The sequence below is a fragment of the Sorangium sp. So ce1153 genome, assembly GCF_051521595.1.
Classification (GTDB): Bacteria; Myxococcota_A; Polyangia; order Polyangiales; family Polyangiaceae; genus Sorangium.
The window spans coordinates 922,747-980,417 of sequence record NZ_CP150361.1 but is presented as its reverse complement, the minus strand read 5'-3'; the positions used below and the strand labels follow the sequence as shown (position 1 = coordinate 980,417).

Annotated in this window: 43 protein-coding genes (1 of these 43 running past the window's edge); 20 read left to right on the top strand and 23 right to left on the bottom strand. The window is 73.6% G+C overall.

All coding sequences use genetic code 11. The features are described from left to right. Together WME85_RS03510 and WME85_RS03505 are read right to left on the bottom strand one after the other, a co-directional pair. Positions 1-1,369, bottom strand: partial view of a hypothetical protein gene (locus WME85_RS03510; RefSeq protein ID WP_437835265.1) — the 5' portion only. Its footprint begins 197 nt before the window's first position; 1,369 of the gene's 1,566 nt are visible here — the first part of the coding sequence; the start codon lies at positions 1,367-1,369; the stop codon falls past the left edge of the window. 279 nt (positions 1,370-1,648) lie between these two features. Beyond that, positions 1,649-2,806: a zinc-dependent alcohol dehydrogenase gene (locus WME85_RS03505; protein ID WP_437835264.1), complete on the bottom strand. Its 1,158-nt coding sequence runs from the start codon at positions 2,804-2,806 to the stop codon at positions 1,649-1,651. Between the two features lie 400 nt (positions 2,807-3,206). Here WME85_RS03505 and WME85_RS03500 point away from each other — a divergent pair, with 400 nt between their 5' ends. After that, positions 3,207-4,094 carry a DUF58 domain-containing protein gene (locus tag WME85_RS03500; protein ID WP_437835263.1) on the top strand — a complete coding sequence of 296 codons (888 nt, stop codon included), beginning with the start codon at positions 3,207-3,209 and terminating at the stop codon, positions 4,092-4,094. A 1-nt stretch (position 4,095) separates the two neighbouring features. Further along, the gene (locus tag WME85_RS03495; protein WP_437835262.1) at positions 4,096-6,141 is read left to right on the top strand and encodes a VWA domain-containing protein; all 2,046 of its coding nucleotides are present in this window, start codon (positions 4,096-4,098) and stop codon (positions 6,139-6,141) included. Positions 6,142-6,272: 131 nt separating this feature from the next. On the opposite strand, the gene WME85_RS03490 is transcribed toward WME85_RS03495, so the two are convergent. Next, positions 6,273-7,418: a serine/threonine-protein kinase gene (locus tag WME85_RS03490; RefSeq protein ID WP_437835261.1), complete on the bottom strand. Its 1,146-nt coding sequence runs from the start codon at positions 7,416-7,418 to the stop codon at positions 6,273-6,275. 304 nt (positions 7,419-7,722) lie between these two features. Between WME85_RS03490 and WME85_RS03485 the strand changes: the two genes are divergently transcribed. Continuing rightward, the gene (locus WME85_RS03485; RefSeq protein ID WP_437835260.1) at positions 7,723-10,953 is read left to right on the top strand and encodes a VWA domain-containing protein; all 3,231 of its coding nucleotides are present in this window, start codon (positions 7,723-7,725) and stop codon (positions 10,951-10,953) included. 189 nt (positions 10,954-11,142) lie between these two features. Here WME85_RS03485 and WME85_RS03480 read toward each other — a convergent pair whose 3' ends face one another. Both WME85_RS03480 and WME85_RS03475 read right to left on the bottom strand, forming a co-directional pair. Continuing rightward, on the bottom strand, positions 11,143-12,351 hold the full coding sequence (locus tag WME85_RS03480) for a vWA domain-containing protein (RefSeq protein WP_437835259.1): 1,209 nt from the start codon (positions 12,349-12,351) through the stop codon (positions 11,143-11,145). A gap of 337 nt (positions 12,352-12,688) precedes the next feature. Next, complete coding sequence (locus WME85_RS03475) at positions 12,689-14,092, bottom strand: styrene monooxygenase/indole monooxygenase family protein (protein WP_437835258.1); 1,404 nt, start codon at positions 14,090-14,092, stop codon at positions 12,689-12,691. 630 nt (positions 14,093-14,722) lie between these two features. On the opposite strand from WME85_RS03475, the gene WME85_RS03470 reads away from it, so the two are divergent. The 4 genes from WME85_RS03470 to pyrE are packed head-to-tail and all read left to right on the top strand — an operon-like array spanning position 14,723 to position 16,812. Further along, positions 14,723-15,148, top strand: a complete 426-nt coding sequence (locus WME85_RS03470) for a bactofilin family protein (protein ID WP_437307611.1) — start codon at positions 14,723-14,725, stop codon at positions 15,146-15,148. 54 nt (positions 15,149-15,202) lie between these two features. Then, positions 15,203-15,517: a bactofilin family protein gene (locus tag WME85_RS03465; protein WP_061611987.1), complete on the top strand. Its 315-nt coding sequence runs from the start codon at positions 15,203-15,205 to the stop codon at positions 15,515-15,517. A 3-nt stretch (positions 15,518-15,520) separates the two neighbouring features. Next, on the top strand, positions 15,521-16,237 hold the full coding sequence (locus WME85_RS03460) for a bactofilin family protein (RefSeq protein ID WP_437835257.1): 717 nt from the start codon (positions 15,521-15,523) through the stop codon (positions 16,235-16,237). Further along, a complete protein-coding gene (gene pyrE / locus WME85_RS03455; RefSeq protein WP_437835256.1) occupies positions 16,234-16,812 on the top strand; it encodes an orotate phosphoribosyltransferase in 579 nt (192 codons plus the stop codon). Before WME85_RS03460 ends, pyrE begins: the two co-directional genes overlap by 4 nt. A gap of 93 nt (positions 16,813-16,905) precedes the next feature. Here the strand turns inward: pyrE and glyQ are convergent, their stop codons facing one another. The 3 genes from glyQ to WME85_RS03440 form a co-directional block, all read right to left on the bottom strand. Then, on the bottom strand, positions 16,906-17,850 hold the full coding sequence (gene glyQ, locus WME85_RS03450; RefSeq protein ID WP_437835255.1) for a glycine--tRNA ligase subunit alpha: 945 nt from the start codon (positions 17,848-17,850) through the stop codon (positions 16,906-16,908). A gap of 168 nt (positions 17,851-18,018) precedes the next feature. Continuing rightward, a complete protein-coding gene (locus WME85_RS03445) occupies positions 18,019-18,870 on the bottom strand; it encodes a hypothetical protein (protein WP_437835254.1) in 852 nt (283 codons plus the stop codon). A gap of 184 nt (positions 18,871-19,054) precedes the next feature. Next, positions 19,055-23,035, bottom strand: coding sequence for a serine/threonine-protein kinase (locus WME85_RS03440; protein WP_437835253.1), 3,981 nt, complete (start codon positions 23,033-23,035; stop codon positions 19,055-19,057). A 73-nt stretch (positions 23,036-23,108) separates the two neighbouring features. Between WME85_RS03440 and WME85_RS03435 the strand changes: the two genes are divergently transcribed. From WME85_RS03435 to WME85_RS03425, 3 genes are all read left to right on the top strand, one after another. Continuing rightward, entirely contained in the window at positions 23,109-24,599 is a 1,491-nt protein-coding gene (locus tag WME85_RS03435) for a serine/threonine-protein kinase (RefSeq protein ID WP_437835252.1), read from the top strand. A gap of 251 nt (positions 24,600-24,850) precedes the next feature. Further along, the gene (locus WME85_RS03430) at positions 24,851-25,435 is read left to right on the top strand and encodes a MarR family winged helix-turn-helix transcriptional regulator (protein WP_437835251.1); all 585 of its coding nucleotides are present in this window, start codon (positions 24,851-24,853) and stop codon (positions 25,433-25,435) included. 1 nt (position 25,436) lies between these two features. Continuing rightward, positions 25,437-27,329, top strand: coding sequence for a chloride channel protein (locus WME85_RS03425; RefSeq protein ID WP_437835250.1), 1,893 nt, complete (start codon positions 25,437-25,439; stop codon positions 27,327-27,329). 17 nt (positions 27,330-27,346) lie between these two features. Here the strand turns inward: WME85_RS03425 and WME85_RS03420 are convergent, their stop codons facing one another. After that, complete coding sequence (locus tag WME85_RS03420) at positions 27,347-28,561, bottom strand: pyridoxal-phosphate-dependent aminotransferase family protein (RefSeq protein ID WP_437835249.1); 1,215 nt, start codon at positions 28,559-28,561, stop codon at positions 27,347-27,349. A gap of 546 nt (positions 28,562-29,107) precedes the next feature. Then, positions 29,108-29,365 carry a GlsB/YeaQ/YmgE family stress response membrane protein gene (locus WME85_RS03415; RefSeq protein ID WP_437835248.1) on the bottom strand — a complete coding sequence of 86 codons (258 nt, stop codon included), beginning with the start codon at positions 29,363-29,365 and terminating at the stop codon, positions 29,108-29,110. A gap of 410 nt (positions 29,366-29,775) precedes the next feature. Here WME85_RS03415 and WME85_RS03410 point away from each other — a divergent pair, with 410 nt between their 5' ends. Then, a complete protein-coding gene (locus tag WME85_RS03410; RefSeq protein WP_437835247.1) occupies positions 29,776-30,075 on the top strand; it encodes a CsbD family protein in 300 nt (99 codons plus the stop codon). Positions 30,076-30,319: 244 nt separating this feature from the next. Here WME85_RS03410 and WME85_RS03405 read toward each other — a convergent pair whose 3' ends face one another. Continuing rightward, positions 30,320-31,696, bottom strand: a complete 1,377-nt coding sequence (locus tag WME85_RS03405) for a sigma 54-interacting transcriptional regulator (RefSeq protein ID WP_437835246.1) — start codon at positions 31,694-31,696, stop codon at positions 30,320-30,322. A gap of 90 nt (positions 31,697-31,786) precedes the next feature. Between WME85_RS03405 and WME85_RS03400 the strand changes: the two genes are divergently transcribed. Further along, entirely contained in the window at positions 31,787-33,331 is a 1,545-nt protein-coding gene (locus WME85_RS03400; RefSeq protein WP_437835245.1) for a phytoene desaturase family protein, read from the top strand. Between the two features lie 60 nt (positions 33,332-33,391). Here the strand turns inward: WME85_RS03400 and WME85_RS03395 are convergent, their stop codons facing one another. Further along, entirely contained in the window at positions 33,392-33,823 is a 432-nt protein-coding gene (locus WME85_RS03395; RefSeq protein ID WP_437835244.1) for a VOC family protein, read from the bottom strand. Positions 33,824-33,930: 107 nt separating this feature from the next. After that, positions 33,931-34,560: a hypothetical protein gene (locus WME85_RS03390; protein ID WP_437307594.1), complete on the bottom strand. Its 630-nt coding sequence runs from the start codon at positions 34,558-34,560 to the stop codon at positions 33,931-33,933. Positions 34,561-34,708: 148 nt separating this feature from the next. Here WME85_RS03390 and WME85_RS03385 point away from each other — a divergent pair, with 148 nt between their 5' ends. Genes WME85_RS03385 through WME85_RS03375 form a run of 3 tightly spaced genes read left to right on the top strand, consistent with a single transcriptional unit; the run spans position 34,709 to position 38,017 of the window. Further along, the gene (locus tag WME85_RS03385; RefSeq protein WP_437307593.1) at positions 34,709-36,094 is read left to right on the top strand and encodes a cystathionine beta-synthase; all 1,386 of its coding nucleotides are present in this window, start codon (positions 34,709-34,711) and stop codon (positions 36,092-36,094) included. Positions 36,095-36,120: 26 nt separating this feature from the next. After that, complete coding sequence (locus WME85_RS03380) at positions 36,121-36,390, top strand: acyl carrier protein (RefSeq protein ID WP_437835243.1); 270 nt, start codon at positions 36,121-36,123, stop codon at positions 36,388-36,390. 10 nt (positions 36,391-36,400) lie between these two features. Next, complete coding sequence (locus WME85_RS03375; RefSeq protein ID WP_437835242.1) at positions 36,401-38,017, top strand: AMP-binding protein; 1,617 nt, start codon at positions 36,401-36,403, stop codon at positions 38,015-38,017. A gap of 213 nt (positions 38,018-38,230) precedes the next feature. Here the strand turns inward: WME85_RS03375 and WME85_RS03370 are convergent, their stop codons facing one another. From WME85_RS03370 to WME85_RS03360, 3 genes are all read right to left on the bottom strand, one after another. Continuing rightward, positions 38,231-38,785: a hypothetical protein gene (locus WME85_RS03370; RefSeq protein ID WP_437835241.1), complete on the bottom strand. Its 555-nt coding sequence runs from the start codon at positions 38,783-38,785 to the stop codon at positions 38,231-38,233. Between the two features lie 196 nt (positions 38,786-38,981). After that, positions 38,982-40,160, bottom strand: a complete 1,179-nt coding sequence (locus WME85_RS03365) for a hypothetical protein (RefSeq protein WP_437835240.1) — start codon at positions 40,158-40,160, stop codon at positions 38,982-38,984. 340 nt (positions 40,161-40,500) lie between these two features. Beyond that, on the bottom strand, positions 40,501-41,016 hold the full coding sequence (locus WME85_RS03360; protein ID WP_437835239.1) for a hypothetical protein: 516 nt from the start codon (positions 41,014-41,016) through the stop codon (positions 40,501-40,503). An 861-nt stretch (positions 41,017-41,877) separates the two neighbouring features. Between WME85_RS03360 and WME85_RS03355 the strand changes: the two genes are divergently transcribed. Next, positions 41,878-45,861, top strand: coding sequence for a serine/threonine-protein kinase (locus tag WME85_RS03355; protein WP_437835238.1), 3,984 nt, complete (start codon positions 41,878-41,880; stop codon positions 45,859-45,861). Between the two features lie 981 nt (positions 45,862-46,842). After that, positions 46,843-47,730: a squalene/phytoene synthase family protein gene (locus tag WME85_RS03350; protein ID WP_437835237.1), complete on the top strand. Its 888-nt coding sequence runs from the start codon at positions 46,843-46,845 to the stop codon at positions 47,728-47,730. Here WME85_RS03350 and WME85_RS03345 read toward each other — a convergent pair. The 3 genes from WME85_RS03345 to WME85_RS03335 form a co-directional block, all read right to left on the bottom strand. Continuing rightward, complete coding sequence (locus WME85_RS03345; RefSeq protein WP_437835236.1) at positions 47,718-48,086, bottom strand: response regulator; 369 nt, start codon at positions 48,084-48,086, stop codon at positions 47,718-47,720. The two genes, WME85_RS03350 and WME85_RS03345, sit on opposite strands and share 13 nt — an antisense overlap. Beyond that, complete coding sequence (locus WME85_RS03340) at positions 48,083-50,224, bottom strand: HAMP domain-containing sensor histidine kinase (RefSeq protein WP_437835235.1); 2,142 nt, start codon at positions 50,222-50,224, stop codon at positions 48,083-48,085. Before WME85_RS03340 ends, WME85_RS03345 begins: the two co-directional genes overlap by 4 nt. A 278-nt stretch (positions 50,225-50,502) precedes the next feature. Further along, positions 50,503-51,213, bottom strand: coding sequence for a glycosyltransferase family 2 protein (locus WME85_RS03335; protein WP_437835234.1), 711 nt, complete (start codon positions 51,211-51,213; stop codon positions 50,503-50,505). Positions 51,214-51,433: 220 nt separating this feature from the next. Between WME85_RS03335 and WME85_RS03330 the strand changes: the two genes are divergently transcribed. Then, positions 51,434-52,006, top strand: coding sequence for a hypothetical protein (locus WME85_RS03330; protein WP_437835233.1), 573 nt, complete (start codon positions 51,434-51,436; stop codon positions 52,004-52,006). 4 nt (positions 52,007-52,010) lie between these two features. On the opposite strand, the gene WME85_RS03325 is transcribed toward WME85_RS03330, so the two are convergent. Beyond that, positions 52,011-52,448, bottom strand: coding sequence for a rhodanese-like domain-containing protein (locus WME85_RS03325; RefSeq protein WP_437307581.1), 438 nt, complete (start codon positions 52,446-52,448; stop codon positions 52,011-52,013). Positions 52,449-52,480: 32 nt separating this feature from the next. After that, on the bottom strand, positions 52,481-53,710 hold the full coding sequence (locus WME85_RS03320) for a DUF1015 domain-containing protein (protein WP_437835232.1): 1,230 nt from the start codon (positions 53,708-53,710) through the stop codon (positions 52,481-52,483). Between the two features lie 235 nt (positions 53,711-53,945). On the opposite strand from WME85_RS03320, the gene WME85_RS03315 reads away from it, so the two are divergent. Both WME85_RS03315 and WME85_RS03310 read left to right on the top strand, forming a co-directional pair. Continuing rightward, positions 53,946-55,604 (top strand): helix-turn-helix domain-containing protein, encoded by a 1,659-nt coding sequence (locus WME85_RS03315; RefSeq protein ID WP_437307579.1) that lies wholly within the window; start codon positions 53,946-53,948, stop codon positions 55,602-55,604. Next, complete coding sequence (locus WME85_RS03310) at positions 55,597-57,120, top strand: glycosyltransferase family 39 protein (RefSeq protein WP_437835231.1); 1,524 nt, start codon at positions 55,597-55,599, stop codon at positions 57,118-57,120. Before WME85_RS03315 ends, WME85_RS03310 begins: the two co-directional genes overlap by 8 nt. Here the strand turns inward: WME85_RS03310 and WME85_RS03305 are convergent. After that, positions 57,104-57,370: a hypothetical protein gene (locus WME85_RS03305; protein ID WP_437835230.1), complete on the bottom strand. Its 267-nt coding sequence runs from the start codon at positions 57,368-57,370 to the stop codon at positions 57,104-57,106. The genes WME85_RS03310 and WME85_RS03305 overlap by 17 nt on opposite strands. A gap of 22 nt (positions 57,371-57,392) precedes the next feature. Continuing rightward, positions 57,393-57,644, bottom strand: coding sequence for an addiction module protein (locus WME85_RS03300; protein ID WP_437835229.1), 252 nt, complete (start codon positions 57,642-57,644; stop codon positions 57,393-57,395). Between the last annotated feature and the right edge of the window lie 27 nt (positions 57,645-57,671).

Genomic DNA, 57,671 nt, shown 5'->3' with positions numbered 1-57,671 from the left:
ACGCCTCGAGCGGCGCGACGAGGCTCCCGCACGCGTCGTGGAACCCGTCGCAGCCCTCGACGGGTGTGAGGTCGGCGGAGAAGTCGGGGGGCGCCTGCGAATCGACCATCGACCAGCGAGCGAGCACATTGCCTCGCAGCGCGAGCACGGCGTGCGTCTGGCTCGCGATGTGGATGCCGCGCGCGAACGCCTGCTCGTTGCGCGCGAGCTCCGGGTAGCTGCCGCCGTCGATCGCCACGAGGTCCAGGCGGAGGACGTCGCCCTCGCGGAACGGGATCGCCTCGCCAGGCAAACAGAGGAAGAAGGTCTCGCCGCGCTCGAGCTCGAGGGCGTGACAGCCGTCCGGAGACGACGTCACGCTGGTGAGGACCGCTGCTCTGGAGACGGGCAGGGTCCAGTCGAGCCGGCTCTCCTCGGCCGAGACGCCGCACGCGTCCGCGGGCGGCGGGGCCTCGAGCGGCGGCGCCGGGAACACCGCCGCGTGCTCGGAGAGCTCCAGCTTGGCCCCGGCGCGCTGCAGCGTGATCGTCCGATCGGCCGGCGGGTTCGCCGTCGACGTGGTGAGGACCTGCTCCGGAAACTCCGCCGCGGACCACGCGAGCAGCGTGAGCGGCAGCCCGTCGGCGTCGATCAGGTAGGCGTCGCACCCCGCGTTGCCCAGCGGGAGCGCGCGGCCCGGCTGGATGAGCCAGGTCTCGGCGTTCGCGAACAGATCGCGCGAGAGGGCGCTCGTCGGGTCGGCGAGCACCACGCCGCAGTCGACCCGGACCGACTCCCGGAGCCGGCGCACGCGGATGAGCTGCTCTGTCTCCGTCGTGTTGCCGATGACGAGCGACGCGAGCTCCTGCGGATCCGGCGGCGCGCAGCCGTCGATCCCGTCGCACGGCTCCGGCGCGCGGCTCGTGGCGGCGCACGCGAGGCTGCCCGCCATCAGCGCGAGCCGGTGCGCGACCGGCCGCGGCGCGGGCCCGGGCCGCCGCGCGGCCTCGACGAGCACGCGGTACGAGACGAGGAGCGCCGGCAGCGCGATGAGGTCCGTCGGATCGACGGTGATGCGCCACGGAATCGGCGTGAGCGCCATGAGCCCCTCGACCGCGCGGGCGGCCTCCGAAGCGAGCTTGATGGCCGAGAAGACGGCGCCGGTGACGAGGTGCGCGCCGAGGAAGGCGCGGCGCGACGAGAGGCGGAGCAGCGCGGCGAGGACCGCGGGCGCGACCAGGAGCCCGGCGAAATCGCTGAGCTTCCCGGTGAGCCATCCGGGGAGCAGGCCGGACCCTTTGAGGGCGTGGTCGTTGAGGACGAGGAGCGCCAGGGCGCCCAACCACAAGGGGTGAAAGAGCGTTCGGTACGAGCGCAGATCTCGATACATCAGAGCTATCCCTCCGTGCGCTGAGCGGCCAGCACGGGTGGCCAAGCAAGCGAGCGGCTTGCTGATGGCCGGCCCCACAGCAAGCGACATACCCGGATGGAATGATAATAAAATCGAATAGTTACAGCGCGGCCCCGCGGCGCGCCCCTGACGTCGATGTCAGCCGGACGGCGGCGCGGCGAGCGGCGAGCGGTGTGCTGGCGGGGCTCGGCTCTGCTGGCCGGGGGTCTGCGGCGGGGGTCTGCGGGCGGGGGAGCGGCTTCAGGGCGCCAGGACGACTCAGGGCGTCAGGACGACCTTGACGCAGTCTTCAAGCTTCTTGTTGAAGACCTCGTAGCCGTGCGGGGCGCGCGAGAGCGGCAGGCGGTGGGTGATGATGTCGTCAGCCCGCAGGTGGCCGTCCTCGATGTGCTTGAGAATCTGGTCGACGTAGTTGTGCGCCGGAGCCTGGCCGGCCCGGAGCCTGAGGCCCTTGTCGAAGAACTGGCCAAAGGGGAAGTTGTCATAGGGCACGCCGTAGACGCCCACGACCGGCACGACCCCGCCCCGGCGCACGGCGCTGAAGGCGAGCTTGAGCGCCGATATGGTCCCGACCTGGCCGTGAATGACGTTGGCGGCCTTCTCGAGGACGGTGCGGTGCGCCTCCATCCCGACAGCGTCGATGCACACGTCGGCGCCGCGGCCATCCGTCATGGAGCGGATCGCCTCGACGGCGTCCACCTTGTCGAGGTTGATCGTCTCGGCCTGGGCGACCTCGCGGGCCTTCTTCAGGCGGTACTCCTCCCGATCGACGCCGATGACGCGCCCCGCGCCGCGGAGCCAGGCGCACTTCATGGCCGCGAGGCCGACCGGCCCACAGCCGAACACCGCGACAGTCTCTCCGCCCTTGAGCTCGGCCCACTCGACCGCCGTCCAGCCGGTGGGGAGGACGTCTGTCGTGAAGAGCACCTGCTCGTCGGTGAGCCCCTCGGACACCTTCCGCGGCCCGACGTCAGCGTAGGGGACGCGGACGAGCTCGGCCTGCCCGCCGTTGTAACCGCCGTAGATGTCCGTGTACCCGAAGAGGGCGCCCCCCTTGCTCTCGATCACGCCGCCCTCGGGGCCGTAGTGCTTGGGGTTGGAGCGCTCGCAGTGGCCGGGGAGCTCCGCCTGACAGAAGAAGCAGTGTCCGCAGGCGATGGGGAACGGGACAATGACCCTGTCGCCCTTCTTCACCTTGGTGACCAGCGGGCCGACCTCTTCGACGATCCCCATGAACTCGTGGCCGAGCACCATGGGCCGCGGCTGGGGGAAAAAACCGTTGTAGATATGGAGATCGGAGCCGCAGATCGCGGTGGCGGTGACGCGCACGATGGCGTCGGTGGGCTCTTCGATCCTGGGATCCGGGACGTCCTCGACACGGACGTCGGAGGGTTTATGGAAAACAAGGGCCTTCACGATACCTCCTCTTCTGGTGAAACATCGGTATCGGGCGATCGACGGCTCTACCCGGTCGAGCCCAAGCACGAGGACTGCTGGAGCGCTGCGTTGGTCCGGCGATCACACGAACGCACAAAACGAGCCATGGAGCATGTCTGCGCCTGCGGGCGGAACGCGGACGGAAATTGAATGGTTGCCGCGAATTCCAATGTGGCGCGGTGCCTCACGGTGGCGGTTTGTCTCGGAGTCGCGGTGGGCAGCGGCGAGCCGAGCCGTCCGCTGCCCGTTCACCCCCTCTCCGCTCGTCCGCCTCTCTCCGCTCGTCCACCGCCCGTCTGCCTGCCGCTTCGCGGCGCAGGTGCCCTTCGCTCGCGACCCCGCTGGCCCCCACGCCCGCGACGATGTCTACTCCTCCCCGATGCTCCCTTCCTCCCGCGAGCCGCTCCTCGGCGCGAGCTTCGTCCGCGAGCTCGAGGTCCTGCAGCGGCGGCTCGAGATCCGCGCCCGCTCCGGCGGCGTCGGCGAGCACCTCGCGCGGCGCCGCGGCGGGTCGGCCGAGTTCAAGGAGCACCGCGCCTACGCCCCCGGCGACGACATGCGGCGCATCGACTGGGCCGCTTACGCACGCACGGGCGAGCCGGTCCTCAAGCTGTTCCGGGCCGAGGAGGACGTCATCGCCCGCATCGTCTGCGACGCGTCGGCGTCCCTCGACTTCGGCGAGCCCACGAAGCTCGACGCCGCCCGGCGGCTCGCGGCCGCGATCGGCTACATGACGCTCGCGCGCTCCGAGCGCGCGCAGCTCTTCGTGGCGGGCGATGGCATCGCGCGCGAGCACCCGCCCGTGCGCGGGCGCGCCGGGCTCGCGGCGCTGCTCCGCTCCCTCGACGGCGTGAAGGCGGCCGGCGGGACCCACCTCGCCCGCGCCATCGACGCCGTCGTGCGGCAGAGCGCCCGGCCCGGCCTGCTCTGCGTCCTCTCCGATTTCTTCGATCCGGGCCCCGTCACCGCGGCGCTCGGGCGCGCGGCGCAGGCGGGCCACGACGTCGCCGCCGTCCAGGTCGTCGCCGCCGAGGAGCTCGCGCCGGGCCTCGAGGGCGACCTGACGCTCGAGGACGCCGAGACCGGGGCGCTCGTCGACGTGACCATGGACGCCGCGGCCCTCGCCGCCTACGCCGCGCGCTTCGCCGGCCTCTGCGAGGCGCTGCGCGCCTGGGCGCGCCGCCACGGGGCGACGTACGTGCGCGCGCGGAGCGACGAGCCGCTCGAGGGCGCCGTCCGCCGCTTCGTCTCGAGGAGCGTCGACTGACGTGGCCGCGCCGCTCGCACAGGCCTCCGCGGGCCCCCCGCTGACGCTGCTCGCCCCCGGCGGCCTGTGGCTGCTCGCGCTGCTCGGCCCGCTCGTCCTCCTCTACATCCTCAAGATCAAGCGCAGCCGCCGCCGCGTCCCCTCGACGTGGCTCTGGGCCGCCGCGCAGCGCGACCTGATGGCGCGCGCGCCGTTCCGGCGGCTCATCGCCCAGCTGCCGCTCATCTTGCAGGCGCTCGCGCTCGCGCTGCTCGCCCTCGCCCTCGCCCGCCCCGCCTCGCGCGGGCGGGCGTTCACCGGCGACCACGTGGCGATCCTCCTCGACACGAGCGCCTCGATGTCCGCGGCCGCGCGGGCGCCCTCCGGCGAGGCGACCACGCGGATCGAGCTCGGAAAGCGGCTCGCGAAGGATCTCCTCTCCGGCCTCACCCCGGGCAGCGACGCGCTGATCCTGGAGGCGGGGCGCGACGCGCGCCTCGTCGCGGCGCTCGATCGCGACCTCGTCCGGCTCAAGGCGGCGATCGATCCCATCGCGGCGCGCGACGTGGAGGGCGACCTCGGGGCCGCTGTCGCGCTCGCCGTCGACCGGCTCCGGCAGCTCGGCGGCTCCCGCCGGATCGTCGTGATCACCGACGGCAACGTGGCCCGCCCTGCGGCGCTGCGCGGCGTGTCGCTCCCGCTCGAGGTCATCACCGTCGGCGACGCGGTGGACAACGCCGCCATCGTCCGCGTCGACGTGCGCTCCGGGAGCGGGCCCGCGGGCGCGGCCGACGCGGGCGCGCTGCACCAGGAGCGCCGCGAGGAGGTGCAGGCGTTCCTCGTGGTCGCGAACTTCGGGGCGCAGCCGCGCGATCTCTACGTGACGATGCGGCAGGACAGCGCCTCGGACGTGCTCGGCTCGCGGCGCGTGCTGGTGAAGCCGGGCGAGCGCCTGCCCGTCGTGCTCACGTTCCGCCCGTCTCCCGGCGACTACCGCAAGGGGCTCCTCTTCGAGCTCTCGCCGCGGGACGCGATGCCGCTCGACGACGTCGCCTACGGTCGCGTGCCGGCGGGCGACAAGCTCCCGGTGTTCCTCGCGTCGGGCGGGCCGGCGCAGGGCGGGACGCCGGGCGCGGCGGCCGGCGGCAGCTCCCCGTGGCTGGCGCGGGCGCTCGCGTCCGATCCGATGACGTCGGTCACCGCGGGCTCGCTCGCGGATCTCCTGGGGACGCCCGCGCTCGATCCGGACACGCTCGTCGTGATCGACGGCGCCTGCCCGCCCGACCCGCCGGGCGGCGATCTGCTCATCGTGAACCCGCCGCCAGGGCGCTGCTTCGGCACGCTCGTCGGCCGCCCCCTCGATCGGCCCGCGCTCACCTCGTGGGACACGGCCGACCCGCGGCTGCGCTTCCTCACGCTCGACGGCGTGCACCTCCGCGCCGCCTCGTCGCTCGAGCCCGAGGCCGCGGCGCAGGCGCTGATCCGCGCGCAGGAGGGCACGGTGGCGACCGACATCTCGACCGCCTCGCGGACCGGCACGCTGCTCGGCTTCGACGTGGGCGAGAGCGACTGGCCGCTCAAGGCGTCGTTCGTGCTCTTCGTGCGCAACCTGCTCGAGCAGGCGCGCGCCCACCGCGCCCACGGCATCACCGGCCCCGCGCGCACAGGCGAGCCGCTGCGCGTGAGCGTCCCCGCGACGGCGCGCGATCTCCAGGCCATCGGCCCTGCGGGCGAGCGGCTCGACGTCGCGCAGCGCGCCGGCCTCGCCCTGATCGCCGAGACGCCGCGCGCCGGCTTCTACCGCCTCTCCTGGCAAGGGCCGCAGGCCGGGTCCGTCCTGGTGCCGGCCAACCTGACGAGCGTCGCCGAGAGCGATCTCGCGCCGAGGCCGCTCGAGGCGGAGGGCGGCGGCGAGGTCGCCGTCTCCAGCGCGGCGAGCCGGCCGGACGCCCACGCCGAGTGGACCTGGCTCTTGGCGCTCGCGGCGCTCGGCCTGGTGGTGTTCGACGTCTGGTACTTCACGCGCGTGCCCCGGCGGCTGCAGGGCCAGGACAGGCCCTCCGCCTAGGGATCGTCGTCGTCGAGTCCTCCCCACCTCTCGGCCAGGTCGATCTCGACGTTATCGAACGACGCGGCGCCGATCCTCGCGCATCCCCCCGCTGCGTTCAGGGCGGCGGGCTCGGGGTACGCCGCCCGCCCTCAGTGGCAGGCGACCTGCTCGCCCTGAGGCCGCGGCCGGTGCAGCCGGTGCGCCCGGCGGCGCGACGACCAACGGCGGCTTGGGCGGCCCCGCTCTTCCACCCATGAAAGGCGTGGCGTTATGCCACAACTCACGGGCGCGCAGGCCTCCTCGTAGGGGAGCCACTCGCCCTGGAGCGACACGCCGCGCGCGTCCTCGCGCACGCCCCGCGACCAGAGCCACGCGGCGAGCGCCTCGCCGAGCTCGCGCAGGCTCGACCAGCGCGCCGAAGGCTCCTTCTGCAGCCCGCGCTCCAGGATCGCCCAGAGATCCGCGTCGAGGTCGCACGCGTCGACCAGCGACGGCACCGCGTCCTGCAGGACCGCCCGCAGGCCGTCCAGCGCGTTCCGCGACGAGAACGGGGGCCGGCCCGACAGGAGCTCGTACATCATCGCGCAGAACGACCAGACGTCGGCGCGGCGATCGACCGTCGGCAGGGCCAGCGCCTGCTCCGGCGGCATGTAGTCCGGGGTCCCGAAGACCTCGAAGCTCGCCGACGCGGAGCTCTCCTCGCGCTCGGCGACGAGCTTGGCGACGCCGAAATCGACGACCTTCGGCTGCAGCCTGCCGCCGCCGCGGCGGACCAGCATCACGTTGTCCGGCTTGAGATCGCGGTGGACGACCCCCCTCTCGTGCGCCGCGTGCATCGCGCCCGCGACCGGCAGGAGCAGCGAGATCGCCCGCTCCGGCGTCATGCGCCCCTCGCGCGCCAGCGCGCTCCGCAGCGACTCGCCCTCGATGAGCTCCATCACGAGGTAAGGATCGCCCTCGGCGGTCTCGCCGAGGTCGAACACCCGCACGATCTCCGCGTGGTTCATCCGGCCGGCGGCGCGCGCCTCGCGGTGGAAGTAGTCCGTGAGCTCCGGCGACCGGAGCTCGGGCCGCATCAGCTTGATCGCGACCGTCGACTCGACCGCGACGTTCGTCGCGACCCAGACCGTGCCCATCGCCCCCTCGCCGATCTTGCGGAGCAGCCGGTACTTGCCCGCGATGAGATCACCGTCCTGGTAGTGCACGCTGCAGGGCGGCTCGCCGAACCCCTCGCCGAGGTCCCATGAGCTGTCGTCCGTGCTGCTCCAGGCGTCCGTGGTCTCGATGCGCGACATGATCTCTCCTGCCCCCTGCACCGCGGTCCTCGCCACGGCCGTGACCCGACATAAGCAGACAGCGTGCCATCCATGGCAAACCTGGAAGGTTTCCAGGAGAGGCTGAATTTCCGCATGAAACCCGCTCGACACCGACAGGGACGCCGCACGGCTGCCTCGATGAGGCACTCGGCCACACCCACGCGAAGCGGCGTCCCCGGAGCGGCGCAGAAGGTGGTTTACTGCGGCTCCCCCGCATGCGGATCGAACGGAGGCCTCCCTGATCCCGGCGGCCGCGCTGCGCTTCCTGCCCCATGCCGCCACCGTGGCGGGCGCGCTCGCCTTCCTCGCGCTGCTGCGCCTCGCCCTGCGGCGCGGGGCGCTCGGCCGCCCGATCCTGCTCGCCTGGATGGTCGCGGGCGCGCTGCCGGCGCTTCACGTGGGCCTGGTCTGGTGCGGCCTGCTCCCGGAGACCCACCTCCGGCTGGCGCGCCCCTGGGGCGCCCTGCTCGCGCTGGGCGCGACGTCGTTCGTCGCGCTGCGGTACCTCGCGCTCGCGCTCGCGTCGCCGCACGCCCGCAGGCAGGGAGCGTGGCGCGCGCGGCTCGGTGACCTCCTCGCGCCGTTCGCCGCGTTCGCCGCGGCCATGGCCGTGGCCGGGCCGGAGCTCGGCCGGCCGCTCGACCGGCTCACCGTCCTGGTCACCATCGATCGCAGCCGCTCGATCGACCTCGTGCCGAACGCCGACAAGCGCGTCGCGCACGAGCTCTCCGTCGCCGAGCTCGGCATGCGCGAGGACGACCGGATCGCCACGATCGCCTTCGCCGCGGGCGCGGCGACCGAGGATCCGCCGCGCCCGCGCTCGCAGCTGCCGGCGCCGCAGCGGGTGGCGCTCGGCCGCGACGGGACGGACCTCGCCGCGGGCCTCCGGCGCGCGCTCGCCGAGGTGCCGCCGGACTCCGCCGCGCGCGTCGTGCTCCTCAGCGACGGCGTCGCGACCCGCGGCGACGCGATGGCCGCGGCCGCGGCCGCCGTCGCCGCCGGCCTCCCCGTCGACGTGATCCCGCTGGAGCAGCGGGCCGTACCCGACATCCGCGTCGTCGCCCTGCGCGCGCCCGCGCGGGCCGACGAGGGCGAGGCGCTCGATCTGCGGCTCGTCACCTCGTCGCCGTCCCCGGCCGAGGTCGAGATCCGCCTCCGCCGCGACGGCGAGCTCATCGCGCGCACCGAGGCCTCGATCGCCGCGGGGGAGGACGTGCTGCGCGTCCGCGAGAAGGCCCCGGGGCCGGGGCTGCACCGCTACGACGTCGAGATCACCGCGAAGGATCCGCGGCTCGACGAGGCCGCCGAGGACAACGCGGCGAGCGCGTTCGTGCGCGTCCGCGGCGCCGCCGCCGCGCTCGTGCTCGAGGGCGACGCGGGGCAGGGCGCCTTCGTCGCGCGGGCGCTCGAGGGCGGCGCGTTCCGGGTCGCCGAGGGCGGCGTGGACCGCGTCCCCGCCGACCTCGGGCAGCTCGCCGGCTACGACGTGGTGGTGCTCAGCGACATCCGCGCGGACGCGCTCTCCCCGGGCCAGATCGACGCGCTCGCGAGCTACGTCCGCGACCTCGGCGGCGGCCTCATCCTGATGGGCGGCGACCGGAGCATGGGGCCGGGCGGCTACGCGCGGACGGCGCTCGAGGAGGTCTCGCCCGTCTCGTTCGACCTGAAGCAGGAGCGCCGGCGGGCGAGCCTGGCCGAGGTCATCGGCATCGACATCTCCGGCTCGATGGCGGCGAGCGCCGGCGCCCACACGAAGCTCGAGCTCGCCAACGAGGCAGCGGCCCGGTCGGCGTCGCTGCTCGGCCCGGGCGACCGGCTCGGCGTCGCGCACGTCGACACGGCGGTGCGGTGGAGCGTGCCGCTCGGGCCGGTCGTGGACAAGGCGGCGATCGACAAGGCGATCCGCGCCGTGGGCCCGGGCGGCGGCGGCATCTACGTCGACATCACGCTCGAGGCGGCCTACCGGGCGCTCGACCGCGAGGCCGTGAACCTGAAGCACGTGCTGCTCTTCGCCGACGGCTCGGACGCGGAGAACATGGGCCCTTGCCGCGCGATGGTGGAGGCGGCGGTGCGCCGCGGGATCACGACGAGCGTCGTGGCGCTCGGCCAGGGGAGCGACGTGCCGGAGCTCGAGATGCTGTCGCGCCTCGGGAACGGCCGCTTCTACCTCGTCGAGGACGCCGCGCGGCTGCCCGCCGTGTTCACGCAGGAGACCATCCTCGCGGCGAGGAGCGCGATCGTGGAGGAGCCGTTCCACGTCGCGCTGGGCGCGCCGTCGTCGATCACGGCCGGCGTGCCTTTCGGCGAGGCGCCGCCGCTCGCGGGCTACGTGGTGACGATCCCGAAGGGCCGGGCGACGGTGCTGCTGTCCGGGCCGGAGGGCGATCCGGTGCTCGCCGTGTGGTCGGCGGGGCTGGGCCGGGCGGCGGCCTTCACGAGCGATCTGAAGGGCCGCTGGGGAGCGGCGTGGACGCGCTGGCCCGGCGCGTCGCGGATGATCGCGCAGGCCGCGCGCGACGTGACGCGCAAGGCCGAGGACCCGCGGGTGCGCCTCGAGGCGGACGCGTCGGGCGGCGAGCTGTCGGTGCGGGCGAGCGTCGTGGGCGACGACGGGCGGGCGCAGTCGTTCCGCCGGCTGGTGGTGCACGTCGCGGGGCCCGACGGCTTCTCGCGCGAGCTGCCGCTCGAGGCGACGGGCGCAGGGGCGTACACGGCGACGCTGCCGCTGTCGCGCCCGGGGACCTACGTCGCGGTGGCCCGCGACGAGCTCACGGGGGAGGCGGTCGGGACCACGGGCGCGGCGATGACGGCCGGCGAGGAGCTGCGGCCGACGGGCAGCGATCTGGCGCTGCTCGGGCGGATCGCGGAGTTCACCGGGGGAAAGCGGCGCGACACGCTCGCGGGCATCTTCGAGGATCGGGCGTCGCGGCGCTTCGCTTACCGGGACGCGACGCCGCAGCTCGTGCTGTTCGCTGCGCTCGCGCTGCTCTTCGCCGTGGCTGCGCGGCGGCTCGCGCTGCCGGAAGCGGTGGGGGCGTGGGCCGCGCGGGCCAGGGAGCGGCTGCGGGCGAGGCGGTGGACGGGCGCGGCGGAGCCGGCCGGCGCGGGCGCGACGGTGGGGGCGCTGCTGTCGGCGAGAGAGCGGGGGCGCGAGCGGCGCGAGGGCGCGCAGGAGAGGCCAGCGACGGTGCGCGGAGATGGGGGCGGCGAGCGCGGCGAGCGCGGCGAGCGCGGCGAGCGCAGCGAGCGCGGCGAGCGCGGCCCAGCGTGGGCTGCGCCTCCCGGGAGGCCGGCGCAGTCGGGGTGGACGCCGCCGCCCCAGGGGGCGGCGCAGCCGGCATGGACGGCGGAGCAGGTGGACGCGCGGCCGGATCAGCGCGGACCGGCCGGGGCGCCGGCGGCGGGGCGAAGCGCGCAAGGGACAGCGGCGCCCGCGGCGCCCGAGCCTGCGCGCGAGGAGCGGCCGCTCACCGCCGCGGAGAAGATCCTGGCGCGGCGCCGCGGGCGCATGTGACATGGCCTGTCGGCCATCGCGACGCAGAGGATCAACGCTCTCGACGGCGCGCGGGGAGAGGCGGTATCGGCCGGGAGCCGTCGATCAGCGCCGCCTCGCCCGAGCGCATCCCTGGTTCATGAGAGATGAACCAGAAGGACAGAGGACACAGAGGAGAGAGTCAAAGAAGCTCTGTGTCCTCGGTTCCCATCAACGCGGGACCTGGATCACGTCATCGCAGGTGAACTCGACGGCGAGCGCCGCCGCGGCGTCGGCTTGCACCGTGGCGCACGTGCTGGCGCAGAGCTCGATCGCGGTCGGATTCCCGGGGTCGTCGTAGCGCCATGCGCCCTCGGCCGCGCATTCCTGATCATACATGAGGGTCGTCGGGTTGTTGCCCGTGCCGCTCGTGTACGTCACGTTGACCTTCTGCTTGTCAAAGGTCCTCCCATCGGGCGCCGCCGGGATCCCGATCGTGCAGGAGATCGCGGTCCCGCGGATCTGGTCGATGGCCGCCTTGAACGTGGCCGCGGTCTGCGCCGGGTCGCCGGTGTCGATGAGGAACGCGTCTCCCGTTCCGCCCGCCTCGGCGATCTCCTGCAGGTTCTCGACGCTCTCCGGCGCGCCTTCCACCGGCGGATTCGCGACGCCGACCACGTAGGTCGCGATGTTGTTCTCGCGCGCCGCCTGGACGCGCCGCACGACGGCCTCGATCGTGTCCGCCCCGTCGTCGCACAGCTGCGGGTAACCGTCGGTCACCAGCACAACCGCGTATTTCCCGGGGTTCTGCTGCCGCGCCTCCTCGATGAAACCGACCGTGCCTTCCACCACGAACGCCGTCGGCGTGCCCATGCGCCAGTCACGATCGTCCCGGGGCGTGACGTCGTCGATCGCCTCGCCGAACGCTGGAGAGGGCAGCGGCGTCATCTCGACATCCGGGTTCGAGTACGTGCCGGCCCTGCACATCCGCCGCCGATCAGAGCCGGGGAAGAACGTGAGCGACGCCATGAGCCCGGCGGACTCAGGATCCGAGAAGAACTGCTTCGTGGCGGCGACGACCGGATCCCACTTGAGCGTCTTGTCGTGCCAGGGCTCGTCGCCCGCTCCCATGCTGCCCGACACGTCGAACGCAAAGGCAAGGTACACCTGTTGAAGCCCGGCTTCGGACTGCTGGGTGGCGCACGCCTGCCCTGCGCCCGTCGAGCCGACGGTGCTGTTGCCGCCCGCGCCGGAGGTACCGCCCGGGCCAGCACCGGTGCCCGCACCTATATCGCCGGAGCCCGTCGAGCCGCCGCTGCTCTGCGAGCCGCCGCTGCTCTGCGAGCTACCGCTGCTCTCGCCGCTGTCCGAGGCCCCTCCGCACGCCGCGCCGACCGAAGCCACCATCGACAAAGCAATGGTCATCGTAAGCAATCTCATGGTCTAACTCCTCTTGAGCCCGTGCCAGCGCCTTCGCCGGCGCGATAGCAACCAGAATCGAGGAGGCCTCCGGAGACGGCACCTGCCGGACCACCCTTGCTGAAACTCCGGGACCAGTGTGGAGTATAACCGAGAAAGCTACCCTTTGGGTGACATACGCATGAAAAAGAGACCGCGTCGGGCGCGACGATCACAGCGCAAGACATCCTCGCGCACGCAACGCGCCTGTACGCTCGTGTACCCGAGGGTCTCACACGGACGCGTCGTGGAAGCTCAGCACGCGTAGTTTACAGAATGGGTCTGGCGATATCGCTCGCCGACCGGGCGGCGTTGAGCGCTAGGCGAGCGCTCCGCCCACGTGCGCCGCGTGCGCCGGCGCGCCCGGGTGCCCCGGCGAGAACCCGAGGCGCTGCCGCACCTGCGCGAGGCCGACGCCCATGCCTCCCGCGGCGAGCGCGAGCGGCCAGGGTTTCCCGGTCTCCTGCCCGATGAACGCGCGCACCCGCCCCACGTCCTCGAGCACCGATGTCAGACGAGCCGGGTCGGTGAAGTTGTTCACGAACGCGTTCGCGAGCGCCTGTTGCCTGCTCGTGTTGTCTGCCCGCCCGTCGCTGCCGTATTGCGCGAAGAGGAGGTGAGCCATCCCGGGCGTGACACCTTCCAGGAGGAGGTTGTTGAACCTGTCCGTGGGCCCGCCGTGCCGCGCATAGAAGCGCTCGAAGGTGCGCGTCATCCACCCGGCGTCGAAGGGGCGATCGCCGTGCTCCACGATGCACTCGACCAGGTTGCGCGCCATCTTGCTCCCGTTGTTGGCGCCCTGGCCGCCGACAGGGTCGAGCGACATCGCGGTGTCGCCCAGCGGCGTCACGAGCCGGCCGGAGGGCAGCCGCCCGACGGGCTTGCGCACCGCCGGGACGACGCGGCCGTTCTGCCACCCGTGTTTGTCCGACAGCTCGGCGGTCCTGAACCATTCATGATCCCACGGGATGAACTCCCTCACCAGTTCCTTCGCTATCGCGAGGATCTCCTCTCCCGTCTTCGCACCCTGGAACCGGTCCAGCGGCCCTCCGGGCACCGCCTCGACCAGACAGTTCCAGCTCGGCCCGACGTCCTTGTGGTGGTACGGCACCCAGAACGCCTCGCCGAGGCCCGCGAACAGGTTGAACTTGACCGGGAGCAGCGGGATGTCGTCGAACCCGAGCTTCGGGCCCGTCACGCACATCATCACGGTGTTGCGCTGCGCCTCGGCGTACGCGGTGCGCGCCGCGTCGCGCTCGAACAGGCTGCACAGATCGCCCCGCCCTGCGGCGACGACGGTGAGGTCGTTCTCCGCCGCGATCTGGTCGAGCCGCTCGACCGAGACGGGCTCGATGGCGATCTTGCCGCCGCGCGCCTCGAGCTCGAGCATCCACCGGTGGCTCTGGAGTCGGAGATCGATCGCCACGAACGGCCGCTCCAGGCGGCCTGCCAGCGTCAGGAGGCGGTTGCCTGGGGCGGCGCACGCCGTCAGGTGAGCGCCCTGGCCTTTCGGCGCGGCGTCCTCCCAGAAGGCGAGGCCGAGCTCGCGCTCGAACTCGAGCGCGATGTCGAACCGGGCGGCGGTGCCGGTCGGCTTCGATCCGTTCAGCCACTGCTCCGGCGTGCGATCCGAGTAGAGCGTCACGTCGTACCCGGCCTTCACCAGGGCATGCGCCGCGAGCAGGCCAGCCTGTCCAGACCCCACGATAGCTATCTTGCGCATAAGGGTACCCCCGGGTTCCGTTGGTCTGCGATCGCCCCAAGGACGACGCGCATGCTGAGCCGTCCAAGTCGGTTCCCCCTCAGGGACGCTGGGGGCGTCGCGAACAAGGAAAGCCCAGTCAAGACCCACCGTATCACCTGAGCCACGAGCTCAGGAAGCCTCCTCTATCGCGCACGCCACCCTGCACGGCCTGGACGACAGCCGGCGTTCCATCGCTCGACTCGGCGCCCCGCCCCCTGCGCGCTTCCCGCCGCCGTCTCGACCACCCCCCCACCCAGAAAGGAGCCCGCTCGGGGTGGGGCTCGCGCGGGGGGCCGAGGGGGAGGGCCCCACGAACCCGAGCGCCGGCCCGCGTCGCGGCGGGTCGCTCATGGACTCGCGATCATCCGCACAGCTGGCAACAGCCGCCAAAAGGCGCGAGTTCGTGGGAGGGCCCCCCTCGGCCCCCCGCGCGAGCCCCACCCCGAGCGGGCTCCGTCGCCGCCGGCCGGTTGCGAGGCGCAGCGCCTTGGAGTAGCGTCCGCGCCGCCGCGGGGCCGGGCGATGGTGCTCGCCCAGCTCCAGCGGACGAGCCGGGCATCTGGTGCGCGCCCCGGCTCACGCGGCCCCCACCGCGCACTGGAGACGAGAATGGCCCGAGGCTCGACAACCACGCGCAGCGAATCGGACGCTGCCGAATCGCTCATCGGCCGGGGCGCCCGCATCCGCGGGCGGGTCCACGGCGACGGCTCGCTCCGGGTCGAGGGGAGCGTCGAGGGGGACATCCAGCTGACCGGCGACCTCGAGATCGAGGACGGAGCGTCGGTCACCGGGGACGTCGAGGCGAGCTCGCTCGTCGTCGCCGGACAGCTCACGGGAGACGTGACGTCGCGCGGCCCCGTGACGATCCGGGCGACCGCGCAGTACGCCGGAAACGTGGGGGGCAGCGAGGTGATCCTCGAGGAAGGCGCGGCGTTCGCCGGGCGCATCGAGGCGGAGTTCGACCTCCCGGCCGAGCTCTCGGAGCGGACCGGCGGGCGCGGTCAGGGCTCCCGGCGTGAACCGGCGGGGCGGTAACGCGCGTTGACGGACGATGAAGCGCGCCGCGACGGCGCGACGAGGAGCACGAACGTGGCGGGTACGATCATCGGAAACGGGCTCACGATCGAGGGCGAGATCACCTCCGACGAGGAGGTCATCGTCGCCGGGACGGTGCGCGGGAGGCTCACGGTCGAGGGGCCTCTGACCATCGACGCAGGGGCGCTGGTCGAAGCGGACATCGGGGCGGCGTCGCTCCAGGTGGGCGGCAACGTGACCGGCAACGTCACGGCGGCCGACCGCGTGGACCTCCTCGCGGGCGGTCGACTCGTCGGCGACGTGAAGGCGTCGCGCCTGACCATCGCGGACGGAGCCTCGTTCAAGGGCAACGTCGACATGGACGTGTAGCCGATGGCCGCCCAGTCCACGATCGGTCCGACGACGGCCATCCGCGGCAACGTGCAGGGCGACGGGGATCTCGAGATCCTCGGCCGCGTCGAGGGGAGCGTCGTCGTGAACGGCGACGTGACCATCGGCGAGGGCGCGCTCATCCAGAGCGACGTGCGCGGGCGCCGCGTGATCGTCCGCGGCGCGGTCGCCGGGAACGTCTCCGGCGAGGAGGCCGTGATCCTCGAGCCGGGCGCGCGCGTCGTCGGCGACCTCGGCGCGCCGCAGATCGGCATCCAGGCGGGCGCGCTGGTGCGCGGCAACGTCACCACCGGCGCGCCGCTCGCCGCCGCGCCTGCTCCGGTGCGCGCGGCCGCGGCTGCTGCTGCGCCTGCGCCGCGCGCCGCTGCCGCGCCGGCGGCGGCGCGACCGGCGCGGGCGCCGGCGGAGCACCGCGCGCCGGCCCCGCCCGCGCGGCCCGCCCCGCGCGCCGCGCCCGCGGCCGCGCGCCCTGCGCCGGCCGCGCGCCCCGCCCCGGTCGAGGCGAGGCCCGCGCCGGCCCCCGAGCCGCGCCTCGCGGCGGCGCACGACGATGAAGAGGCCGATCTGTCGGGCTCGGCGGCCGGCGAGGGCGACGAGCCCGAGGCGGCCGAGGGCGCCGGCGGGCCGCCGCCGCCCGTCGTCCCCGCGCTCCGGAAGGGCGCCGCGAAGGCCTCGCTGCGCAAGCGGGGCGGGCGGTGAGCGCCACCGGCACCTCGGAGCGGGAGCGGCTCGTCGCGCTGCTGCGCGAGCGGTCGTTCGAGCAGAAGCGCGTCGTCCTCGCGTCTGGCCGCGAGAGCGACTTCTTCATCGACTGCAAGCAGTCGGTGCTGACCGCCGAGGGGCACGCCCTCGTCGGCTCGCTGATGTTCGAGGCGCTCGCCGCGCTCCCCCGGTGCGAGGCCGTCGCCGGCGTCGAGCTCGGCGGCTGCCCCCTCGCGAGCGCCGTGTCGCTCACGAGCTTCCTGCGCGGCCGCCCCCTCCCCGCGCTCTACGTGCGCAAGGAGGTCAAGGACCACGGCTCGCGCCGCCTCGTCGAGGGCGATCGCGGGCTCGCGCCCGGGATGCCCGTCGCGATCCTCGAGGACGTGATCACGACCGGCGGCTCGACGCTGAAGGCGGTCGAGAAGCTGGCCGCCGCGGGCGCCTCCGTGGTCGGCGTGATCGCCCTCGTCGACCGCCTCGAGGGCGGCGCGGAGGCGATCCGCGCGGCGGGGCTGCCGCTCGTCGCGATCTGCACGCGCCGCGACTTCCTCCCGGACAGCCCGCCCGGCTGAGGCGGCGCGCCGCTCCGCCGCCCTCGCCGGCGCCGCTGCTCCCCCGCCCCGCCAGCGGCCCTCGCTTGCGCCGCCGGCCTCGCCAGCGGCGCGCTACTCCGCCGCCTTCGCCTGCTCGCCGAGGAGCGGGAACCCGAGCGCCTCGCGCTGCGCGAGGTACGTCTCGGCGACCGCCTTCGCGAGCGCGCGCACCCGGCCGATGAAGCGCTGCCGCTCGGTCACGCTGATCGCGCCGCGCGCGTCGAGGACGTTGAAGCGGTGCGCCGCCTTGGTCACGAAATCGTAGGCCGGCAGCACGAGCGCCTTCTTCGGATCGATCGTCGCCCCCTTCGCCGCCGGGTCCGCGCCCCGGTAGAGGAGCCGCTTCACCTCGGCCTCGCACACGTCGAACGCCGCGAAGTGCTCGGGGATGTCGGCCTCCTCGAAGTTGTAGGTCGACCACTCCCACTCCGCGCGCTGGTAGAGGTCCCCGTAGCGCACGACCTTCCCGCCGCTGTCGGAGTAGACGACGTCGTAGATGCTGTCCTTCTCCTGCAGGTACATCGCGATCCGCTCGAGCCCGTACGTGAGCTCGCCGGACACGGGGCGGCAGTCGATGCCGCCGATCTGCTGGAAGTAGGTGAACTGCGAGATCTCGAGCCCGTCGATCCACACCTGCCAGCCGAGCCCCCACGCCCCGAGGGTCGGCGACTCCCAGTCGTCCTCGAGGAACCGGACGTCGTGCTCGAGCGGGTTCGTGCCGATCGCGCGCAGCGACTCCAGGTAGAGGTCCTGGATGTCGATCGGGCTCGGCTTGAGGATCACCTGGAACTGGTGGAACTGCTGCATACGATTCGGGTTTTCGCCGTAGCGCCCGTCCGACGGCCGCCGGGAGGGCTCGACGAAGGCCACGTTCCAGGGCTCGGGGCCGAGCGCACGCAGGAACGTCGCCGGGTTGAAGGTGCCGGCGCCGACCTCCGAGTTGTACGGCTGCACGACGAGGCAGCCGCGCTCGGCCCAGAACTTCTGCAGTGCGAGGATGAGGTTTTGGAAGGTCATGGGAGGGCCGGGTCTTAGCGTGAATCTCGCGCGCCGGCGACATGCTGCCCGGCGCCGACCGAAAAGCAGCCGCCGACCCGGCGCTCCATCCCGTCGAGGACGACGCGGTCCCGGGTCTCCTCAGCGCCGATGACCGCTCCCCTCCAGCGCGGGCGCAGGGGGCGTGGTTCAGGGCGGCAGGCTGCACGAGGGGTACAGCGCGGCGAAGCCCGTCTCATCGAGGAACGTCGAGATCGCCTCCGCGTACAAGGTGTTGCCCGGCGTCCTGCAGACCAGCTTGCCAACGCTGTTGATCGCACAGTGGGCGCCGGCCTCGCCCTGGCACGCGCCGAGGGGGGTGATGCCGCAGAGCGGCGAGGCGTCGCAGATGCGGAGGTTCGCAAAGGCGCTCCAGCTAAGGCCGCACGCCGCCGCCGCGCCGGCGTCCGCGCACGCGAAGACCTCCACCTTGGCGGGGTCGAAGATGTTGCCGAACATGGTGGCGTCCGGGATGCTGTAGCTCACGGCGTCCTGCGCCGAGGCGTCCGTGAGCCCCAGGTGGCTCCCCACCATGCGGATCGGCACGTGCGCGCCGATCCCGTTGAGGGTCTGGAGCAGGCACGCCGTCACCCAGCGCTGCGACGACAGGGCGCCCAGCTTCGCCGTCTTCCACGTCGGCGCGAGGCCGATCGAGCCCTGCAAGGAGACCCCGGGCACCGATGTGTTCACCGTCGTGTGAGGAGGGAGCGCGCAGCCCACAACGTAATGGAGGAGCGCGCGCCCCTCGGCGGTATCCAGGAGCGGCGTGGCCGTGAGCCGGCCGGTCGCGGCGTTGACGAGCGGGGACACCGCGAGCCGCTGCAACGCCTGCTGGGTGGTGGTCTTCCAGAAGAACGACGGCACGTCGCCGTTGGTCCAGATGATCGCGTCCTCCGCGACCGCGAGCTCGTCTTCTGCGTCGCCCTGCGGGGCCGCGACGCAACCGGACGCGAAGAGGAGAGAACCAGCAACGACAGCAAGGGAGGCTCGGACGCTGAACATGCTCTTCCTTCCACCGCGTGGCGCGGCATGCGAACACGCTCGCTCAGTCCATGGATCGTGCCAGCGACGCGCGGCGCCGCCGCCGTCGCGCGGATCGCAGCTTCCGGCCCGAGGAGCGCCGTGTCTCGACGCGCGAAGGCGGCGGCGCCCGGGCGGCGCCATGGCCGACCGGAGGCGCTGGCCCTCAGTCCATGGAGGCTCGAGCCTCCAGCTCCCGGAAGCGCCGCCACAGGTCGTCGAAGCGAGGCTGCCAGATCGGACACTCGACGAGGAGCGCCCCGGCCTCCGCGAGCGCGCCGGATGCGTCGTCCCCCTCGCCGCGCCGGATCGCCATCGCCGCGCGCCAGTAGAGCAGCTCCAGGAGCTCGAACGGGAGCAGCCCACGGCTGGCCTCGGCGAGCAGCGCGGCCCAGCGACGCCCCAGCGCGCCGGCGTCGGGCCGCGGCGCGCCGAGCTGCTCCAGGACGAGCCCGAGCATCCGGAAGAGCGCCGACAGCGAGGGGGCCGCGGCGTCCGGCGGGCAGCGCTGGCCGATCCAGTCGACGAGGCGCGCCGCCTCGTCGTGGCTGCCGCGCGCGATCAGGATCCGGGCGAGCAGCAGCGAGCTCTCCGGCACCGGGACCTCCACGAACCGCTCCTCGAGGACGAGGGCGCGCCGCGCGAGCGGGAGGGCCTCTTCGTCCTGGTGGTTGGCATAGAGCAGCTCGGCGACGTTGTGCGTCGCCATCCGCTCGAAGAGCGGATTGCCGATCTCCCGCGCCAGCGCGATCGTCCTGCGCATGTCGTCGATCGCGAGGAGCAGCTCGTTCCTGGTCGTCCACAGCAAGGCGCGGTTGACGTACATCGCGCAGACGTGAGGCCAGTCCTCGACCTGCGCTGCCAGCTCGATGCCCGTCTGGAACGTGGCCTCCGCCTCCTCCAGCCGCCCGGCGAACACGAGCGCCGCCGACCGCAGGACGAGCGCCACGACGCGCGCCTCGTAGTCGCGCGCGGTCTCGGCGGCCGCGACGCCCTGGCCCAGGAGGTCGGCCGCCTCCGCCATGCGCCCCTGCCGCATGCAGGTCCGCCCGAGCCCGACCAGGAGCCGGGCGGCGAGGCCGGGCGATCCGGCGCGCTCGACGAGCGGGCGCGCCTCCTCCACCCGCCTGGCCGAGGTCTCGAAATCGTTCTCCCGATCGAGGACGGTCGCCTCGACGAGGAGGGCGTCGGCCAGGAACGCGGCGTCCCCGAGCTGCTCCGCGAGCGCCCTCGCGGCGGCGAGATCCTCCAGCGCCTCGCGCGGGCGGTGGACGCCGTGGCGGCTCTTGCCGCGCCCCAGCCGCGCGAGCGCGCGCACGCGCGGCTCGCCCTCCGCGGCGAACGAGAGGCACGCGGTATAGTGCTGATCCGCCTCGACGTGGCGGTGCCGCGAGAGCGCGGCGTCGCCGAGCCGGAGGTACGCGTCCGCCGCCTCCTCCAGCGCCCCGCACCCGCCGGCGTGCCGCGCGAGCGGCTCGAGGAGCTCGGGGCGAGGCCCCTCCGCCTCGACCCTGGACCGGAAGGTCGCGAGCGCGTGCCGGTGGATCTGCGCGCGCTGCGCCGGGTCGAGCAGCTCGTAGACCGCGTCCTGGAACACCGCGCTCTGGAACGAGCAGCGCTCGCCGGCGCCGCGCTGGAGGATCCCCCGCTCCACGAGCGCGCTCAGGCCGTAACCGGCGTCGATCGGCGTGCCAGCGCCGCCCGCGCGCTCGATCGCGTCCTGGACCTGCTCGAGCTCCGCGCGGCCGAACGAGACGCCCAGCACCGAGCAGAGCCTGACGCAGGCCGCGAGCTCCGGCGGCAGGGCGTCGATCTGCCGCTCCGCGAGCCACTGCCACGCCGGCGACGGAGGCAACACGTCGAGCTCCGCCGTCGCGACGTACTGGCTGCCGGAGCCCGCGCGGCGCCGCACGATGCCCGCCCGCTTCAGCGAGCGCACGAGCTCCGAGAGGCAGGCGGGGTTCCCGCCCGCCCAGCCCGCGAGACGGCGCAGCGCGGCGGCGGGCGGGTACTCCGCCGGCCGCAGGAGCTCGGCGGCGAGGGCCATCGCGGCCTCCTCGTCAAGGGGCGCGAGCGCCGCCCGGCGGTGGCGCTGCGTGCGCGCGCCCCACGCGCGGCGCACCTGCTCGAAGCGGGGGTGCGCGGCGACCACGACCCAGAGCGCGACGCCCGCGCCGTCGAGCGTCGCGTACTCGAGCGCGTCGACCAGCGCGTCGTCGGCCCAGTGCGCGTCGTCAAGGAGCACCGCCACCGGGCCGCCGCGCGCGAGCCGGCGCAGCCCCTCCCCGAGCGCCTGCACCACGCCGTGGTGGAGCGACGCGGGCGCGCCGCCGCCGGCGGGGGGCGACCACCCCAGCGCCGCCGCCACGGCCGGCCACGTCGCCGAGCCGAGCGCGTCGCCGAGGCGCTCGCGGCAGAACGCGGCGGGATCCGCCGGCGGGTCCGCGGGCGCGTCGAGCACCCGGCGCAGGAGCTCCGCCGCGTCGCGCGCCGCCTCTCCGGGTAGCGGCTGCGCGGCGCGCAGGGAGATCACCCGCGCCTCGGGTGCCCGGACCGTCAGGCGGCGCGCCGCGGCGGCGGCCTCCGCCACCAGGCGGCTCTTGCCGAGCCCCGGCTCGCCGAGGAGCGTGAACAGGCCCGGGCACGTCCCGTCGAAGGCCGCGCCGGCGCTCGCGGAGAGCGCCGCGACGACGTCGGCGCGGCCAGCGAGCGGCGCCTCGACGTTGGCCGACGGCGCGGCGCGCGACGAGGCGGGGCCCGGGTCGTCGCGCGCAGGCAGGGCGCGCTCGAGCTCCGCGGTGAGCGCGACGCCCGACCAGGGCTCCGGGGGCAGCCAGGTCTCCGGGCGCTCGACGGCGGCGCCGTACGCCGCGGCGGAGCTCCGCGCCTTGCGGCGGAGCGTGACGGAGGCCAGGTGGAGCGCCGCCCGCGCGCCGTGCCGCTCGGCGAGCTCGCGCGCGGCGGCGAGCGCGGCCTCGGCGGGGTGATCGGTGTTCCGGCCGGAGAACACCGCCACGTAGCGGCTGCCGCGCTGCCGCGCGATGAACCCGTTGCGGCCGGTCACGGCGGCGATGACCGGCGCCGCCGGGGCGGCCGTGTCGGCGACGAGCAGGACGACCGGGTGGCCCCCCTCGGCGATGAGCCTGGCCGGCGCGGCGACCGCCCGCGCGGTCCGCCGCGTGGCGACCGCCCGCGCCGCCTCGGCGCGCGCGGCCGCGAGCGCCCTCCTCAGCGCCGAGGCGCTCGCGGGGCGGCGGTCGCGGTCCTTGGCGAGGCACGCGAGCGTCAGCTCCTCCAGCGCCGCGGGCACCGGCGCGAGCTCGCCCGGACGCCGCGGGCGCAGCGCGAGGTGGCCGTGCTCGACGGCGCTGCCGTCGCCCGCGAACGGCAGCTCCAGCGTGAGCAGCTCGAACAGGACGACGCCGAACGCGTAGAGGTCGGCGCGCTCGTCGATCGCCTCGCCCCGGATCTGCTCGGGGGCCATGTACTCGGGGGTCCCGAGGACCGCGCCGGTACGGGTGAGCTGCGCCTCTCCGCCGGGAGCGCCCGCGGCGCGCCTGGCGAGGCCGAAGTCGAGCAGCACGACGCGCGCTTCACCAGGCGCGCGGGCGGAGGGCGCGCCCCCGGAGCGCGCGATGAAGAGGTTCTCCGGCTTGAGATCTCTGTGGATCACGCCCTCGGCGTGCGCGGCCTCGAGCGCGGCGAGCACGGCGTCGGCCCGCGCCGCGGCCCAGTCCAGGTCGGGCGGCTCGGTGAGCGAGGCGAGCTCCGAGGCGAGCGTGCGGCCGGAGAGCCGCTCCATCACGAGGTAGGGGCGGCCGTCGTCGAGCCTACCGCGCCCGTGGAGCCGCGGGACGTGCGGCGGGCCGATGCGCTGGAGCGCTTCCGCCTCGCGGCGGAACCGCTCCTCGAGCACCGGGGTGGCGGAGAAGCCGACCTTGACGGCGACCTCGGCGCCGTCGCTGCTCGAGATCCCCGCCCAGACCGCGGCGAACCCGCCTTGCCCGAGGCGCTCGCCCGGCGAGATGCCGTCGATGCGCGGCGGGGCGGGCGCCGGGCGCTCGCTCGCCGGCGGGGGCGTCCACCCGTCGAGTGGGCACGGAGAGCCGCCTTCGCGACGCCGGTGACAGGATGGACAGCGATGCACTCGATGACGGCTCCGGCGGAGGGGCGCGCGCGAGCGCCGACCTCCCCTGTGATATTCTCGCGCCCGCTGGCAGATGGCACGCGCTGATGATCCTACCCTCCAGAGCGCGCCGACCGAGGTCGCGGGGCCTGCCGGCGAGACGGTCGCCCTCGCCGTGGACGAGCGGCAGGCGGCGGCCGCCGGGGGCGAGCACACGTCCGAGGCGCCGGACCGCGCCGGCGATTACCGGATCGGGAGCGCCCTCGCCCAGGGGGGCTTCGGCGTCGTCTACCGCGGGGAGCACGTGGAGCACGGCACGCCGGCGGCGGTCAAGGTGCTGCACCCCGAGCTCGCCCTGCACCCCGACCTGCTCGCCCGCTTCGAACGCGAGGTCGAGGCGACGCGGCGGGTGCGGCACCCGGGCGTGGTCGAGATCTTCGATGTCGGCCGGCTCGCGGACGGGCGCCCCTACCTCGTCATGGAGCTGCTCGAGGGCACCGACCTCGCCCAGCTCCTGCGCGACCGCGGCCGGCTGCCGCCGGAGGAGGCGCTCGCCGTGCTCGAGCCGCTGTGCAGCGCGCTCCAGGCGGCGCACGCGCAGGCGATCGTGCACCGCGACATCAAGCCGTCGAACGTCTTCCTGTGCGCCGGGGGCGACCGCCCGCGCGTGGTGCTGCTCGACTTCGGGGTGGCGAAGCTGCTCGACGCGCCCGGGCCCGCGCTCACGACGTCGCGGCAGATCGTGGGCTCGCCCTCGTGCATGTCCCCCGAGCAGCTCATGAGCCGCCCGGTCGACGCGAGGTCGGACATCTACGCGCTCGGCGCGCTGACGTACACGATGCTCGCGGGGGAGCCGCCGTTCTCGGGCACGTCGTTCGTGGTGCTGCGCCAGCTGCACCTGTTCGCGAGCCCGCCCCGCCCGAGCGCGCGGGCGCGCGTGAGCCCGTCGCTCGACCGCGTGGTCCTGCAGGCGCTCAGCAAGGATCCTGCGGAGCGCCAGGCGTCGGTGGGCGAGCTCATCGCCGGCCTGCGCGCAGCGATCGCGACGCCCCAGGCGCGAGGCGCCGCCGAGCGGCGCTCCGCGGTGGGCATCTACGTCGAGGTGCAGGCCGCCCCCGGCGCCCTCGAGGAGCCGGACACGGAGCTGCTCGACGATTTCGAGGCGGTCCTGCCGCTGGCGCTCGGCGCGCTCGCGGACGCAGGATTTGCGGCGGCCGTCGAGGCGGGCACGGCCGTACTGGTCACAGCCGACCGGCCGCTCGATCCGGCGGGAGACCAGGCGGCGCGGCGCGGCGCGGTCGACGCGGCGCTCTCTCTGATGCGGCGGCTCGACGCGCGCGCCGGGCGCGACCAGAGGGTCCACGTCCGCCTCTGCGTGCACGCCGGCGAGCTCGTCGCGAACAGGGACGGCGCGCTGACGGGCGGAGACCTGCTGGAGCTCGCCGCCTGGGTGCCCGAGGGGACGGCGCAGGGCGTGTTCGCCTCGCCGGCGTTGCTCGACGGGCTCGGCATCGCCGCGCAGCCCGCGCCGACCTTGCGGCGCTCGAGCGCGCTGCTGCGCGTGATCGACGCGGAGCGGCGGTAGCGGGATCCCCTCGCCCAAGGCGGAGCTCGGGCGGACTCGCGCGCGCCACGCGCCACGCGCCACGCGCCACGCGCCACGCGCCACGCGCCACGCGCCACGCGCCACGCGCGACGTCGAAAGACCGGCCACCTCTCCCTCCCGCCTACCCCGTCGAGGACGGCCCGCCTCGACCGCGCTGGCGCTGACATGGCGCGAGGCCCGCTGCCCGCTTGCGCATGGCGGGCGGGCGGCGTAGCTTCCCGCGCAATTATATGGGAGCCCATGCATCTTCAACCACGCGCACGACGCGCGCGCGCCGGAAGGACGCCGCGGGGCAGGCGCCCGGCGGGCCGGACGCGCAGCGGGTCATGGATGCGATCCGCTCCATCGTGCAGCGCCTGCGGGTCTCCTCGCGCGCGTGCGAGCGGCAGCTCGGCCTGAGCAGCGCACAGCTGTTCGTGCTGCAGCAGCTCGATCAGGCGGCGGCCGCGTCGGTCGCCGAGCTCGCGCAGCGCACGCTCACGCACCAGAGCTCGGTGTCGGTCGTGGTGACGCGCCTCTCGGAGCGCGGGCTCGTCGCCCGGCGCGCCTCGGCCGAGGACGCGCGCCGGACCGAGATCTCGCTCACCCCGGCCGGCCGCGCGCTGCTCCGCCGCGCGCCCCGCACCGTGCAGGCCGACCTCATCGCCGCCGTCGACCGCCTGCCGGCCGACGAGCGCCGCGGGCTCGCGCAGAGCCTCACGACCCTCGCCCGGGCGCTCGGCGCCGGGGACGAGGCCCCGCCCCTGTTCTTCGAAGGTGACGAAGCCCGCCCCGGCGCCGGGGCGGAAGATCGCGAAGATCGCGAGGAGAGATGACATGTCGAGCGTGAACGCCCCACATTCCACGAGCGCCGGGAGCATCCCGGTCGCCCCCTCAATGAGCCCGACCCTCGAGGACCTGAGGGTCCCCGCCCCGAGGGCCGCCGTCGACCGGCGGGTCGTCCTCGTGAGCGGCCTCGCGATGGCGGTCGCCGGCGCCGCGTTCCTCGCGGCGGAGCTGCTCACCACGCTCATCGCCGTCATCACGAACCTCGCGTTCTTCGGCCGGCTCGACGCCGGGCCCGCTTCGCCCGCCGAGCACCACCTCGGCGCGCTCGTGCTCGTCGTGCCGATCGCCGGCGCGCTCATCGTCGGCGTGATGGCGCGCTACGGCTCCCAGGCGATCCGCGGGCACGGGATCCCGGAGGCGATGGAGCAGGTGCTCTTCAACCAGAGCCGCATCCCGCCGCGGATGACGCTGCTCAAGCCGCTCTCCGCCGCGGTCGCGATCGGCACCGGCGGGCCGTTCGGCGCCGAAGGCCCCATCATCGCGACCGGCGGCGCGCTCGGCTCGCTGCTCGGGCAGCTGCTCCGGATCACCGCGGACGAGCGCAAGACGCTGCTCGCCGCGGGCGCGGCGGCGGGCATGTCGGCGACCTTCGGGAGCCCGGTGGCCGCCGTGCTGCTCGCGATCGAGCTCCTGCTCTTCGAGTACCGGCCGCGCTCGGTGATCCCCGTCGCCCTCGCCGCCGCCACCGCGAGCGCGGCGCGCCTCGCCGCGGGCCACACGGCGCCGGCGTTCGAGATGCCGGCCGTGGCGCCCTCGACCGGCCCCGCGCTCGCCTTCTACATCGTGCTCGGCGCGGTGCTCGGCGTCGCGGCGATGGGCGCGACCCGCGCGATCTACGCGATCGAGGAGGCGTTCGAGCGGCTGCCGCTCCACTGGATGTGGTGGCCGGCGATCGGCGCCGTCGCGATCGGCGTGGTCGGCTACTTCGCGCCACGGACGCTGGGCGTCGGGTACGACAACATCGACGACATCCTGAGCGGCCGCCTGGCGCTCACCGCGCTCGTCGCGCTCTCGCTGATGAAGTTCATCTCCTGGTCGATCGCGCTCGGCAGCGGCACCTCGGGCGGCACGCTCGCGCCGCTCTTCACCATCGGCGGCGGGCTCGGCGCCATCCTGGGGCTCGGCGCCAGCGCGCTCTTTCCCTGGCTCAACGCGGACGCGCGCGTCGCCGCGCTCGTCGGGATGGCGGCGATCTTCGCGGGCGCCTCCCGGGCGCTGCTCGCCTCGGTCGTCTTCGCCTTCGAGACGACCCGGCAGCCGATGGGGCTCCTGCCGCTGCTCGGCGGCTGCAGCGCGGCGTTCCTCGTCTCGAGCCTGCTGATGCGGCACTCGATCATGACGGAGAAGCTCGCCCGCCGCGGCGCGCGCGTGATGGCGGAGTACGCGGCCGACCACCTGGCGCAGGTCACCGTGCGCGAGGCCGCCTCCCGCCCCGCCGTGACGCTCTCCGCCGACGACACGGTCGCGGCGGCCCGCGCCTTCCTGCTGTCGCAGGCGGAGGGCGCGCGCCACCAGGGCTTCCCGGTCGTCGACAGCGCAGGGGAGCTCGTCGGCGTGGTCGCCGCGCGCGACGTGCTCACCCAGCAGGCCGGCGAGCTCTCGATCCGCCACCTCATCCGGCAGCCGCTCGCCGTGGCGTTCGAGGACAGCTCCCTCCGCGAGGCCGCCGATCACATGGTCACCGAGGGGGTGGGCAGGCTCCCCGTGGTGTCCAGGGACGCGCCCCGCAAGGTGCTCGGGATGCTGACGCGCAGCGACCTGCTCGACGCGCACCGGAGCCGGCTCGAGGCCGGCCAGCGCCTCGAGCAGGCGCTCACCCGGCGGGGCGGCTCGCCGCCCCCGCGCCGGCGAGGCGCGGTGGAGGGGGAGCTCTCGTCCTGAGCGCCCCGGGGGGGGGGTCAGTCGACGAAGTACTCGCGGTCGCCAGCGAGCCCCTGCTCGAGCGCGGCCATGCCCTTGGAGACGTCGAGCTTCACGCCCTCGCGCTGGAAGCTCATCCCCATCGCGTAGAGCGTCTTGAACAGGTTGTGCGAGCGGCACTGCTCGCCCATCTGGCCGACGCGCACGATGTTGAGGCCGAAGGCGCCGGAGATCTCGACGCGGAAGGCCTTGGTCATGTACTCGCGGATGCGGGCGCTGTCGACGCCGACGGGCAGCTTGATCGCGAGCACGCTGTTGAGGCGCACGTCCTTCGACGCGAACAGCTCGAGCCCCATCGCCTCGAGGCCCGCCTGCATGGCGAGGGAGCTCATCTCATGGCGGCGGAACCGCCGCTCGAGCGTCTCCTCGCAGACGAGGCGAAGCGCCTCGTGCAGCGCGAGCACGCCGGGCACGGGCGCCGTGTAGTGGTACTGCTGGTAGCCCCAGAACCGCTGCGCGCGCGTGGCGTCGTAGCACCAGTGCGGGCGCGGCGACGGGCGCTCCTCGACCACCTTCCACGCGTCCTGCGAGAACGCGCACGCCGAGACGCCCGGGATCGACGAGAGCGCCTTCTGCCCGCCGACGATGCCGACGTCGATGCCCCACTCGTCCATGTGCACCGGCATGGCCGTGAGCGTGACCACCGCGTCGACGATCGTGAGCGCGCCGTGCGCCTTCGCGAGCTTGCAGATCTCCGGCAGCTCCACCATCCGGACGCCGCACGACGTCTCGCCGTGCGCCATCGTGATCACGTCGTAGCGCTGCTTCTTCAGCGCCTCGCGCACGTCCGCGAGCGTGACGGGGCGCCCCGGCGGCCCTTCGAGGAAGGTCACGTCGGCGCCGACGCCGAGCGCCATCTCGCCGAGGCGCCCGCTGAACGTCCCCACCTTCAGGCAAAGGACCTTGCGCCCGGGCCAGCACAGGTTCGCCACGGCCATCTCCATCGCCGCGGACGCGGGCCCGGCGATGCCGAGGATCTTGTCGCTGCGCGTCTGGAACGCGTAGGCCGCCATGTACTTCACGTTCTGGATGACGCGGTCCATGGTGGGGCCGAGGTGGTTGATGATCACCCCGTTCGCCTGCGCCACCGCCTGCGGGATGGGCACCGGGCCGGCGCCCATGAGGAGCAGCGGCTCGGAAGGCAGGATCGCGGCGAGGGGCGTGATCGGCGGGGGCAGGATGGAAAACGACATGGCCAGGACCTTGGGCGAAAGCGCGGAGCGCGCTAGCAAGCCCAATGCATCCTGCGGCGTCAAGTTCTACCCGGCAAGCGGGCGCGGCGTCGGCGATGTCTGGCCGCCGCGGTCGCGGGCACGGGCGTCGCACGGAGCACGCGAGCCCGCCGTCTCCCGAACCCTGCCCTGCTGGAGCAGTCCGGGTGCCGGCTCGAGCTGACGGCCAGAGGCGGCCCTGCTCGTCGCACGGCCCTTGGGGGGTGAGCCATGCGACGAGCAGGGCCTCCTCCGGCCTGCTCCGAGGAGGCCCTGTCCGTCGCACGACCCTGGGGGGGTGAGTCATGCGACGGAGAGGGCCCCCTCTGGCCTACCGTGAGGAGCGGAGAGGGCGTTGCGTCGGCTGAGCCGGAGCTCACGGACAGCAAGGCCTTCTCCACCCCTCGAGCGGTCGACCCGAGGTGATCCCCGATGTCACGGGGCGCGGCAGCGGAGCCGGAGCTCCTCGATATCGCGCCCTGTGACAGCATCGGGCGTAGCGCCTCACGAAAGGGTCAGTCGACCCGTTCATACCACCGAGCGGCGCCGCGAGATGGCCTGGTAACCCGCGGTGAGCAGGATCGCGCCGATCAGGGACATGAAGAACCCGGCCGGCTCGCCCTCGCGGTACATGAAGAGCATGCGGCCGAGCAGCCCGCCGACGAACGAGCCGACGACGCCGATGATCATCGAGACGACCCACCCGCCAGGCTCACGCCCCGGGACGATAAGACGCGCCAGAGCACCCACGACGAGGCCGAACAGGAGAAAGAGAATGAACGACATGATGAACCTCCCAGGAAGGAGCGAAGTGCTCCTTGTTGCTATGCAGACTGATTCAGCAAGCGGCGGGCCATGCCGCTGAGTCCTGATCCTCCACAGGCGCCCGGCCGGGCGGGACGCCGCGGACAGAGCGCGGGAGTCCCTTTTCACCGCAGAATCCGGCCGCAGCCGGCAATGCGGCCCGGATGGCCCGGACGGTCTGCACGCCCGGTGGGGGCGCCTGCGGCCCCCCGGCGTGGCGGATTGCCTCAAACGAGCTGAAAAGCAGAGCGCAGGCGGGGTAGCCTGCCTCAATCCCCTCACCCATCTCCGGCAGGAGCGTCGCGCGGGCGTGGCGCAGCGGTTGCTACGTGAAGGGCATGGCGCACCGCAGAAGTCCTCTGCGGATGTCCCGTCATCCTGAGGAGAGCACGATGAGCAACGAAAGCGACCGCAACGAAGGCGCCGCCGACGAGCTGGGCGGCAAGCTGAAGAAGGGCCTCGGCAAGCTGCTCGGTGACGAGCAGATGGAAGCGGAGGGCCGCGCTAAGGAGGTCAGAGGCAAGGTCCAGCAAGAGGAGGCCAAGGCGGATGAGCGCGCCAAGGGCGCGCTCGAGGAGGCCGCCGGCGCCATCAAGAACCGGGTCGGGAAGCTGGTCGACAACGAGCAGATGGCCGCCGAGGGGAAGGCCAAGGAGCTCCAGGGCGAGAACCGGCAGAAGGCCAATCAGTAGGGATCCCGCCCGGGAGCGCCCCGGGAGCGCCCTGAACGAGCCCTGCCCTCGGACAGCACGCTGCAATGGCGCGCGGTTCGAGGGCAGCGCCCGGCCGGTCCTGTACCGGGCTCAGCAGGTCATTCACGAGAGCTGCTGTGCTCTCTCGTACAGGTACAGCGTCTTGTGTGCGCTACTTCGCCGCCCGCGACGCGGTCATGATCGCGATGCGGGTCAGGCCACCCCGCGGTGGCGCGTCACGCCTTCATGCTTCGGCCGCCGAGACCCCGTGCCGCTGGAGGAGCTCGCGCAGGTGGCTCCGATCCATCCGCGCCGCGCGTGCCGCGCGCGAGAGGTTGCCGCCGTTGGCGCGCACGAGCGCCGTCAGGTACGCCCGCTCCCAGCGCGCCACGGCGCGCTCCTTCGACTCGCGGAACGACAGGCTGAGATCGTCGTCCCGGAGCCCCTCCAGCGCCGGGGAGCTGCCCTCCTTCCCATCCCTGCCCTCCGAGCCCATCACGGCCTCGCGGAAGAGCGCCGGATCGATCATCAGCACCGCCCGCTCGACCGCGCCGCGGAGCTCGCGGACGTTGCCGGGCCAGTCCTGGCGCATGAAGGTCTCGAGGAGCTCGCCCGGCGGGCTCTGGTCCTGCCCCTGCGCGAACTGCCGGTAGAAGTGCGCGGTGAGCAGCGCGATGTCGTCCGGGCGCTCGCGCAGCGCCGGGACGCGGAGCCGGACGATGTTCAGCCGGTAGTAGAGGTCCGACCGGAAATTGCCGCGGTTCACCTCCTGGCGGAGATCGCGGTTGGTCGTCGCGATGACGCGGATGTCGAGCTTTGTCGGCTCGACCGTGCCGATGCGCCGGATCTGCCGCTCCTCGAGCACGCGCAGGAGCTTCGGCTGCATGTCGAGCGGGAGCTCGCCCATCTCGTCGAGCAGCACCGTGCCGCCTCGCGCCGCCTCGAAGGCGCCGACGCGCGCCGCCTGCGCGCCCGTGAACGCCCCCTTCGCGTGCCCGAAGAGCTCGGCCTCGATGAGCGTGGGCGGGATCGAGCCGCAGTCGATCACGACGAACGGCCCGCTCGCGCGCGGGCTGCTCTCGTGGATGGCCTCGGCGAGCAGGCCCTTGCCCGTGCCCGTCTCGCCCTCGATCAGCACCGTCGAGTCCGACGCGGCGATCCGCGGCAGCGCCGCGAAGATCCGGCGCATCGCGGCGCTCTGCCCGAGCACCCGGCCGTACCGCTCCTCGTCGCCGAGCGGCTCGCGGATCTCCTCGGCCAGCGGCTCGAAGCGGAGCGTCGACTGCCCGACCCCGAGCGTGGCGCCCGGCTGCAGGTAGGCCGCCTCGACGCGGAAGCCGGAGAGGGTCGTGCCGTTCTTGCTGCCGAGATCGCGGAGCAAGAACCCCCGCGGGGTGACGGCGATGACGCAGTGGTGCCGCGACACGGCGCGATCGGTCAGGATGAGCTGGTTGCCGCGCGCCGTGCCGATCACGAACTCGGTCGCGTCCGACACCTGGGCTGCCCCGGCGTCGGGGCCGGCCGTCACCTGCACCCGGAAGCGACTGAAGGCGATCTCTTTGGAGCGGACCTTGAGGAGCGCCGTCTCGGTGCTCGCATGAACTTTCGGCTCGGAGCCCATCCCGCCATCGTACCACGACGGTGCAGCGCATGGCCGGGGCCGGCCGGCGATCTTCCCCCGGACGCGCCGGCGCCCTACGGAGGTACGGCCATGAACCCGGCCAGCCCAGGCGCGCGGCGCGACACTGGCGCCGACGCGGACGCCGACGTCCTCGTGATCGGCGCCGGCTTCGGCGGCCTCGGCGCGGCGCTCTCGCTCGCGGAGCGGGGGGCGAAGGTCGTCCTGTGCGAGGCGCTCCGGTACCCCGGCGGCTGCGCCAGCACCTTCGAGCGCGGCGGCTACCGCTTCGAGTCGGGGGCCACGCTGTTCTCCGGGCTCGCCCCGGAGCAGCTGTTCGGTCGGTGGATCGCGCGCCATGGCCTCGACGTCGCGGTCGACTGGATCGACCCGCTGGTCGAGCTGCGGACCCCCTCGCTCCGCCTCTCGGTCGGGCGCGACCGCGAGGCGCTCGTGGGCGCCCTCGCGGGCTTGCCCGGCGCCCCGGCGCGCGGGATCCGCGACTTCTTCGCGTACCAGGCGCGGATCGCGGACACCCTCTGGGCGATCTTCGACGACCCCGCCCTGCTGCCGCCGCTCGGCGCGGGCGCGCTCCTGCGGCACGCGGCGAGCACGCCTCGCTACGCCGCGCTGCTGCCGGTGCTCGGCCGGCCGCTCGAGCGCGTGCTCGCGCGGTTCGGCGTGGCGGAGTTCGCCCCGCTCCGGCAATACCTCGATGGGCTCTGCCAGATCACCGTCCAGTGTGGGGTCGCCGAGGCCGAGGCGCCCTTCGCGATGGCGTCGATGGACTACTACTTCCGCGGCACGGGCCACGTGCGCGGCGGCATCGGCGCGCTCGCGTGGGCGCTCGCCCGGGCGGTCGAGCGGCTCGGCGGCGAGGTGCGGATGGCGAGCCGGGTGCGCTCGCTCGAGGCGGGCCCGGGCGGCTTCCGCGCCGCGACGCGCTCGGGCGGGATCCGCGCGCGCCAGGTCATCGCGAACCTGCTCCCGCAGGACCTCGGCGCGCTGCTCGGCGCGGCGCCGGGCGCCCTGCCGCGGCTCGAGCGGCTCGCCCGCGACGTCGAGGGTGGCTGGGGCGCGGCGATGCTCTACCTCGTGGCGCGCGCGCCCGAGGGCGCCTCGCCCGCGGCGCACCATCTGGAGCTGGTGCAGGACCCGCGCGCGCCGTTCACCGAGGGCAACCACCTGTTCGTGTCGGTGAGCGGGGCCGCGGACGAGGGCCGCGCGCCGCCGGGGCACCGCACGCTGACCGTGTCGACGCACGTGCCGCTCGCGAGGCACCGAGCGCTCTCGCCCGGGCAGCAGGGCGACTACATCGGCGGCGTCCAGGCGCGGATGCGCGAGGGGCTCGCGGCGCTCGCGCCCGAGTGGAGCGCGAACGTCGTGCACGCGCTGACGGCGTCGCCGCGGACGTTCGCGCGCTTCACCGGGCGCGCGGGCGGCGCGGTGGGCGGCGTGCCGCGGCGCGCGGGGCTCGGGCATTACCTGTCGGTGTGGCCGCGCCCGGTGCAGGACGGGCTCTGGATGGTGGGCGACTCGGTCTTTCCCGGGCAGAGCACGCTGGCCACGGCGATCGGCGGCGTGCGCACCGCGGAGAGCGTCGCGCGGCGGCTCGGGCTCGCGCGCGGCGGGGGCTGAGCGGCGCCCGGGCACGCGGGAGCGCCGGAGCGCGCGGCGCTCTCGGGTCCTCGGCGGCTATTACGGCGAGCCCAGCAGCCCGGCGTCCCGCTCCTCGGCTCCCGGACCGAGCGGCTGGCCATAGGAGAACTCCACGTAGTTGCCGTCCGGATCCCTGAGCGCGCAGAAATAGCTGACCGGATAGGGCAGCTCCCTGGGAGGCCAGACGAGATGTGCCTGACCTCGACTCGCAACCTCATCCACGGCAGCGCGGCTCTCGAGCGCGAACCCGAAGTGGCTCATGTCCTCCGCGGCCTGCGGCGCGCGCCGGCCGCCCTCGATGATGACGAGGACGAATGTCCGCTCCTTTCCCTCCTCGGCGAGCCAGGCGACCCGCGTGCCGGCGTCGTTGCGGTCGTGGACCACCTTGAGCCCGCAGAACTCGCGATAGAAGTCGATCGTCGCGTCGATGTTCCCGACGTGAAGCGCGACATGGGTCATCATGGGCTTCATTGTAAAGCCTCCTTCTTTGCTTCCCCGGTAGACTGGCAGACAGACAGGCTCGACAGCAACAGGAACCTCGCCCGACCGCTCGCGCCGAGGCCCCGCCCTGCGCGGAGTCACGCGGGATCGAGCGCCTTGCTCACAGCGTACCTGCGCGCGGCGGACCGGATCGTCTCGATCTGCGCCGCGTCGAAGGAGACGGGCGCTCCGGTGCGCGAGTAGCTCATCACGTTGTCGTCCGTGCCGCTGTGCCCGAGCCCGAAGAAATGCCCGAGCTCGTGCGCCAGCACGGCGGGCGGCGCGTGCGCCGCGACGATGACGAAGCGGCGCTCCGGCGTGGCCCGGTGGCGCCAGTGCACGCCCATCCGGAAGCGCCGCGGGTCGTCGACGTCCCGCAGCGACGCGACGATCATCACGTTGATCCGGCGCGCCTCGAGCGCCGAGGCGAGGGCGTCGCGGTCCGCGCGCGTCTCGATCCGCGAGAACCGCGGGGAGAGCGCGCGCGAGGCGGCCTTGCGCAGCGCCACGCCGGCGGGCTCGAACAGCCGGACCGCCTCGGCGATCTGCGCGTCGACCCAGGCCTCGTCGCGCACGGGCTTCCCCGCGTCGCCCTCCGCCACGGCGATCGACAGGGGAAACGCGCGAACGGGCGCGGCCGCGGGCCCCGCGGCGCGGGCCAGCCGCGAGGCGAGCGAGCCGGCGGAGAGCAGACCGGCCGCGGCGAGCAAGACACGACGGGAGACCATGGATAAAGCCGTATACCACGCGCCGCCCAACCCGCGCGAAGGCGCCGGTGAGACGACATGAGCCGAGGCGCGAGGCGGTGTAACGCGGCCCGCCGGGCCCGCTTGCTCCCCTTGTCGCTGCGGCGCGCGGCGGCTAAGACGTCGCCCCATGATGCGAGGCGCGCTCAGCGACATCACGAGGGCCGTCGGCGACACGCCGATCGTCAAGCTGAACCGGGTCACGGAGGGGCTCGAGAGCGATATCTATGTGAAGTGCGAGTACCTGAACCCTGGCGGCAGCCACAAGGATCGGGTCGCGCTGAACATGATCCGTGACGCGGAGGCGCACGGTCTCAAGCCAGGCGGGACGCTCGTGGAGGCGACCAGCGGCAACACCGGCGCCGCCCTCGCCATGGTCGCCGCCATCCGAGGATACAAGTGCGTCTTCGTCATGCCAGACAAGATGTCGCAGGAGAAGATCGCGACCCTGCGCGCCTATGGCGCCCGCGTCGTGGTCTGTCCGACAGCCGTCGAGCCCGACGACCCGCGCAGCTATTACCAGGTCGCGAAGCGCATCGCCGACGAGACGCCGAACTGCTTCTACGCGAACCAGTACCACAACCCGTCGAACCCGGAGGCCCACGTCGGCTCCACCGGCCCCGAGATCTGGCAGCAGTGCGGTGACGAGCTCGACGTCTTCGTCGCCGGCATGGGGACGGGCGGCACCATCAGCGGCACAGGCAAGTTCCTCAAGCAGAGGAAGCCGGAGATCAAGATGGTGGGCGTCGACCCGGTGGGCTCGCTCTATTACGATTACGTCAAGACCCAGCGGATCACGAAGCCTTTTGCCTACAAGGTCGAGGGGATCGGCGAGGACTTCTTCCCGAGCACGATGAACCTCAAGATCATCGACGAGATCATCCGGGTCGACGACAAGGAGTGCTTCCTCATGACGCGCGACCTCGTGCGGCTCGAGGGCCTCTTCGTGGGCGGCTCCGCGGGCGCGGCGGTCGCCGGCGCGATCAAGTACGCGCGCCAGAGCGGGAAGAAGGAGAACATCCTCGTCCTCTTGCCCGACGGCGCGTCCAAGTACATCTCGAAGATCTTCAATGACGACTGGATGCGGGAGAACGGCTTCCTCGAGGAGGAAAAGAGCCTCGGGACGGTGCGCGACCTGCTCGCCGGCAAGCCGAGCGGGGCCGTGGTCACCGCCGGCGCGGACGCCCGGGTGCGCGACGTCATCGACATGATGAAGTCGCACGGCATCAGCCAGCTCCCGGTCACCGAGGGCGGCAAGCTGCGCGGGCTGGTCCACGAGGTCGACCTGCTGCGGCACCTCGTGGAGGGGAGCGGCACGCTCGACTCGAGCGTCAGCGGGCTGGTCGAGAGCGACTACGCGACCGTGACGCTCGCGACGAAGGTCGAGCTCCTGAAGGGCGTCCTGGGCGACGCGCGGATCGCCCTCGTCGTCGACGAGGAGAAGGTGCTCGGCGTCGTGTCGAAGATCGACCTCATCGATTACCTCGCTCGCAAGGCGACGCCGGCGGCCAGCTAGCGTCTGGACAGGAAAGGACCATCGCGGTGACTGCTGATATCGATACGGTGCGGCGCGCGCTGCACGACCATATCGTGAAGGAGATCTTGCTCCGCAAGGCGCCGCTCGCCCCGGACGAGGATCTCTTCGCGGGCGGGTCCGGGTTCGACTCCATGTCGCTGACGCGGGTGCTCGTGTTCATCGAGCAGCGCTTCGGCGTGCGGATCCCGGACGAGGAGGTGGACCTCGACGAGGTGTCGACGGTCGACAGGATGGCGCGCTTCGTCGCCGGCCGCATCGCGGCCGCGCAGGGCTAGCGGGGCCGCGGTGGCCGGCCCCTACCGGCTGCGCGCCGAGGACCTGGCCGCGCGCGGCGACGCCGTCGCGCTCGTGTCGCGCGGCGCCGCGGTGACCTACGCCGAGCTGGCGGCGCGCGCGGCGGCCGTGGGCGCGGCGCTCGCCGGGGCGGGCGCGCGGCCGGGCGACCGGGTGGCGCTGCTCTCGTCGGGCCGCGCGCACGACGAGCCGGCGGCGCTCGCGGGGGTGCTCGCGGCCGGCGCCGTGGCGGTCCCGCTCGACGCGAGCGCGCCGCCGGCGCGGCTCGCCCGGATCGCGGGGGCCCGCGGCTGCCGGGCGCTCGTGCTCGACGCCGCGGCCGCGGGCCTCGCGGACGGCATCGACGCCGCGCTCGGCGCGGGCCTGCCGCGCGTGGAGCTCGACGCCGAGGGGCGGGTGGTGCGCGGGGCGGCGTCCTCCGACGCGGGCGGCGAGCGCGACGCGGGCGGCGAGCGCGACGCGGGCGGCGAGCGCGGCGCGGGCGGCGAGCGCGGCGCGGGCGGCGAGCGCGACGCGGGCGGCGAGCGCGACGCGGGCGGCGAGCGCGGCGTCGCCGGGGCGCAGGACGTCGCGTGCATCCTGCACACCTCGGGCAGCACCGGGGAGCCGAAGCCGGTCCCCATCACCTGGGCCGGGCTCGACGCCTTCACGGCCTTCTGCATCGATCTCGTCGGCCTCTCGCCGGCGGACCGGGTCCTCCGCGTGGCCGAGCTCGTCTTCGATCTCGCGTGGTTCGATCACCTCGCGACGTTCCGGGCCGGCGCGACGCTCGCGACGATGACACGGCGCGACCTCGCCTCGGGCCGGGCGCTCCGCGACGCGGTGGGCGCGCTCGCGCCGACGGTCATCTACGGCGTGCCGTCGATGTTCATGAAGCTCGTCGCGGCGCTCCCCGCCGGGGGCGCGGGCGCGCCGGCCGCGGCGCTCTCCCCGCCACTGCGCGCCATCCTGTTCGCCGGCGAGGTGTTCCCGCCGCGCGAGCTCGCCGCGCTGGCGGCGCGCGCGCCCGGCGCGGCGCTCTACAACCTCTACGGCCCGACCGAGACGAACGTCTGCACGTTCCACCGCGTCGACCGCGAGGCGCTCGACGGGGTGAGCGAGGTCCCGATCGGCCTCGCGTGCCCCTACGCCGCCTGCGCGCTGGTCGCGCTGGACGCTGACGACGACGAGGGCGGCCGCGTCATCGACGGCCCTGGCACGGGGGAGCTCGTCGTCTCGGGGCCGACCACCGTGAACGGCGGCCCCTACCGGACGCGCGACAGGGTGGAGCGCAAGGCCGACGGGCTCTTCTACTTCCGCGGCCGCATCGATCGCATGGTGAAGATCCGGGGCTATCGGGTCGAGCCGGGCGAGGTCGAGGCGGCGCTCGCGTCGCACCCCGCGGTGCGCCAGGCCGCCGTGATCGCCGTCGAGGACCCGCGCCTCGGCAAGACGCTCCGCGGCTTCGTCGCGCTCACGGCCGACGGCGGCGACGCGGACGACCGCTCGCTCAGGGTGTACCTCGCGGAGCGGCTGCCGCCGTACATGGTCCCCGAGAAGATCGTCGCGCTGGACGAGCTGCCGCGGACCTCGACAGGGAAGATCGATTATCGCGCGCTGCCCGGGTGAGCGTTCGCCCGCTCCCCGACCCTTGGATGCACCGCGCGCGGAGCGCTCGCGCTCGTGCCGCGCGCCAGGGCTCCCGATCCAGCGCCGGCGAGTGAGATACTGCACTGGCTTCGGACAGCCTCGTCCGGTCCGCCGCAAGGATAAGCCCATGCGCCTGAGAGGCACGGACTCGCGGCGAGCATGTCCAGGGCATCACGCGCGCCCCGGCCGCCGTCAACCGATCCGATTCAACATGAACCACTCGTGGAAAACGTGGGCGATATAGAACCGCTCGCCCGGCACACGATCGCACACGGCGAGGAAGCCTGCAGAAAAGAACTCGAGCTTCGGGTCGTCGACGTAGGTCGTGTCCTTCAGAAAGAGGGTCAGGCTCTTGCCTTCGTCTCCGATGATGGTGCGCAGGACGGTGATGTTCGGGTGGTGCGACCGGCCCACCGGCAAGAGCACGTCATGGCCTGCGATCTGCAGGAACTCTGCCGGATCGGGCTTGTAATCGTCCTCGATGTCTGGAGACACGGGCTCCGGGAGCCACGAGGGCCGCTCGCTCGGATCCCGGAGGTACCACTCCCAGGATTCGGGCCCCTCGTGCTTCTCGATGATACGGTCGTACAGGAAGGTCTTGAGCCTTGCGATCGTCTCGGGGGACAGGTCCGCGAGGCGGAGCGGTGGAGCGGCGCGGCTTGCCATGCGGGGACCGTAGCACCGCGCGCGCAGCGCCTCGAAGACCTGCCGGTGGAGCGGGGCGCTCGAGGCAGGATCGAGCACCACGGCCGTCAGCGCGCCGACGGGCGGTGGGGTCCGCCCCGGGCGCCTCGCCGAGGTCTTCCGCGTCGAGCGCTCTCCGGAGTGGATCCATCCGCTCGACCGGGGCAGCCTCGGAGGTCGGTCTCCTCGGCGCCCCGGGAGCGTCCCGGGAAGGGCCCGCCGGGCGGCCCGCGCCGCCCGGCCCCTCCCCCGCGGCGCGTCAGTGCGCGCCGACCTTGGCGCCCGCGCTCGCGCGCGCCGACGCCGACGCCTTGAAGCTCGGCTTGGGGATCGAGATGCTGGGCGCCTTGAGCTGCACGTTGATGCTCGGCGGCGTCACCCGGACGCTCGGCGCCTTGACGTTCACGTTCGCCTTCGCATTGGCCCTGGCGCCGGCGCCGGTGTGGACGTGGACCTTCGGGTCGAAGTCGGCCTTCGCCTTCAGGTCGGCGTGCGCGTGCGCGTGCGCGTGCGCAGCCCAGTCGGTCTTCACGCGCACCTTCACGCGCGGGGCGCGCGCGTGGACGGCGAACGCCGCGCCGGCGTGGTAGCCGCAGAGGGCCACGGCCGAGCGGCCCGCGTTCCGCACCGCGATCGTCAGCTTCAGCGGGTCGGCGGCGAGCGCGAGCTTGCCGGTCAGGTACGCGCCCGCGGCGACCTTCGCGTTCACGTCCGCGTTCACGTCCGCGTCCACGTCCGCCCTCGCGACCACCGGCGTGAGGACCACGACCTGCGGCGCGTCGGCGACGACGCCGAGGGTGATCTTGCGCTCGCCGATGTCGACGGGCTTCAGGTCGACGTCGAGCACGTAGACGCGGACCTCGCCGGTCGCCTCGTCGACCAGGAGCTCGAGGCGGTCGTCGCCGACGATCTCGATGCGCCCGCCGTGCGGGCCGAGCTTTCCCTCCGGCAGCTTGAGATCCGCCGCCCCCTTGGCGTTGGCGTAGAGCTCGGCGGTGCCGCCGGCGGGGACGTGCAGCGTGCCGCTCCACGGCTTGCCAGCGACGTTGAGCGTGTAGCCGATCTGGGTGAGGTCCGCCTCGAGCTTGGGGCCGGCGGCGACGAGGAGGCCGGCCTTCTCATCGAACGTCAGGGGAACGGTCTTCTCCTCCCCGGAAGGCCCCTTCCACAGGAGCGTGCCGCTGACGTTCTCCCGGATCGGCTTGCCGTCCGGCCCGGTCACGGCCGCCTTGACGCTCCCGTCCGCGGCGACGTTGAAGGCGGCCTTGCCGCTCTCGTGATCCTCCACATAGGCGTCTTCGCCGATCGCCGACTCGGCGGTGGCGGTCACCTCGGCCGTCGCGTTCGCCTCGGTCTGCGGCTCCTCGCCCTTGCCGCATGCAGCCGCGGCGGCGATCAGCAGCAGGGCGAACACTCCGGAAAGCTTGGTGATCTTCATGAAATCCTCCTCGGTGCGAGCGACCCCGCGGCGGGAGCCGCGGCTTCGCTCGAGCCGGTGCGCCGAGGCCGAAACCTCCCCGGACGCCCCGGCAACGAGGCCCATCATACGACGAGATGCCCTCGAAGGCGCGGAAGAGCGCGAATATCGGTGTGAATCAAAAGATACAGGGGAAAGCAGGTGGGACAAGGGGGCTCACGGCCGCCGAGCGGCCGTGACGTGCCTACCCGCAATGCGTTCAGTCGGTCGTCGGCACAGGCGGGCAGGGCGCGCGCCGGCACGGGCGGGCTGGGCGCGCGCCTGCGTGCGCGTGACGATCACCCGCGCCGCGGCGCCGCGATCAGGGGTCGTCGGCGCCCTGACCTTCGCCTTCCGTGGCGAGGATCTGCGGGCACTTCCGGGCCACCGCATCGCAGTCCGGAGGCGTAGCGTCAAGCGTGTTCAGGGCCGAGTCGCACGTGAGCTGACGGATCAGCTGGGTCTGCGCGACGAGGCAGACCTCGAACTCGGCCACCGTGGCCGTGCAGCCCGCGCGCTGGTCGGTCGGGGGCATGCAGTCCTTGTCGAACTCCTGCCCCTGCGTCGACTCGTCGGCCGCGGAGACGCACTCGTCCTTCAGCGTGGCGCACGGCTTCCCGAGGGCGGGAGAAGCGATGAGGCCCAGGTATTCACAGGCATCTTCCTTGGAGAGCTTCACCCTCGCCTCGAGCGACTCGCACGTGGACCGGACGTCATCGGCCGTCAGATCCTTGAGCTGCTTGCTGCTCATGGCGGTGTCCGTCGGGGCGGTATCTGCACCTTCGCCGCCGCACGCGGCGAGGGACAGGACGGTCAGAAGGGCCCCGAGATGGGTCATACGCGTCATTCGTTGTCTCCCTTTCTAAGTGCGACCGCGAGCGCGGCCGTGGCGCACCCGGGAGCAAGCCATGTACCGGGAGATCGAGCGTGCACGATTGAACCGCACCACGGCGGCGAAGCGCGGTGAAAGCGACAAACACCACGCGAGATACCGGATCTACCAAGCGAGGAATAGCGGACCTTTCTTGGCGCGCCGAGCGCCCCGAGGTGTCGAGACGTTCTGGCTCGAGCGCCGCGCCGCCAGGCTCGCCGCGAACTCGCGTTTCGCGCCCGGCCGCGGGCGCCGGCGCACGCTGGCGGCGGAGCGGCCCTCCGCCGAGTCCCAGCTCCACCGTGTTTCGCGTCCCGCCAGGGCCGGCGCGCGCGCTCGCCGGCGGCCTCCTCCCCGTGCACGCGCCGCCCGCCCTCCCGCCGGACAGCGGGCCGCGCGCGGGCGGGGACACCACGCGCGGGCGGGGACACCACGCGCGGGCGGGGACACCACGCGCGGGCGGGGACACCACGCGCGGGCGGGAACGCCGCGCGCAGGCCGGAACGCCGCGCGCGGGCGGCGACGACGTGCCGCCCGCAACCCCGACGCGGCCCCGTAGACGCGGCCCCGGCGACCAGGGTGCGACGGCGAGACAGGCACTCTCACGCCGCGTCGCGTGTCGTCGCCTGTCGGTGCGAGCGCTCATGACACGGTGTTCGTGCGGCGAGCGGGGCTCGACACGGACTTGTTGTACGGTCGGCCGCTCCGTGACATCATGGCAGGCCGTCGGGTGTATGTACTCAGACCCAGCGGCGATGTGGGGAGCTCGCCCTCGGCCTACCACCTGGAGCGAATCCCGGCCCGGGCCAGGGACGCCTTGGTCCCCAGATGATCACCACGCCGAGCTCGCGACAGGCCAAGCACTCTCCGGACGTACCGGCGTCCGTCGGGCCGTGGCGGGTGCTCGAGCCGCTCGGCCGCGGCGGGATGGGGGTCGTCTATCGGGCCCAGCACAGCGCCACGGGCGCGCTCGCGGCGCTCAAGACTGTCTGCGTGAGCGACGAGAGCCTCGTCTCGAGCATCCGCCGCGAGATCCACGCCCTGCGGGGCGTCCAGCACCCGGGCGTCGTGCGGATCCTCGACGAGGGCATCCAGGGCGGCATCCCGTGGTACGCGATGGAGCTGCTCGAGGGGCGCACGCTGCGCGACCACAACCAGGAGCGCTGGCGCGGCCGGGCGAGCGTGAACAGCGAGCCGACCGTGAGCGTGTCCTCGGGGTTCGACGCGCAGGCGCTGACGAGCACCGCGACGGCCGAGATCAGCCCTGACTCGATCATCCCGCGCTCGTGCCAGCCGTTCGCGCCGCGGCCGTTCTACCGCGCCGCCGGCGGGGCGCTCCGCCAGGCGCTGACGCTCCTGCGCGCGGTCTGCCGGCCGCTCGCGTACGTCCACGGCCGCGGCCTCGTCCACCGCGACCTCAAGCCGGACAACGTCTTCATCCGCGAGGACGGCGCGACGGTGCTCTTCGACTTCGGCCTTGCCTTCCAGTTCGAGGGCCACAAGGGGCGCGACGAGCTCCAGTCGGGCGGCAGGCTGATGGGCAGCCCCGACTACATGTCCCCCGAGCAGATCCGCGGCGATCTCGTCGACGCGCGCGCGGACCTCTACGCGCTCGGCTGCATGCTCTACGAGGTCGTCACCGGGGCGGTCCCGTTCCTCGGCGACTCGAGCTCCGTCGTGCTGTCCATGCACCTCTACGCCGAGCCGCTCCCCGCCTCCGAGCTCGTCAGCGACGTGCCCCCCGAGCTCGACGCCCTCATCGCGCGGCTCCTGAAGAAGCGCCCCGAGGACCGGCTCGGCTACGCCGACGACGTCGCGACCGCCCTCGCGAAGCTCGGCGCGGACGACGCGCCCGCGCGGCGGGGCGAAGCGCGCGCGCCGGCGGCGCAGCCGTACCTCTACCGGCCGCGCCTCGCCGGGCGCGCCGAGGCGCTGCGGCAGCTGAGCGAGGCGCTCGAGCGCGCCCAGGAGCGGCGGCAGGGCAGCCTCGTCTTCGTCGGCGGCGAGAGCGGCGTCGGCAAGACGCGCCTCGCCGTCGAGGCGGCGCACCAGGCCGCGCTCATCCACATGGCCGTCGTCGCGGGCGCGTGCGCCGCCGTCTCCGCGGCCGACGAGCGCGAGGGCGCGGTCAAGGCCGCGCCGCTGCACCCGTTCCGCCCGCTCCTGCTCGCGGTGGCCGACAGGTGCAACGAGCTCGGGCCCGGGGGCTACGACGCGCTGCTCGGCCCGCGCGGCCGGGTCCTCGCGCCGCACGAGCCGTCGCTCACCCAGCTCCGCGGCCACGAGCGCTACCCCGAGCCGCCCGAGCTGCCCCCGGACGCCGCCCGCTACCGGCTGCAGACCGCGCTCGCAGACACGCTCGCCGCGTTCGCGGCGACGCGGCCCGTCCTGCTCGTGCTCGACGACCTCCAGTGGGCCGACGAGAACTCGCGCGGCGTGCTCGAGCACCTCGACGCCGACTACTTCGCGGCGCACCCCGTGGTCCTGCTCGGCACGTACCGGACCGAGGAGACGTCCCCCGCGCTCTCCTCGCTCCTCGCCGCGCCGTGGGCGTCGCGCATCGCGCTCGGGCGGCTCGACCGCCCCGCGGTCGGCCGGATGGTGCGCGACATGCTCGCCCTGGACGAGCCGCCCGAGGCCTTCGTCCGGTACCTCTTCGAGCAGTCGGAGGGGAACCCGTTCATCATCGCCGAGTACCTCCGGGCCGCGATCCAGGAGCGGATGATCTACCGGGACGAGGGCTACGTGTGGCGCATCCGCGCGAGCGCCGAGGGCGCCGCCGCCGAGGAGCTCTCCCGCGCGGCGCGCGCGAGCCAGCCGCCCGCGGCGCTGCCGCTGCCGGGCTCGCTGCGCGAGCTCGTGGCGCGCCGGCTGTCAGGCCTGAGCCAGCGGGCGCTCGCGCTCGCGCGGCTCGCGTCGGTGCTCGGCCGCGATCTGGAGGAGCGGCTCTTGCTCGGCGCCGCCGGCCTCGCCGAGGTCGAGGCCATGGACGCGCTCGCGGAGCTCGAGGGCCGCCACGTGCTCGAGGCGGCCGAGCCGGGGCAGCTCCGCTTCGTGCACGACAAGCTGCGCGAGATCGTCTACGCGGGCATCCCCGAGGCGGAGCGGCGGGCCCTGCACGGCGCGGCGGCGCGCGCGATCGAGCGGCGGCACCGCGACGCGCCGGATCTCGCGCTGTCGTACCCGCTCCTCGCCCACCACTACACGATCGCGGGCGTCGTCCCGAAGACGCTCGAGTACCTCGACAAGGCGGGCGCCCAGGCGCTCGCGACGGGCGCGTCCGGCGACGCGGTGGATTTTTACAGGAGGGCGCTCGACCTCGACGGGGCGCTCGCGCCCGAGGAGCGCGCGCCGCCGCTCCGGCGCGCGCGCTGGGAGCGGCGGCTCGGCCAGGCCCACTACAACCTCGGCGACCTGCTCGGCGCCGAGCGGCACTGCGCGGCGGCGCTCCGGCTGCTCTCCCGCGACGAGGCGGCGTGGATCCGCGCGGGCGAGCGCGCGTCCACGTCGCGCGCGTCGCGCACGTCGCGCAGCGGCGCGCCGCTGCGCGCACGGCTGGGGGAGCGGCTCCGCCCGGTGACGGTCTCGCTGAGGCACCTCGGCCTGCAGCTCGCGCACGTCGCGGGCGTCCCGATCCCTGTCGCGCGCGACGCGCACGAGCGCGAGCGCCTCGCCGAGGCGTCGCTCGCGGCGGAGAAGCTGTCGGAGACGTACCTGTTCCGCAACGAGCCGACGCTCGCCTTCCTGGCGGCGCTGACCGCGACGAACGCCGCGGCGCGGCTCGGCCCGTCGCTCGCGCTCGCGCGCGGCTACGCGACCCTGAGCGTCGCGTTCGGGTACGTCCCGTGGAAGGCGGTCGTGGACGCGTACGCATCGCGCGCGGCCCGGGCCGCGGCGGCGCTGGAGGACCCGCGCGGCGTCGCGTTCGTCTCGTGCCTGCGCGGGCTGACTGCGCTCGGCGAGGGCCGGTGCCGGGACGCGCGCGCGCTGCTCACCGAGGCGGAGCGGCTGGCGGAGGCGCTGCAGGACCGCCGCCGCAAGGAGGAGTGCATCACGCTGCTCGCCGGCGTGGCGCACTCCGAGGGACGCTGGATGGAGGCGCTCGATCGCTACAGCGCGCTCGCCTTCGCGTCGCGCCAGAGCGACAACGCGCAGGGCCACATCTGGGCGGAGAGCGGCCGCGCGCAGTGCCGGCTGCTGCTCGGCGACGGCGAGGGCGCGACGGCCATCTTCGACGAGCTCACCCCCGAGGTGCAGCGGCTCGGCGATCGCACGCAGCTGATCACGCACGGCCAGGTCGCGCTGGGGCACCTGCTCCGCGGCGCCCGCGACGACGCGCGCGCGGCCGCCGAGCGGACGCTCGCGCTGATCCTCGAGGGGCAGCCGGCCGGCTATCACTGCCTGTACGGCTACGCGGCGACGTGCGAGGTGCTGCTATCGCTCCTCGAGGAGGCCCGGAGCGCGCCGGAGCGGCGCGAGCTCTCGCGGCTCTCGGCGGAGGCGTGCCGCGCGCTCGGCAGGTACGCCACCATCTTCCCGCTCGGCCGCTCGACCTCCCTCCGGATGCGGGGTCTCGCCGCGTGGCTCGCCGGCCGCCGCGCCCACGCGCGGCGGCGCTGGGCCGAGGCGATCGGCGAGGCCCTGTCGCGCGGCCTGCCCGTCGACGAGGCGCGCGCCCGCTTCGAGCTCGCGCGGCACCTCCCGCGCAGCGATCCCGAGCGCGGGCGGCAGATCGCCCGCGCCGTCGCGCTCTTCTCGACGCTCGACCTGCAGTACTGGCGCGACCGGGTGGCCCGGCTGCGCGAGCGGTAGCCCGCGAGGCGGGCCAGGGGAACCGACGCTGGCCAGCGCCGCGCTGGCGTCGCGAAGCCCCGCCCACGTCCGCCCGAGGGAGACGTGGGCGAGGAACGCCAGGAATCTTGTTCTGCACCTCTGTCTGGAGCGGATATCCCGCGAGCACGCCGAGCGCGGATGACTGTCCAGCGCGGTGACCGCAATCACATCTTCACCGCGCTCACCGCATCACGCCGGCAGGCGCTGAATCGATCAGCGCGCGAGAGCGTCTAGCACCTCGCCCGCGCGCCGCCCGATCGCGCCGCGGAGCGGCCCCGGTCGCGACGCGCCATGGCGAAGCCGAGCGAGAGAGACAGAGGCTCTCGCGCTCCGACGGCCTGACCGCCGGTTGGCACCGTGAGCGGAGTGGACATATCGCCCGGAACTCCGGAAAAGCCATCTGCCCAGGACGCCTGAAGAACCGCCGTGACAGCCCAGGAAAGCGTAAAAACGCCGGGCCAGCCTCGGTTTTATCCGTTGGACAACGTATGAACCCAGGGTATACACCGATGCTCATTGGCGGCGTGTCCCCAGCACACCGGCAAAACACGCAGGGAATCGGCGCATTATCCGCGGCGCCCGTGCCCTGGACGACGAATTTCCGCGTCGACTGGGAGACTATAAGGTCTCATAAAGGAAGGCGAGCGGGCGTCACCTTGCATCGCGCGGAGGAGCGGAAAGTTCCACCGAACATCGAACCACGGGTCACCGTCAAACCAGGTGATCCAGGTCCTCGTGATGGGTCACGGCCGTCATCATCCATGACCGCACACGAGCCCGGGGCGACACTGGCGACAGGCACAATCAACGGCGGCACGCGTTCTCGTGAAACCTATTCACCCCCTCTCTCCTGGACTGCATTGCGTACCCGCCTCGGCGCCGGTGTCGGAGCGGACTGCATACCAGCCCATCTCAGCGGTCGTCGGTTCATCGCACTATCGCGCCCTGTCTGACGACGCCTTGAAGGACGAGGACAACGCCGCCTGGGTGCTCGGCCTTGCGCCCGAGGTGAAGCAGGCGTGGCTCGAGCGCATCCGCTGGATCCGCATCGTCGACCGCCTCGCCGAGAACGAGCGCATCGAGCCGCACGAGCAGCGCTTCAGCCGGTTCATGGAGGCGTGGCGGCTCGTCCGTTCACGCGGGTTCGTCGATCCGAGCTGCCCGTTCGCGAGCGAGCTCTCGGCCATCCGCGCGCTGTGGCTCCGGGACGCGGGCGGCCCGGATCGCGGCGCCGCGCGCGAGCGGCGGGAGCAGGACGACGTCGAGCAGCGCTCGCTCGCCGCCTGGGACGCTTACCTGCTCGCCCTCGCTGACTACCACGCGCCCGGGCTCCTCATCCGCACGATGAAGGAGCACGACACGATGCTGATGCGGCTGTCGGGCCATATCTTCCAGCTGGTTCCGTTCCTGACGACAGAGCACTGGGACGCAGCCGGCGAGTTCGGCCGGCTCGATCAGTTCTTCAACAACCTCAGGGACATGCAGGAGGACGCCGATCGCGGCCTCTGCTATCTGCCCGAGGAGGAGCTCGCGCGTCACGGCGTCACGCGCGCACAGGTGATCTCCGGACGTTGCATCGGGACGCCCGGGTACGAGCGCCTGATGCGGTCCTGGCTCGACGAGGTCATGCCGGCGCTCTACGCGCGGGCTGCGCCGTTCATCGACGCGCGCGGCCTCCACCCCTCGCTCCAGATCATGAGAGCGTGGAGCCTGCGCCGTTATGCCCGCATCACCCGCGTGTTCCGCGCGACCGGGTTCGATTACCGCCGGTTCCCCGCGCGGTACTGGGCCGAGGTGCGGCGCGACCTCGCCGAGCGCCGGCAGCTCCCCCGCGCTCACCCTGTGTAACGCCTCACGGTCGAGAGCAGCGCGTCCGGGTCGAACGGCTTGCCCAGCCACGCGTCGGCGCCCACTTCGGCCGCCCGCCGGTGCGCGTCCGCCGCGGCGGTGAGCACGATGATGGGCGCCTGTCGCCCGTGCCGGACCTCGAGCTCGCGGGCGAACTCCGGTCCGTTCATCACCGGCATCTTCATGTCGAGCAGGATGAGATCGGGGATGTCGTTCTCCAGCTTGGCCAGCGCCTCACGGCCGTTGCACGCGATCTTGACCCGATAGCCTCCCTCCTGGAGCACGAGGGAGATGAGCGCCACGAGGTCCGCGTCATCCTCCACGAGGAGCACCGTCTTTGCGTGTCTGCAGCTCATCGTCGGTCGACCGTGGGGGCCTCGCTGCTGAGTGGAACGGTGAAATAGAACGTGCTGCCCTTGTCCTCCTCGCTCTCGAACCAGATACGGCCACCGTGACGGGAGATCATGTCCTTCGCAAGGAACAGCCCGATCCCCATGCCGCCGTAGTCGTGTCGGGTGTCCGTGTGCGCGCGGAAGAAGCGCTCGAAGATCCGCGCCTGCTTGTGGGCCGGGATGCCGACGCCCTGATCGCGCACCGACACGATCGCCTCGAAGCTCGGCGTCGAGCCCCGGCGGTGCGAGAAGAGCGCGGCGTCGCAGAGCGACGGCCGGGACACCGGCGCGCGCTCCGCCACGGCGACGCGGACGTCGATGTCGCCGCCGTCCGGCGAGTACTTCACCGCGTTGTCGAGCAGGCTCGCGAGCACCTGGCGCAGCCGCTCCGGATCGGCGCGCACGACGGGCGGCCGCTCGGCCCCGAGCGACAGCCGCACGCGGTGCCGGCTCGCCGACTTCGCGGCGCGATCGACCGTCTCCTGCAGGAGCGCCCCGAGGTCGACGTCCTCCTCGGAGACATGGAGGACGTCGAGCGAGACCTGCGAGATCGCCAGGAGATCGTCGACGATGCGGTTGATCCTGTCCGCGCCGCGATCGATGGCCTCCAGCATCTTGCGGCGGGGCGCCGGCAGGTCGGTCGTGTTGCGCAGGAGCGCGAGCGCGTAGCCCTTCATGATCGCGACCGGCGTCTTGAGCTCGTGCGCGCCGACCCGGATGAACTGGTCCTTGACGAGATCGAGCTCCATGAGCTCCGTCACGTCGCGCGCGACCGTGACGGCGCCGAGGATCGTCCCGCACTCGCTGCGGATCGGCGCCGCGCTGGTGCGCAGGAAGACGTCCCGGCCCGCGCGGCCGCCCGCGAGCACCTGCTCCTCCTGCACGATGGTCTCGCCGGCGAGCGCCCGCACCATGGGCAGCTCGTCGCGCGTGAAGGGGCGGCCGTCGCTGTGGCGCATGCGGCTCAGGTCCATCACCTCCTCGACCATCCGGCCGACCTGCTCGGAGCGGCCCGACAGGCCGAGCAGCCTGAGCCCCGAGGCGTTCAGCATCGTCAGCCGGCCCTGGCGGTCGCACGCGAACACCCCCTCGACGAGGTTGTCCAGCACGGCCCCGAGCTGCGCCGCGCGCTGGGCCGCGTCCTGCAGCAGGCGCTCGCGCTCGGCCAGGTAGCTGCGCATGCGCCGGGACGACTCCTCCAGGCGATCGACCATCGCGTTGACGCCGCCCGCCAGGGCGCCGATCTCGTCCTTGAAGTAGACGGGGATCCGCTCCAGCCGGTCGACCTCGCCGCGCCGGACGATCGCCTGGATGACCGCGGCGACCTGCTGGAACGGGCCCGCCAGCGCGCCCGCGAGGAAGCCCGCGCAGACGGGCGCCCAGGTGACCGCGACCATCGAGAAGATGGCCAGCGTGAGGTTCAGGCCGGGCTTGGCCGGCTCCGCCGTCTCGCCGAGCACCATCGCCGCCATCCAGCTCGTCGGCGCGATGGCGAGGCAGGCGCCGAGGATCACGAGGCGGACCGCGAGCGAGTAGCCCTTGCCCGGCACGGAGAGGCCGCGCTCGCGGGCGATCAGCGAGATGACGCCGGCGGCGGGCGAGAGCAGGCGGCCGAGGATGCTGTAGGCGAGCGGCAGCGCGGCCGCGAACAGGGCCAGCGCGAAGAGGGCGAGCGCGACGCCGCGCTGCACGCCGAGCGGGCTCTGGTCCGGCGCGATGACGTAGAACGCCACGGTGACCGGCAGGTACAGGAGCGCCCACGAGATCGCCCAGACCGTCGCGAACGCAAGCGGGGTGTCGTAGGCGGCGTTCGCCGCGGCGAGGATGAGACCCTCCGGAGGCGCCGCGGCGCCGGCGCCGGGCTCCTCGAAGCCCGCGCCGCTGCGGAGCGGGTGGCCCACGGCGTACCGACGCAGGCGCTCGATCGGGCGCAGCATGTGGACGAGCAGCGCGATGAGGCCCGCTGTCTTGACGACATACATGAGCCCGATCAGCCCGACCATGCGCGCCTGGACAGTCGAGTCCACGACGCCGAGGAGCCGCAGGTGAGCGACCGGGACAAGCAGGCTATACGGCAGCTCGATGCCGAACGCATAGGCCACGACCCGGGGTGTGAACGAGCGAGTCCGCGCCCTCCCCAGATTCCAGACTCTGAACCAGGCGGCTCGGCTGATCGCCACGTCCGTCACCCCCCCTGTTGAAGCATGGCTCCGGGGTCCGCGCCTGCGGGGCCCTACGCGCCAGGTCGATGAGCCAGGTCGCTAGACCAGGCTTGCTATGGAACCAACGCGCGAGTTGTCGACCTTTTTACGCGGGGGTTCATGTCGATTCACGCAACTCGCGCATTCCGTCCTGGCCTGGGCGTGCTGCGATTTCCCGATCAACTCAGGCGCTGCCTTATGGCGCTCCTGGCGATGAGGAAAAGAATGGTGAGCACGTGGCGAGCGCGGAGGCCGCTCGCCTCACCGCGGTAGACGGGGCGCACGCTGACCTCGCGGACGCGGAGCCGGCGCGCCGCGAGGGCGGCGAGCAGGTCGTTCGGATATCCATAGCGGGGCCAGAGGCTGTCGAGGTCGAGCGCGTCGATCGCCCGGGCCGAGATGGCGGTGTATCCGCACTGGCTGTCGGAGAGCGCGTCGAGCCCCGCCGCGCGGCGGGTGAGCGCCGCGAGCGCCGCGGTGGCGGCGAGGCGCTGGAGGGGCATGACGCGCCACACGTCGGGGTGCCGCAGGCGATCGCCCTTCACATAATCGGCTTCGCCCGTGGTGATCGGGGTAACGACGCGCGGGAGGTCGCGCGGGTCCATCTGTCCATCTCCTGCCATGACGGCGACGGCGGCGGCGCCGAGGGCGCGAGCGCGCCTGTAGCCGGCGACGATGGCCGCGCCGACGCCGCGGCACGCAGGGTGCACGAGCACCTCGAGGCGCTCGTCGCCGGCCGCGCGCGCGATCTCGGCCGTGCCGTCTCGGCTGGCGTCGTCCACGACGATCACGTGGTCGACGAAGGCGGGGACCGCCCCCACGGCCTCGGCGATCCAGCGCGCCTCGTCCCGCGCGGGGATGACGACTGCGACACGCGCACCGTGGAGCACGCCGGTTCGTAGCGGAAGGCGCGGTCCCCGGCAACGCGCTCGGGGCGGCGGCAACGCGCTCGGGGCGGCGGCAACGCGCTCGGGGCGGCGGCAATGCGCCCGAGGCCGCGGCGAGGCGCCCGAGGCCGCGGCGAGGCGCTCGGGGCGGCGACGCGAACCGCTGCGCGCCGGAGCGTGGTAGAGGGAGCGCCCCTCGGCTCCACCCCCACGTTCGTCGACCATGCACCGCCGTACCGTCATCGCACTGGGAGTCACCGCCGCCGCGTGCGGGCTCACGGGCTTCACCGTCGTCCGTCAACCCAAGGAGACGACGCCTGAGGGCGTGTATCTCCGCATCGCGAGCGCGATCGGCCGCGGGGACGTGCGGGCCACGTTCGCGGCCCTCGACGATCAGGCGCAGCACGCCTGTCACGCGATCCACGATCACCGCCAGGAGGCCAGCGACCGGATCCAGGGCAGCTATCCGGAGCCGGAGCGGTCGAAGCTGCTCGCCCTGTACCGGGCGCACGCCGAGGCGCAGGACGGCGCGGACGTCTGGGTCGAGATGTCGACGCGGCTCGGCTGGATCGCCCGCCTGCGCCGGGACCTCTCCGGCGTCGCGCGCGTGGAGGTGGACGGCGACCGCGCCGTCGTCGAGACCGCGCGGGGGGCGCGCTACCTCTTCCGGCGCCGCGACGGCGGGCTCTGGGGGCTTTCCGTCTTCACCGCCGAGCTCCTCGCCGAGGCCGAGCGGGCCGCCCGCGACGGGGACGTCGTGGAGCGCGCGGCGCTCGACTACGACCGCGCGCGCTGACGCCCTACCTGCCGGCCTTCTGCCGGAGCTCGGCGTACGACGCGCCGGGCGTGGTCGTCTCGACCGGCAGCCCGGCCGGCCCCCACCCCCGCTCGGTCAGCGCGCCGAACGCGTCGCGCGGCCCCTCGAAGCCGGCGCGCTGATCGATGACGGCCGTGTAGCCGGCCGACACCATGGCCTCGGCCGCGCGCATCGAGCGCTGTCCGGACCGACAGCCCACGACGATCTTCGCGTCCTTGGGGTACAGGGAGCAGACCACATCCAGGAAGTCCGGGTTGGGCTTCATGCCGCCGGCGCCGGCGTGCAGGAGCGGCACGTTGTGCGCGCCGCTCGGGTGGCCAGCCGCGTACTCGGGCTCGCTCCGGACATCGAGGTAGAGATACCCCTCCTCGTCGATGAGCCTCTTCGCCTCTCCGGGTGATACGCGCTTGATGTCCGCCATGCGCGCAGTCTACCCCCGGCGGGGCGCGCCCGTCAGAACGTATGCACGAAGAGCCCGCTGCGGAGCTTCGGCTCGAACCACGTGCTCTTCGGCGGCATGAGCAGCCCCGCGTCGCTGACCGCGAACAGCTCGCCGATCTGCGTCGGATAGAGGAGGATCGCCACCGTGAACGCGCCCGAGTCGACGCGCCGCTCGAGCTCGGCGACGCCGCGGATGCCGCCGACGAAATCGACGTGCTTGTCCCGCCGGGGGTCGCTGACGCCGAAGACCGGGCCGAGGATCTGATCCTGGCAGATCGAGCAGTCGAGCGAGGCCACCGGGTCCTCCGCGTCGAACGAGCCCGGGCGGACCTTCGCTGTGTACCAGCGGCCGCCGAGGTAGAGCCCGAACGCCTTCGGGCCAGCCGGCGTCGCGGCCGCGCCGTCCTGGACCGGCGCCGGCGCGACGTCGAGCCGCTCGCCCAGGGCGGCGAGGAGCGCCTCCGGGCCGCGGCCGGCGAGGTCTCGCACGACGCGGTTGTAGGGCATGATGTTCATCTGGTCGTGCGGGAAGACGACGGCCAGGAAGACGTCGTGCTCGCCGCCGTCGCCGCGCAGCTTCCGGTGGACGCGCGCGGCCGCGGCGCTGCGGTGGTGCCCGTCGGCGACGTAGAGCGTCGGGATCTGCTGGAAGCGCTCCTCGACGTCGGCGGTCGCCGCGCGGCCGAGGACCCAGAGCTTGTGCTCGACGCCGTCGGCGGTCGTGAAATCGTAGATGGGCGGCGACTGCGTGGCCTGCGCGACCGCGCTGTCGATGCCCGCGTCGGCGCGGTACGTGAGGAACACCGGCTCGTCGTGGGCGCCGAGCTCCTCGATGTGGCGGGTGCGGTCGTCCTCCTTGTCCGGGCGCGTCTTCTCGTGCTTCTTGATGACGTCCTGCTCGTACTCGGCGACCGAGGCGCAGCCGACGACGCCGATCTGCCGGTGCTCGCCCATCTTCTGGGCGTAGAGGTAGAGGTGCGGCTCCGGGTCCTGCGCGAGATCGCCGGTGGCGATGAGGTCGGCGAGGTTCTGCGCCCCGCGGGCGTAGACGGCGTCGTCGTGCTCGTCCGTCCCCTCGGGCAGGTCGATCTCGGGGCGCGAGACGCGGAGGAAGCTGTGAAGGCCCCCTGACGCGAGGGCGCGCGCCTCGGCGGTGGAGATGACGTCGTACGGCGGGCTGGCGACGCGCGCCGCGTGCGCCTGAGGGGGACGGTAAGCGCGGAAGGGTCGGACGGTGGCCACGGCGAGCGCCTAACCCGGCGGCGGGGGCGCGTCGAGGCGGCTCTGGCGGGCGGCGCTGAGCGCGCGCGGCGGGCAGCCCGCGCGGCGGCCGGCGCGCGGGCCGGGCGACGGCGGCGCTGATGGCGGCGCGCGGCGCGTGCTAGGAGGGACACGCCCGCTCCCGGGCAGCTCGCCGCGCCGCGCTTCGACATCGAACATCGAACACCGCACACCGCACACCGCGTCACGAGGAACCTTGTCCAGCTCCGGTGAGTCCTACCCCCCGTCCCGCTTCTCGACCCTCCCGCCCGGCTCGGCGGACGACGATCTCGCCCTGCCCGGAGAGGCCCATTCGTTCTCCACGTCGCGCTCCCGCCGCGTGATCGCCGTGGGCGGCGGCCGCGGGGGCGTCGGCAAGGCGACGCTCGCGGTCAACCTGGGGGTGTACTTCGCGCAGCTCGGGCGCGACGTGATCATCATCGACACCGACGCCTACAGCCCGGGGCTGCACGCGGCGCTCGGGATCGAGGCGCCGCCGCTCGTCACGCGCGAGGACATCGAGGAGGGCAAGGCCGAGCCGATCGCGACCACGGTGCCCGGGCTCCGGCTCGTCCCGACCGCGTACGACCCGATGACGGCCACGCCGCTCCGGCCGAGCCGCGCCGCCTACTGGATGAAGATGATCCAGGAGCTCGACGTCGACTACGTGATCGTCAGCCTCGGCGCGGCGACCGGCTCCTCGACGCTCGATCTCTTCCTGCACGCCGACGTCGGCATCTGCGTGACCACGCCCGAGCCGCTCGCGGTCGAGCACGCCTACCGCTTCTGCCGCGCGCTCTACCAGCGCACCTTGCGCCGGGCGCTCATGAAGGAGCGCTTCAAGGTCCGCCTCGTGGAGAAGGTGGCCGCCTCGCTCCCGGCCCTCGCGACCCCGCGCGACTTCATCATGGAGGTGAAGCGGTTCGACGAAGGGGTCGCGTCGCTCGCCGCCGCGCAGCTCCCGCGGGTGACGCCGCACCTCGTGGTCAGCCAGACGCGGCACCGGTCGGACCTGGAGCTCGGCCCGGCGATGAGCGCCGTGTCGCAGCGCTTCCTCGGCATCTCGCTCGACTACCTCGGGCACATCGAGCACGACGACGCGGTGTGGCTGACGGCGCGGCGGCGCCAGCCGCTGCTCATCGACAGCCCGACGTCGAAGAGCGCGCGCAACCTGGAGCGCGTGGCCCGGCGCATCCTCGCGCTGCTCGCCGCGCGCGACTCGCGGCCGGCCGAGGCGCACGCGCGCGCGCTCGCCGCGGCCGCGAAGGGGGCCGCGCCGGCCACCCTCTACGAGGCGCTCGGCCTGGCGCGGACGGCCGCCGACGACGAGATCCGGCGCGCCTACAAGCGGCAGCGCGACACCTACCGCGAGGGGAGCCTGCCGGTGGTCAGCGTGCTCAGCCCCGCGGTGCTCCAGAAGGAGCAGGCGCGCATCGAGGAGGCGCACGACACGCTCCTCGATCCGGTGCGCCGCCGCGCCTACGACCTCTCGACCTACCCCGACGATCCGCGCATGCCGCTCGGCCCGGCGCGCGCCGAGAACGCCGCCGCCGCGGCCGAGCTCGCCATGCTCCAGGCCGAGCTCGCGCGCGAGATCAACGCCGAGACGCAGTTCAGCGGCGCGCTGCTCCGCAAGGTGCGCGAGTCGCAGGGCGTCGAGCTCACCGACATCTCGCAGCGGACGAAGATCTCGCTGGCGCACCTCCAGGCGATCGAGAACGAGTCGATGGGCGACCTGCCAGCGTCCGTCTATGTACAGGGATTTATTCAGGAAATCGCGAAATACCTGCGGCTCGATCCGGCCCAGGTAGCGAAGACCTACATGCGCCGCCTGCGCGAGATCTCCGCCGGCACGCGCGCGAAGCCGCATGGCTGAGGCGGCGCGCGCCCGCGCCGAGGCGGCGCGAGACGGCCTGGGCCCGGCGAGCGCGCGCGCCGGCGGAGATCTCGTGTTCTCGGCCATCGCGTTCGTGCTCGCGCTGCTGCCGCGGCTCTACGTGGCGATCGCGTGGGCGCGCGAGCCGGTGTGGGACGGCCATTACTACGACTTCGGCGCGCGCCGGATCGCCGCTGGCCTCGGCTACTCGGACGATCTCATCGTCGGGGGCCAGCCGGTGTGGCACCCGTGGTGCCACTATCCGGTCGGCTACAGCGGCTTCCTCGGCCTTGTTTACAGGGTGTTCGGCGCCGGACCGCACGTGGCGACGGTCGCGAACGCGGTGACCGGCGCGCTGCTCGTGGTCGTGGTCCACCGCCTGGCCCGGTACGCGACCACGCCGGGGCGCGCCCGCGTCGCGGCGCTCCTCGCGGCGCTCTCGCCGGGGCTCATCGTGTACGCGGCGCTCCTCATGACGGAGCCGCTCGCGGCGCTCGGCCTGGTGACGGCGCCGTGGCTGCTCGCGCGCGACGCCGCGCGCGGGCGCGTGATCCGCGGGGCGGTCCTCGCGGGCGTGGCGCTCGGGCTGACGGCGCTGGTGCGGCCGCAGAGCCTGCTCTGCGCGCCGGCGCTCGCGCTGCTGACGTGGCGCGGCCCGGGCGGGGTGGCCGGCGGGGCGAGCGCGGCGTGGCGGCGCGGCGCGCTCGCGGCGGCGCTCTCGACCGCGACCGCCCTCGCCGTGGTGGCGCCGTGGACGATCCGGAACTGCCGGGTGATGGACGGCTGCGCGCTCGTCTCGACGAACGGCGGCTGGAACCTCGCCATCGGCGCTTTCCCGCGCGCGACGGGCCGCTTCGAGACGCTGCGCGCGGGCGACGGCTGCCCGATCGCGCGCGGGCAGGTGGCGCAGGACCGCTGCTGGATGGCCGAGGGGCTCAGGTGGATCAAGAATGATCCAGCCCGCTGGCTGGCGCTGATCCCGAGGAAGCTGAGCTTCACCTTCGATCACGAGTCGTTCCCGATCGGCTATCTCGGCGAGGCGAACCCCGCGGCGTGGCCCGAGGAGCGGCGCGCGGCGGGGCGGCGCGTGCTCACGACGTCGCACCTCGGCCTGCTCTCGGTCGCGGCGCTCGGGGTCGTGGCGCTGCCGCGGCTGCGCCCGTGGCGGGCGCTCGCCGCGCAGCTCCTTGCGCTCGCGGCGGTGCTCGTGCTCGTCGCGTGGGGGGTGGTCGGCGACGAGCACGCCTTCTGGCCGCTCGCGGTGGCGATCCCGGTCATCGCGGCGCTGCCGCTGCCGGGCCGGCCTGCGAACGGGGGAGTCGTCGGCTATCTCGCGTTCGCGGTGGCCTCGGTGGCGCTGACGCACGCGGTGTTCTTCGGCGAGGACCGCTATCACATGGTCGTCACGCCGGCGCTGTGCGTCCTCGCGGCGTGCGCGCTGCGGCGGGGGGAGACGGCGCCGGCGGCGGGGCGCCGAAGCGGCCTCTCGACGGGGCAGTTCAGAGAGCGCGGCTGAGCCAGTAGAGAGGGCGGCGCTTTGCGTGCGCGATCGCCAGCACGAGCAGGTGCTCGGCGCGCACCTCGAACGCGATCACATAGGGGAAGCGGTCCAGGACCGCTCTGCGGATGGGCAACGACGCGGCAGACGTCGCCGGCCAGCTCGGGAAAGCCCCGGGGACCTCTCCGATCCTGGCGAGCGCCGACGACACCTCGGCGACGAACTCGTCGCCGAGGCCGGGGCGCCGCTCATCGTACCAGACAGCCACGGCACGAAGCTCCCCGTGCGCCTCAGGATGCAGCTCGACGCGCACGACGCACCTGGAGCTCCATCAAGAGATCCGTTCGCGCGGTGTCCCAGTCCACTGTCTGGACGTTTCCCTCCGCTACCTCGCGCGATCGGCGCTCCAGCTCACTCGCCCACGCCGCCGCAGCTTCGTCCTCGTCCAGCTCCTCCAGGCTGGAAAGCAGCTCTTCCGCGAGCCGAGCTCGCTCGTGGCGGGGTAGCCGGAGGATCTGCGCGAGGAGCTCGTCGCTGGACATTCACCGAGCATATCACGGTCCAGGCCC

Excerpts from the sequence above, each read along its gene's own strand:
- WME85_RS03395 (WP_437835244.1), bottom strand. The coding sequence starts at position 33,823 with ATGAAGCCCATGATGACCCATGTCGCGCTTCACGTCGGGAACATCGAC.
- WME85_RS03500 (WP_437835263.1), top strand. The coding sequence starts at position 3,207 with ATGCTCCCTTCCTCCCGCGAGCCGCTCCTCGGCGCGAGCTTCGTCCGC.
- WME85_RS03445 (WP_437835254.1), bottom strand. The coding sequence starts at position 18,870 with ATGTTCAGCGTCCGAGCCTCCCTTGCTGTCGTTGCTGGTTCTCTCCTC.
- WME85_RS03385 (WP_437307593.1), top strand. The coding sequence starts at position 34,709 with ATGATGCGAGGCGCGCTCAGCGACATCACGAGGGCCGTCGGCGACACG.
- WME85_RS03420 (WP_437835249.1), bottom strand. The coding sequence starts at position 28,561 with ATGTCGTTTTCCATCCTGCCCCCGCCGATCACGCCCCTCGCCGCGATC.
- WME85_RS03415 (WP_437835248.1), bottom strand. The coding sequence starts at position 29,365 with ATGTCGTTCATTCTCTTTCTCCTGTTCGGCCTCGTCGTGGGTGCTCTG.
- WME85_RS03480 (WP_437835259.1), bottom strand. The coding sequence starts at position 12,351 with ATGAGATTGCTTACGATGACCATTGCTTTGTCGATGGTGGCTTCGGTC.
- WME85_RS03390 (WP_437307594.1), bottom strand. The coding sequence starts at position 34,560 with ATGGTCTCCCGTCGTGTCTTGCTCGCCGCGGCCGGTCTGCTCTCCGCC.
- WME85_RS03360 (WP_437835239.1), bottom strand. The coding sequence starts at position 41,016 with ATGACCCATCTCGGGGCCCTTCTGACCGTCCTGTCCCTCGCCGCGTGC.
- WME85_RS03400 (WP_437835245.1), top strand. The coding sequence starts at position 31,787 with ATGAACCCGGCCAGCCCAGGCGCGCGGCGCGACACTGGCGCCGACGCG.
- WME85_RS03325 (WP_437307581.1), bottom strand. The coding sequence starts at position 52,448 with ATGGCGGACATCAAGCGCGTATCACCCGGAGAGGCGAAGAGGCTCATC.
- WME85_RS03300 (WP_437835229.1), bottom strand. The coding sequence starts at position 57,644 with ATGTCCAGCGACGAGCTCCTCGCGCAGATCCTCCGGCTACCCCGCCAC.
- WME85_RS03475 (WP_437835258.1), bottom strand. The coding sequence starts at position 14,092 with ATGCGCAAGATAGCTATCGTGGGGTCTGGACAGGCTGGCCTGCTCGCG.
- WME85_RS03470 (WP_437307611.1), top strand. The coding sequence starts at position 14,723 with ATGGCCCGAGGCTCGACAACCACGCGCAGCGAATCGGACGCTGCCGAA.
- WME85_RS03410 (WP_437835247.1), top strand. The coding sequence starts at position 29,776 with ATGAGCAACGAAAGCGACCGCAACGAAGGCGCCGCCGACGAGCTGGGC.
- WME85_RS03490 (WP_437835261.1), bottom strand. The coding sequence starts at position 7,418 with ATGTCGCGCATCGAGACCACGGACGCCTGGAGCAGCACGGACGACAGC.
- WME85_RS03355 (WP_437835238.1), top strand. The coding sequence starts at position 41,878 with ATGATCACCACGCCGAGCTCGCGACAGGCCAAGCACTCTCCGGACGTA.
- WME85_RS03460 (WP_437835257.1), top strand. The coding sequence starts at position 15,521 with ATGGCCGCCCAGTCCACGATCGGTCCGACGACGGCCATCCGCGGCAAC.
- WME85_RS03435 (WP_437835252.1), top strand. The coding sequence starts at position 23,109 with ATGGCACGCGCTGATGATCCTACCCTCCAGAGCGCGCCGACCGAGGTC.
- WME85_RS03345 (WP_437835236.1), bottom strand. The coding sequence starts at position 48,086 with ATGAGCTGCAGACACGCAAAGACGGTGCTCCTCGTGGAGGATGACGCG.
- WME85_RS03330 (WP_437835233.1), top strand. The coding sequence starts at position 51,434 with ATGCACCGCCGTACCGTCATCGCACTGGGAGTCACCGCCGCCGCGTGC.
- WME85_RS03365 (WP_437835240.1), bottom strand. The coding sequence starts at position 40,160 with ATGAAGATCACCAAGCTTTCCGGAGTGTTCGCCCTGCTGCTGATCGCC.
- glyQ (WP_437835255.1), bottom strand. The coding sequence starts at position 17,850 with ATGACCTTCCAAAACCTCATCCTCGCACTGCAGAAGTTCTGGGCCGAG.
- WME85_RS03425 (WP_437835250.1), top strand. The coding sequence starts at position 25,437 with ATGTCGAGCGTGAACGCCCCACATTCCACGAGCGCCGGGAGCATCCCG.
- WME85_RS03310 (WP_437835231.1), top strand. The coding sequence starts at position 55,597 with ATGGCTGAGGCGGCGCGCGCCCGCGCCGAGGCGGCGCGAGACGGCCTG.
- WME85_RS03430 (WP_437835251.1), top strand. The coding sequence starts at position 24,851 with ATGGGAGCCCATGCATCTTCAACCACGCGCACGACGCGCGCGCGCCGG.
- WME85_RS03405 (WP_437835246.1), bottom strand. The coding sequence starts at position 31,696 with ATGGGCTCCGAGCCGAAAGTTCATGCGAGCACCGAGACGGCGCTCCTC.